Here is a 57,671-nt window from a genome sequence, read left to right on the forward strand (position 1 = left end):
ACGATGCATCGCCGATGGTAGTGTGGGGTTTCCCCATGTGAGAGTAGGTCATCGTCAAGATTAAATTCCGAAACCCCTGTCTGCTGACGCAGACAGGGGTTTTGTCGTTTTGAAGGGTTGATCCGTACTCGTCGGATCCCCCGACTTCGCGCCGCGAAGCTCTACCGCCTGTCTATTTCTTGTGCGGGAAAAACATTTTTCCCGATATCACCTAAGTTTTACCTTTCTGTGGCCGAAAGCCTGATGAGCCATGCGTGCACCGAAATAGAGCAGCTCCTAAGCCGTCTATATCGAACAAGGAATGTTCCTCTCGGCACGCTCCCCCCATTTGGCAAAAGAAGTCGATGAAATGAATCTCAAGTTCAGTCATAAAATTCTGTTGGCCGCGTCAGGCGTTGTGGTCCTAGCCTTCGCGTTATTCACGCTTTACAACGATTACCTGCAGCGCAGTACGATCAAACAGAACCTGGAGTCATCCATTCAGCAATCCGGTGAGCTCACCGCCAGTAGTGTGCAGAACTGGCTCAGTGGCCGAATACTGGTCCTTGAAAGTCTTACGCAGAATTTCGCCCATCAAGGCAATGCTGCGGACCTTCCAGGTCTGGTCGATCAGTCGGCGTTCACCTCGAACTTCCAGTTCACCTATGTTGGGCAAACCAATGGTGTATTCACCCAGCGCCCGGATGCAAAGATGCCCGATGGCTATGACCCTCGTCAGCGCCCCTGGTACAAGCAAGCCGTGGCTGCCGATAAACCCATGCTCACGCCACCCTATATGGCTGCAGTGGGTGGGCAGATCGTCACCATCGCCATGCCGGTGAAAAAGAATGGCGAGCTGCTGGGTGTCGTCGGCGGTGACCTGAGTTTGCAAACCCTGGTGAAGATCATCAACTCCGTGGACTTCGGTGGCATCGGCCATGCGTTCCTGGTCAGCGGCGATGGCCAAGTCATCGTCAGCCCTGATCAGGATCAGGTGATGAAAAACCTTAAGGACATCTACCCGGGCACCAGCGTGCGGATAGAGAAGGTTAACCAGGATGTCGTTCTCAATGGCCAGGATCGTATTCTGTCATTCACGCCTATCAGCGGTTTGCCGGGGGCAGATTGGTACATCGGCCTGTCGATCGATAAACAAAAAGCCTACGCCCCTTTGGGTAAGTTCCGGACTTCTGCGTTGATCGCCATGGTGATCGCCGTGGTCGCAATTGCTGTGCTCTTGAGCCTGCTTATCCAAGTGTTGTTACGACCTCTGAATACCATGGGCGTCGCCATGCAGGATATCGCGCAGGGCGAGGGCGACCTGACTCGCCGTCTGGCTGTCACCAGCAAGGACGAGTTCGGCGAAGTGGCAAGCGCGTTCAATGAGTTTGTGGAGCGTATTCACGCGTCGATTTCTGAGGTGTCTTCGGCAACGCGCCAGGTTCACGATCTGTCCCAACGCGTGATGGCTTCTTCCAACGCATCGATCATCGGCTCGGATGAGCAAAGCGCCCGCACCAACAGCGTCGCTGCAGCCATCAACGAGCTGGGCGCGGCCACCCAGGAAATCGCACGTAACGCCGCCGATGCTTCACAGCATGCCAGTGGCGCCAGCGAACAGGCTGACGATGGGCGCAAAGTGGTTGAGCAAACCATTCTGGCAATGTCTGAGCTTTCACAAAAGATCAGTTTGTCCTGCACCCAGATCGAAACCCTGAACGCCAGCACCGACAACATTGGCCACATTCTTGACGTGATCAAGGGCATCTCCCAGCAAACCAATTTGCTCGCACTCAACGCAGCGATTGAAGCAGCCCGTGCAGGGGAGGCCGGGCGTGGGTTTGCCGTCGTTGCAGACGAGGTGCGCAACCTGGCTCATCGCACCCAAGAGTCGGCCGAAGAAATTCACAAGATGATCACCTCGCTGCAAGTGGGCTCGCGCGAAGCGGTGACCACCATGAATGCCAGTCAAACGTCCAGCGAGGAAAGCGTTCAGGTGGCCAACCAGGCCGGCGAGCGCCTTATCAGCGTGACGCAGCGGATCGTTGAAATAGACGGAATGAACCAGTCGGTCGCCGCAGCTACCGAAGAGCAGACTGCGGTGGTGGAAACGCTCAATGTCGACATCAACCAGATCAACCTGCTGAACCAGCAGGGTGTGACCAATCTCAACGAAACCCTCAAGGACTGCGATGCCCTGTCGCAGCAGGCCAATCGGTTGAAGCAACTGGTCGACAGCTTCAAGATCTGATCCGCTGATGATGGAGTAGGAGTGAGCGGTTTCGCTCCTATGGCTTGACCAGCAAGCGTCGTACATTCTCCAGGGCGCTGCTGGCGAAGTCTTGCACAAACTGCTCAAACCCCTCCTGTGCGGCGTCCATGGGCTCGGCAATGATGGTCCAAGTTACTCTGGAGCATTGTGCTCCAAGTGCTTGGACGCTGATCGCTGCCCACAACCGCGCCACACCGAGGGTGTTGTAGATCGTGGTCCAGGTCATGTGCATAGCCTGCTCATCGCGACTATTGAGTTGCTCGACGACACAGTTGCCATCGCGAAAATTTTTTTTGCGCAAAGCGCCCACACCCGTGCCGATCATTTCAATGTGCATAAGGGCAGGAATGAAGGCATCAAAGCCTGCAAACTGCCCCACTACACTCCACAGCCGACGGGCGTGGCAATCAACCACGGCAGAGGCCACAATCGGCACGCTGCTCGGGTTGCGGATTAACGTATCGGGTTGCAGCGGTTTCATAAGAATGTCCTGAAGCGGTTCATAGAAAGCTGATGGCCTTGAGGTAGTTGCAGCCTTTGCTGAGTAGCGCTGCGTCTTTTTCGGGATACTGCTCTCCCATTTTCTGAACACCGCGTCGTGCGTTGTCATGAAGAATCATCGACGTGTCTCCTATGTCGTCATCCAAGTGATCCAGATAAAAGCCCAGTACACCGAATAGAGCATTGTCCTGACCCACGGCTCTCAGAGCCTGCTGCCACTGCTTGATGTCCACCCGCTCGAACGGGTAGCCGGCCCCGCTGAAGGCGTCCAGGTAATGTTCCCAGCTCAAGGGCTGAGGGTTGTGCAAGTTGAAGACGTTGTCATGGGCTTGGAAGCTGGCGCAGTGGACGGCAATGAAGCGACTCAGGAAGTCCACTGGCATCAAGTCGAAGTTCAGCTCCAGGCGAGGCAGCACACCCAGTTGCAGCGACCCCTTGAGCATCAGCATCAGGCGGTTTTTATGCGGCTGGCAGACACCGTTACGGCTGTTGAAACTGATGTTTCCCGGCCGGAGGATATTCACCCAGGCGCCCTGTTCGACGGCACGCCCCAGCAACCGCTCCGCGACCCACTTGGACAGGTTGTAGCCATTCCTCACATACAGGGGCAGGGTCGCGGCGGCGGGCTCCTCAAGAACATGCCCCTGCGTGTCGATGCTGCTGGAAGCCGACAATGTCGAAACAAAGTTCAAGACTTTCTTACTGTGGGTTTCGCACAAACGCAGGCACTCGAATATGGGATCGACGTTGTCCTTTGCCAGTGAGGCGTAGTCCATCACGTGGTTGACCTGTGCTGCGTTGTGCACCAGCACACCAAAGTCCCTGGCGAGGGATTCATATGCCTCGGTCGTCAAGCCCAATCGCGGCAAGCTGACATCGGCAGCGAAGACCCGCACGCGGCTCAAATCCAGATGTTCCAGGCGGTATTCGCGCAATGCCTGGGTAAACCGGGCCATTGCAGACGCCCCCGGCTGCTCGCGTACCAGGCAGGCCACTTCGATTGCGCCACCCGCCAATAGCGCTTCGACAATATGCACGCCGACGAAACTGTTGGCCCCCGTCACGATCATTTTTCGCGGGTCTCCCGCGCAGTCCTCGTCCAGCGCGCTGATCGCCCACTCCCGCTGGGTATCCTCCAGCGCCTGGGCGCTGGAGGTGTCCGGTAGCTCACCATCCTCAAGCAACGTGGCGAGGGCACGGATCGTCGGCACTTCGATGAAATGGCTCAATGCGAAACTACGGCCAAACTGCTCGCGCACACGCAGCAGCAAGGTCGACAGCAAAATCGAATGGCCGCCGAGATCGAAGAAGCTGCCATCGATGGATAACGCGCCAGAGGGCAATTCCAGCAGTTCGCGCCACAACTGAGTCAATTGCGCTTGAAGCGCAGTGTTTGCATCGTCGTGGACAGGTAGGTGGGAACGAGGCGGCAGCGCCATGGCCAATAGTGCCTGGCGGTCGACTTTGCCGTTGATGGTGCGTGGCATGTCTTGCAACTCGACCCAGGAGGCAGGTTGCATATACTCCGGTAGCCACTGCCGTGCGTGTTGCTTGAGGGCTGGCATACTGGCGCCGGGCTCGGGTTGGGCGGCAAAACCGTGGATCCTGTCATCACGATCGATGATCACTGCCACTTGTCGATACAGCCGACTGTCGCGCAAGCACTGCTCGATCTCCCGGGGCTCGACCCGAAAGCCGCGAATCTTCACCTGATTATCGCGCCGCCCGCCCAGCAGGATGCCTGTAGGTGTCCACTGAGCCAGGTCGCCGCTACGGTAGGCGCGAAGAACCTGGCCACTGGGTATCGACAGCTCGACAAACGCACTCTCGGCCTGCCCAGGCGCATTCACGTACCCCAGGCTCACCCCAGGTCCGACGATGTAAACCTCGCCCTGCACCTGCTCATCCACCGGTTGCAGGTTGTCGTCGAGGATCAGCACCTGGCTGTTGGCGATGGGTACGCCAATGTTTCGGTTGCTGTCTGCCGGTTGCAACCTGCGGTGAGTCACCAGCACCGTGGTTTCGGTGGGGCCATAGAGATTATGGAACTGGCACTGCCCGGCCAATCGCTCGATGACAAGGGGTTCGCAGACATCGCCACCCGTGAGCAAGTGAGTGACGCCAAGCGGTTGATCCAGCGGCAGGATATTGAGCAGGGCGGGCGGCAGGAAAGCATGGGTGATGGACTGCCGGCGCAGTAGCGCCACCAGTTGATGAGGGTCGCGTCGTTGCTCCTCGCCGGGGACGATCAACTGGGCACCGGCGATCAGCGCCGGGAAGATATCAATCAATGACGAGTCGAAACTCAACGGTGAAAACTGCAGAACGCGGCTGTGCTCGTCCAGCGCCATACAGGTGCCGAACCATGCCGTGAAATGCGCCAGGTTGGCTTGGCTGAGCAGTGCGCCCTTGGGGCGACCCGTGGAGCCTGATGTATAGAGCACCATGCACGGCGCATCGGGGTCGGGCCGATGCTGCGTCAGATCGGATACGCTGTCGGCGTTTCGTGGCCTGATAGCACTGACATCCAGCGCAATGAAACGCTCGCGCAGTAAGTGCCGACCGGCATCCAGCAATACGCCTGCCCTCGCATCTTCGAGCATGGCCTGATGGCGTTGAGGTGGCTGTTCGGGTTCCAGCGGCAGGTACACCGCGCCACTGCCCAGTACCGCAAGGATACTGGCATACAGCTCGATAGACTTTCCCAAGCACACGCCGACTACGGCTGGGGTTTCGAGCCCCTCCAGCGCTGGCCGCAATTGCTGTTGAATCGCCATTGCGCGGCTGCGCAGTTGCCGGTAGGTCCATGCCTTGCCGGCAATGTTCAACGCCGTTCGTTCGGAAAAGGCCTGAAGGCTCGCCTGTAAACGCTCGATCATCGGCACTTGGGCTTGTCGGCTTAGTCCTGGGTCAAAGGTACGGTTGAATCGATGTAAAAACGCCAGCGCCTCCAACCCTTGCAGGCTTTGTTCGGGCCAGTCGGTGGCGATGGCTGTCATGGCGAAATATTCGAGGTCTCGTGAAAAACAACTGACCTGCGCCGCCACCCAATCCACCAGCGTGCTGGTCGCCCGTTGACGCATTCGTTGACCATTGCCGCTGGGCTCTGCGGCGACGTCCAGTACGGCCAATACAGCTCGGTCACGGTCGTAGAGGCGCAGCTGCAAGGCGGGCAACCCATACTCGGTGATGGGCCCCACACCCAGGCGCAGGTTGATGCACATCGTTTTGCCCACATGGGCCGGAAGAGGTTCGCTGCCATCATCAATCCACAGGTCGATGGCCTCATTACCCGAGACGTGGCCGTACTGTTCCAGCACCAGCCTGATCGCGTCCAGGGCTTTGCTGGAACCGTTCCAGCCGATCCTCAGGCGCTTCATGCCCGCACCGGCAAGAGATCGTTCAGCGCTCGCGCCACGCTCGGCGTTTGCAGCAAACCGCTGTGTTGCAGGAAAGCCATGATATTGCCCATCAACGGATGCTGACGGGTGATGGGAAACGCAAGCGCCCTGATTTCATCGCTCAATGCGCTGCGTACGCGTGCGCTGACACCCAGGTGCTCGATCAGTTGTAGATCAAAGCTCTTTTGCAGGTCGTTGGTCAGGTAACGCGCCAGGAACGTCGGCAGTACTTGAGCGATGCCGTCACGGTCATCCGGGCTCGCGGCCTGCCAATAAAGGCGCACCAACCGAGTCCAGAATTGTGCGTGACGGCCCTCATCAAACAGGTGGTCGGCCATCAAGCCACGTATGGAGGCTTTGACGCTGCTGTCCTTGGAAAACGCGGCTACATCCTGGGTGACTGTGTTTTCGGCGATTGCCACGCCAATCAGTTCCACGGCATCGCGCAGATGGGCCGGCGCCTCTGCCTGTGCTGTCGGGAGTGCGCGGTTCAGTTCGATTTGCTCAGGCAACTGGAGCGGCTGTATGCCCGTCATGGCTACGGTTTGTTGCAGTAAGTCCAGGGCGACCAAGGCGTGGTAATCCTCGTCCACCACGACCGTCATTGCATCAATGCGACAGGCGAGGGGGAAGGGCAGCGAGAAGCGATTCTTGGCAATGCGGCGTGCGGTCCTGTCGACGATCTCGGTTTCGAAGATCACCACGTCGTTGATGAATTTGTAGAAGCTCTGCAACAGCACGAAGTCGCGCCACTGTGGGCAATGCTCCAGAAAGGTCGCGCTGAGTACCAGAGGTTGGCGACACAGCGGGTAGATCAAGTTGTCATCGTTTTCCAGCACACGGCGAGGGCGCGTGCGGATGGTTGCCCTGCGCTCCCAGTCATCGATAATCGAAGGGTAGTCGGCGATGCTCATGGACGTGCCTCCTGCAGCGACGCCCGCACCTCGTCCCAAAAACGGATACGGCTTTCCACGGCGGCAAGGGCTGCGTCGTCTGCTTGTGAGGGGTAGGTCGGGTCTGCGCCGACCAGGCGTTCAAGCAGCAATCGGGCTGCCGGCGCGTGATCCTGAGCGTCCAGTTCGATATGGCGTCTTAGATACCTGCACAAGGTTGGCGCCTGGTGATGAACAAACCCGTCGCTGTGCAGGATGCGCTCGAACAGAGTCGGTATCACAGACTCGCGACTGTGAAAGAACGCGGCCGCCACGCAATGAGTGGGGGCGTGCCGGGCGATGTGCAACGTATCCGTCACAAGACGGCTCACCCCAGCAGGCACATCGAGCCTGTGCAAGGCCGAGCTCGCTTCCAGGCCGTTGCGCTGCAGCGCAATGAAGCGGTTGATCACCATGGTGCTGGCGCCGACTTCGGCCATGGCTTCCAGGTACAACTCGAAGTGGCTGCAATGGCCTTGCCGGGGATGTTCGTCCGACTCCTCGCCCAACACGATTTCATTGATCAGACGTGCCGCTTGCGGATCAGCAGGGGGCAGCCAGGGCAAATGGGTGCAGGTCAGATCCTGTTGCAGACGTTTGACGAGGGTCATGAAATCCCAAACAGAGAACACATGAGTTTCCATGAAAAGTTGTAACTTTCGACGCGATGTTATTTCTTGGAACAGCGGGTGGCTACACAATTGAATTTTCTTTTGTTCAAGTAACGGTGGGTACATGGTTGATGCCTATAGTTGTTGCGGCCGCAGAATTAATCCACGGTTGATTATTGTGTTCGGCAAAAAAATGGAACCGGTATCAGCCTGGCGACATAGCGCGAGACCACGCGTAGACGTGGAGTTGGCCTGCCTGGCTTAGTGATAGAAGATGATAAGCGGGTTAAACGATTTAGCGGGGGTATGAATGTACTAGAAGTTTTTCTAAATAATATTGGATGTCAGAAAGTTACTGATTAAAAGTGGGAGGTTTCTTCGGTGCGGAACACTGTCCTACAAGTAAAGTGTTCCGCGGCATTGAGGATTGGCGACGGGAAAGTAAGGGAGTTATTGCACGTTCTTTTTGCCGGCGACATCCAAGCCATTAAGGTAGGTGGTGATCACTTCCATCCCGCGCATCAAGTGATTGCGCAATGTCAGAATACTTTCGCCGACTTTCTTTTGCGCCACCAAATTCAGCAGTTCACGGTGGTCTTCCTGGGATGTCTCGCCCAATCCCATCGCCTCAAGGTTAAAGCGCAGGAAACGTTCTTCCTCATTCAACCCGTGCTCCACTAATTTAAGCAACCGCTGGTTGGGCGCCTTGCCATACAGGGCCATGTGAAACAGACGATTGAGACGGCCAATCTCGGTGTAGTCTTTTTCTTGTTCCAGGGCAGAGATCAGCGCGTCCGCCTCAGCGATGTCGGCGTCGGTCAGCAAGGGAATCGACGAGCGCAGCGCTTCGGACTCCAGCAACATGCGCAGCTCATAAGTCTCTGCCGAATTGTCTTCGATCAACGGTGCAACCACGGCGCCCTTATGGGTGACCACGTGCAACAGTGACTGGGCCTCCAGCTGGCGCAAGGCTTCACGTACCGGCATGCGGCTGACCCCGAACAGGCTGGCCAGTTCCTGCTGGCGCATGGCGGTGCCGCAGGGCAAGCGGCCATCGAGGATGGCATTGCGCAGGGTTTCTTCAATCACGGAGCGCGCCAGGTGAGCGGGAATGGGCCCGCTGACCTTGATGCTGTTCAAAGGGGTCGGCTTCTGCGTCACGGTTACGCTATCCTTCCTTTTGGAATGGTGGTGGCTAATTGGATCCAATGCACACTAGAGACTGCCCATAAGCTTGTCAAACCGGCACGGTTTCGGCTTGTAAGCGTTTCAACACGTCGCTCTGACGGCCCACGCACTGGTTTTCGGCGGTCTGACGCGCCGTTGTCGACTTGCGACATTTCTGTCTATCGATATTCACTATCGGTATTTAAAATGAAATTCTTATACCTATAAAGTCACTCTCCTGTCCGACCGGGAGTGAACTCATGTCCGCCACCTCTACTGTTCCAACAGCGATCCTAACCGCCCAAGCCTTCGAGGTTCGTCCGCTGCCCGGCAGCGTGGGGGCCGAAATCATCGGCCTGGACCTGTCCCGGCCAGTCAACGATCAGGATTTCGCCCGCATTCATCGCGCGCACCTGGATCATCACGTGGTCGTTTTTCGCGACCAACGTATCTCCCCCGAACAACAGATCGCCTTCAGCCGCCGTTTTGGCGTGCTGCAGATTCACGTGCTTAAACAGTTCCTGCTGGCCAACCACCCGGAAATCCTGATCGTCTCCAACATCATTGAAAACGGCCAATCCATCGGCCTGGGTGATGCGGGTAAGTTCTGGCACTCGGACCTGTCCTATAAAGAGCTGCCGAGCCTGGGTTCGATGCTCCACGCCCAGGAACTGCCATCCGAGGGCGGTGATACCCTGTTCGCCGATATGCACAAAGCCTGGGACCAAATGCCCGAGCACCTGCGCAAAGCCGTTGAAGGCCGCAGCGCCGCGCACTCTTATACCGCGCGCTATAGCGAAACCAAATTCGAAGGCAACTGGCGCCCGACGTTGACGCCAGAGCAGCTTGCCCAAGTCGCGGAAGTGGTTCACCCGATCGTGCGCACCCACCCGGAAAACGGCCGCAAGGCGCTATTTGTCAGCGAGGGTTTCACCACCCGCATCGTCGGCCTGCCGGAGGACGAAAGCCGCGACCTGCTGGCCCAGCTCTACGCCCACAGCGTGCTGCCGCACAACATCTACCGCCACCAATGGCAGCCCCACGACCTGGTTTTCTGGGACAACCGCTCGCTGATTCACCTGGCCGCCGGTTGCCCGAGCCACCTGCGTCGCAAACTGTTTCGCACCACCATCCAGGGCGATGCGCCTTTCTGATTCGGAGCAAGACCATGTCCAGAAACATTCCTTTTGCGCGATTGGCCGCCACGCTCGGACTCGGTATCAGCCTGCTGGCCGGCAGCCTGATCGCTCCAGCGGCGGCACAGGCCGAAGGCGAGATCCGCATCGCCGAACAATTCGGCATCGTCTACCTGTTGCTCAACGTGGTGCGCGATCAGCATTTGATCGAAAAGTACGGTAAACAGGAAGGCATCGACATCAAGGTCGACTGGACCCAACTCTCGGGCGGCGCGGCGGTCAACGATGCGTTGCTCTCCGGCTCCATCGATATCGCCGGGGCCGGTGTCGGCCCGTTGCTGACCATCTGGGATCGCACCCACGGCAAGCAGAACGTCAAGGCCGTGGCGTCCCTGGGCAACTTCCCCTACTACCTGGTCAGCAACAACCCGAAGGTCAAGACCATCGCTGATTTCACCGACAAGGACCGCATCGCCGTCCCGGCAGTGGGTGTTTCCGTGCAGTCGCGCTTCCTGCAATACGCCGCCGCCAAGCAGTGGGGCGACAAGGAATTCAATCGTCTCGACAAATACACCATTGCGGTCCCGCACCCTGACGCCACGGCTGCATTGATCGCCGGCGGCACCGAGTTGACCGGGCACTTTTCCAACCCGCCCTTCCAGGACCAGGCCCTGACGAACCCTAATGTGCACGTGGTACTGAACACCTACGACCTGCTCGGGCCGAACTCGCCAACCGTGCTGTTCGCCACTGAAAAATTTCGCAACGACAACCCGAAGACCTATAAGGCGTTCATCGAGGCACTGAGCGAAGCCGCGCAGTTCGCCCAGAACGACAAAGGCGCCGCCGCCGATACTTATATTCGTGTGACCAAGGCCAAGATCGACCGCGCCGAGTTGCTCAAAATCATCGACAACCCGCAGTTCGAATTCAGCGTCACCCCGAAGAACACCTACCCGCTGGCGGAATTCCTCTACCGCGTCGGCGCTATCAAAAACAAGCCTGAGTCATGGAAGGACTACTTCTTCCAAGATGCCAAGCCCCTGCAAGGAAGTTGAAATGAACGCGCCCTTGCAAGGCCACACGGCCAGCAACCTGCACACCGCCGAGCCGCTGCTGGCGGTGGATAACGTCAGCCTTGAATACCGCACCCCCGAGCGCGTGGTGCGGGCTACCCATCAGGTCAGTTTCGAAATCGACCCGGCCGACCGCTACGTGTTGCTTGGCCCTTCGGGCTGCGGCAAATCCACCTTGCTCAAATCCATCGCCGGGTTTATCAAACCCTGCGAAGGCGAGATCCGCCTGTTGGGCCAGAAGGTCGAGCAACCGGGCCCGGACCGCATCGTGGTGTTCCAGGAATTCGACCAGTTGCCACCGTGGAAAACCGTCAAGCAGAACGTAATGTTTGCGCTGCTGGCATCCAAGACCCTCAAGCGTCGCGAAGCTGAAGCGCGCGCTCTGCACTACCTCGATAAAGTGGGCCTCAGCGCCTTTGCCGATGCGTACCCGCATACGCTCTCCGGCGGTATGAAAGCCCGTGTCGCCATCGCCCGTGCCCTGGCCATGCAGCCGAAAATCCTGCTGATGGACGAACCCTTCGCCGCCCTCGATGCTCTGACCCGGCGCAAGATGCAGGAAGAGTTGCTGCTGCTCTGGGAGGAAGTGCGCTTCACCCTGCTGTTCGTCACTCACTCCATCGAAGAAGCGCTGGTGGTGGGCAATCGCATTCTGTTGCTGTCGCCGCACCCTGGGCGGGTGCGCGCGGAAATCCACAGCCATCAATACGACCTGCACAGCCTTGGCGGTGTGGACTTCCAGGCGTCGGCGCGGCGGATTCATCGCTTGTTGTTCGATGAATCCACGGCTGCGGAACCCGAGTTGGGTTTTGCCGATATCCGCATCGCTTACTAAGGGGGCAACCCATGCGCCAGGAATACGAAATCACCCTCGAACCGTTGCTCAGTGTCCCGGTGGAACGCGAACTGCCGCTGCGCCAACGCTTGTGGCAACAAGGCTGGCTGCGCAAGGGCCTGATCCTGATCGTGCTGGCGATCCTCTGGGAGGCCGTCGCGCGCTACCAGGACAACGACCTCCTTCTGCCGAGTTTTCTGCAGACCTTCAACGCGCTGTACGACGGCCTGCTCAGCGGCGAATTGCTGAGCAAGGTGAGCATCTCGCTGGTGGTGTTGATCAAGGGTTACCTGATCGGCATTGTGCTGGCGTTCGCCCTGACCACCTTGGCCGTGTCGACCCAATTGGGCCGCGACCTGCTGAGTACCCTGACCTCGATGTTCAACCCGCTGCCGGCCATCGCATTGCTGCCGCTGGCGCTGCTGTGGTTCGGCCTGGGCCAGAACAGCCTGATTTTCGTGCTGGTGCATTCGGTGCTGTGGGCACTGGCGCTCAACACTTACTCGGGGTTCCTCGGCGTGTCCGAAACCCTGCGCATGGCCGGTCGCAATTACGGTCTCAAGGGTATGCGCTTTGTGCTGTTCATCCTGATCCCGGCGGCGCTGCCTTCGATCCTCGCGGGCCTCAAAATCGGCTGGGCGTTTGCCTGGCGCACGCTGATCGCCGCCGAGCTGGTGTTCGGCGCCACCAGTGGCAAAGGCGGTTTGGGCTGGTACATCTTCCAGAACCGCAACGAGCTGTACACCGACAAGGTATTTGCCGGGCTGGCGGTGGTGATCCTGATCGGCCTGCTCGTGGAAAACCTGGTGTTTGACACTTTCGAGCGGCTCACCGTGAAGCGCTGGGGCATGCAACGCTGATACACCTGCTACGATTGCATCCCGCTCACTCCCCCACGATCACGAGTGCTTGGCATGCAACTACCGGACATGAACCTGCTGGTCGCCCTCGACGCCTTGCTCGACGAGGGCAGTGTGGTCGGCGCCGCGCGGCGGATGAACCTCAGCCCGGCGGCCATGAGCCGCACCCTCACGCGTATTCGTGAAGCGGTGGGCGACCCGATCCTGGTGCGGGCTGGGCGGGGGCTGGTACCCACGCCCAAGGCCCTGGAGTTGCAAGGCCAGGTGCGCAACGTGGTGGAACAGGCCGCCTTGCTGTTTCGTTCGGCCGACCAAGTAGACCTGAGCACCCTGCGCCGCCGCTTCAGCGTGCGCGCCAACGACTTTTTTATCGGCGTGTATGGCGGCCGCCTGTTCGACACCATGGAGCGCATGGCCCCGCTGTGCGAGCTGTGCTTCGTGCCCGAAGGCGACACCGATGACGAAGCGCTGCGCGAGGGGCGGCTGGATTTACGTGTGAGCAACACCCAGCCGGCGAGCCCGGAGGTCAAGGTGCAGACCCTGTTCTCCACCACTTTTGTCGGCCTGGCGCGGCAGGACCACCCCTTGTTCGACGAAGACATCACCGCCGCCCGTTTCGCCAGCTATTCCCATATCAGCATCTCGCGGCGCGGCATCGCCCGTGGGCCGATCGACACCGCACTGAACGCCCTAGGCCTGGAACGGCGCGTGGCGATGATCGCCCCAGGTTTCCACGGAGCAATGTTCATGCTGCCCGACTCCGATCTGATCCTGCCGGTGCCCAAGGAGGCGCTCTACAGCGCCAACCGCCTGAAGCTGCCCCTGCGTGCCTTTGCGCTGCCGATCCCGTTGCCGACCCTGGTACTCGCCCAATCCTGGCACCCACGCTTCGACAAAGACCCGGCCCACAAATGGCTGCGCGAGACGATGCGCGAAAGTTGCCATGCCACTTGGCTCGAAGCCCAACCGCCAAACGTCTGAATGCACACGGACCCAATGTGGGAGGGGATTTGTTGCGGATTCAGGATTGCGCTTGGCGCAATTATAAGATACCGATAAGTAACTTTTTGTCATGCTTGTGCCTGAATAAACTGCTCGGGTATTTCTAATCCCGAGTTACCTGTTCATGACTTCCCTCGCTGCCCCCATCCTTGCGGCCGCAGCCAAACCCGCCGCCATGACTGCGCCCGTGTTCGGCCCGCGCATCATCATTGGCCTGGTCGGTGTGTTGTTGGCGGTGCTGGTGTCCGGCCTCAACGAGATGGTCACCAAGGTGGCCCTCGCCGACATTCGTGGTGCGCTGTACATCGGTTTTGACGAAGGCACCTGGCTGGTCGCGGTCTATACCGCCACGTCTGTCGCTGCCATGGCGTTTGCGCCCTGGTGTGCGGTGACGTTTTCCCTGCGCCGCTTCACCCTGTGCGCCATTGGCCTGTTCACCGTGCTGGGCATCCTGTGCCCGTTCGCGCCGAACTACCAAAGCCTGTTGCTGCTGCGCACCGTGCAAGGCTTGGCAGGTGGCGCGTTGCCGCCGATGTTGATGACCGTAGCCCTGCGTTTCCTGCCGGCCAACGTCAAGCTGTACGGCCTGGCCGGCTACGCGCTGACCGCCACCTTCGGCCCAAGCCTGGGCACCCCATTGGCGGCGCTGTGGACCGAGTACGTCGGTTGGCAATGGGCGTTCTGGCAAATCGTGGCGCCATGCCTGCTGGCGCTGGCCGCCGTGGCCTACGGCTTGCCGCAAGATCCGCTGCGCCTGGAGCGCTTCAGGCAGTTCAACTGGCGCGGCCTGCTGTTGGGCTTTCCGGCGATCTGCATGCTGGTGATCGGCATTCTGCAAGGCAATCGGCTGGACTGGTTCGAGTCAGGCCTGATCACCTTTTTACTCAGTGGCGGCAGCCTGCTGTTGGTGCTGTTCATGCTCAATGAGTGGTCTCAGCCGATACCGTTCTTCAACTTGCAGATGCTCGGCCTGCGCAACCTGTCGTTTGCCTTGATCGTGCTGGCGGGTGTGCTGATGGTGCTGACCTCGGTGATCATCATCCCGTCGAGTTTTCTCGCCCAGGTCCAAGGTTATCGTCCTCTGCAAACCGCGCCGGTGATGTTGCTGATGGCGCTGCCGCAGTTGATCGCGCTGCCGCTGGTGGCAGCGTTGTGCAACCTGCGCTGGGTCGATTGCCGCTGGGTGCTGGGCATCGGCTTGAGCATGCTGGCGCTGTGCTGCGTCGGCAGTGCGCACCTGACCTCGGCGTGGATTCGCGACGACTTTTACGGCCTGTACCTGCTGCAAATCTTCGGGCAACCCATGGCCGTGTTGCCGCTGCTGATGCTCTCCACCGGCAGTATCCAACCCACCGATGGGCCGTTCGCCTCGGCCTGGTTCAACACCGTCAAAGGCCTGGCCGCCGTGGTCGCCACCGGCGTGCTGGATACGCTGACCACCCAGCGCCTGCACTTCCATTCGACCCTGCTGGTGGACCGCCTGGGCAATTCGCCCTTGGTCGATGGCGACGCGCCGGGCCTGGCCCATCGGCTGCACGTGCAGGCCGTGGTGCTCACCTCTTCGGACCTCTATTACGTGATGGGCGGTGTCGCCGTGGCGCTGATCCTGCTGATTTTCTGGATGCCCACGCGGATCTTTCCGCCTCGCGCACCGACCTAGCCCCAAGGACTTCTCATGAAACGCAAAGACAAAATGGCCGTCTCCGTCATCGCGGTATTTGCCGTCGGTGTGCTGGTGTACCTGGTTGCGCCGGGTCTGTTGGGCAACCAGCGCCAGAGCACCAACGATGCCTTCGTCGCCGCCGACTTCACCCTCGTCGCCCCGCGCGTGGCCGGGTTTATCAAGGACGTGCTGGTGGAGGACAACCAGCGGGTCAAGGCCGGGCAACTGCTGGCGCTGATCGACGACCGTGATTTTCGCGCCGCCGCCCAGGCCGCCGATGCCGACACACTGGTCGCCCAAGCCCAGCTCAAAAATGCCACCGCGACCCTGGAGCGCCAAAGCTCAGTCATCGCCCAGGCTCAAGCCACCGTCGCCGCAGACCGCGCCGAAGTGGCCTTCGCCGAACACGAACTGAACCGCTACAACCACCTCGCCGGTGTGGGCGCGGGCACAGTGCAAAATGCGCAACAAGCCAAGACCCGCATCGACCAGGCCACCGCGCGCCTGGCCAAGTCCACGGCGGTGCTGGCGGCCGAGCGCAAGCAAGTAGAAATCCTCACCGCCCAGCGCGATGCGGCCGAAGGTGGGCTCAAGCGTGCCCAGGCCGCACTGGAAATGGCCAGCTATCAACTGTCCTACACCCGCATCGTCGCGCCGGTGGACGGCATGGTGGGCGAACGTGCAGTGCGAGTGGGCGCCTACGTGACGCCGGGCAGCAAGATCCTCGCCGTGGTGCCGTTGGCCGAGGCCTATGTGGTGGCCAACTTCCAGGAAACCCAGCTTTCCCACATGCACGCCGGACAGTCGGTGCAGGTACGCGTCGACAGCCTCGACGGCGAATTGCTCAACGGCCACCTGCAAAGCCTGGCGCCCGCGACCGGGGTGACCTTCGCCGCAGTCAAACCCGACAACGCCACTGGCAACTTCACCAAGGTGGTGCAGCGTATTCCGGTGAAGATCGTGCTCGAACCCAACCAACCGCTGACCGAACGTTTGCGCGTGGGCATGTCGGTGGAAGCCAGCGTCGACACCCAACCGGTCGCGCACCCACGTGAGGTGGCCCAGCAATGAAACGAGTTGCCTGGCTCACCTTGAGCCTGATCAGCCTGAATGCCTGCACCGTAGGCCCGGATTTTCAGCGCCCGCAAACCCCACAGGTCACGCAATGGAGCGAGCCCCAAGGTCGCCAGGCCGACAGCCGGGCCGTCAGTGACCCGTTGCAGGAGCGCTGGTGGGATGTGTTCCACGACGAACAACTCTCGGCCCTCACACGCCGTGCCCTCACTGATAACCTCGACCTGAAACTGGCCAGCAGTCGCCTGGAGCAAAGCCGTGCCGTACGCCAGGTGACCACCGCCGAGCGTTATCCCGAGGTCAATGCCACGGGGGCTTACCAGCGCAAACGCAACAGCGGCAAAGGCTTGAGCGACCCCTCCGGCGAAAACGGCCGCGCCGCGTTCAATCAATGGGACATGGGCTTTTCGGCCGCCTGGGAGTTGGACTTCTGGGGCCGTGTAAAACGCGAAACCGAAGCCGCCGACGCCACCCTGCAAGTCGCCGAAAACGACCGCCGCGCCGTGCTGTTATCGGTGCTGGCCGAAACCGCCCAGGACTACATCCAACTGCGCGGGGTACAAAACACCCGCGCGGTCACCGAGCAAAACCTCGACGTCGCCCGCCACAGCCTCAGGCTTTCGCAACTGCGCCTGGCTGACGGCGTGGCGACGGATCTGGACGTGGCCGAAGCCGCTGCCCAGGTCGCCGCCATCGAGGCGCGCCTGCCCGATCTGCAACAACGCCAGGACCAGTTGATCAACGCCCTGAGCCTGCTGATGGGCGAGCCGCCGCAGGCCCTGCACGCGCAACTGTCCAAGGACGCCGCTGTGCCGCACGCCCCGCGCCAGGTCGCCATCGGCCTGCCGTCGCAACTTGCCGAACGCCGTCCGGACATCCGCCAGGCCGAAGCCCGCTTGCACGCAGCCACCGCCAGCATCGGCGTAGCCAAGGGCGATTTCTACCCGCGCATCACCTTGTCCGGCAATCTCGGTTCCCAGGCCATGCAACTGGCGGATTTCGGCTCATGGGGCTCGCGCGCGTTCGCCTTCGGCCCGCAATTGAGCCTGCCGCTGTTCAACGGCGGGCGCCTGAAAGGCATGTTGAATCTGCGTGAAGCCCAACAACAGGAAGCGGCCCTGGCCTACCAGCACACCGTGCTGCGCGCCTGGCATGAAATCGACGACCAACTGACCCGCTACAACGCCAGCCAACTGCGCCGCGACAGCCTCGCCGAAGCCGTGCGCCAGAACCAGATCGCCCTGGTCACCGCCCAACACCAGTACGTCGAAGGCGTGGCGGATTTCGTCAATGTGCTCACTGTACAAAGCGCATTGCTGGCGACGCAGGAGCAGTGGGTGGAGAGTTCTACCGGCGTGTCGTTGGCGATGGTGGGGTTGTATAAAGCACTGGGAGGGGGCTGGGAGTCGGTGTATCCATTGCAGGCGGCCAGGCACTGAGGTCCTGACGTCGAACGCGGTCAAACTGTGGGAGCGGGCTTGCTCGCGAAAGCGGTGGGTCAGCGCCCAATAGGCTGACTGACACTCCGCGATCGCGGCATAGGGAGTTCCACAGTTTTTAAAGGCTGAAAACTCACTTCGTTGAGCGACGTAAGCGTCAGCCGCAGCGCCTTCTCAAGGCAAGGCACTTCAGTCGCAGCCGCATGGGCGAAGGACTCGAGCAAATACTGAGTCATGGCTTTTGCCAGTTCACCACTTCCGGATTTAGAAGCTCCGTCGGTGATGACATAAAGCTGGGCGCCTGAATTGTGCGCCGAACCGCTGAAGTCGCGGTTTTCTGCCCGATGGGTTCCTTGCCGGCTCAGGTTCAGGTTCAGGATCAAACGGGTGTTCCGAAATCAATCAGCGCGGTGAGGCGCTTGTGAATCAAGGCCTCGCGATCAGGATCTTGGCGGTGCTTTGGGTCACGTCTTGAAACGCGGGCAGCTTGGGCAGCGCGGACAGTTGATCGCTTACGAAAAGACGTAGCGCTTTAGGTGCTCGTTTCACTTACTCCTGAGTGTATTCGTCGGTGATCAGCAGGACGGTTGTGCATCCGCCCACAAAGGCTACTTGCTGGCGCAGTTCGGCTCCCAGCGCCTCAGCGACCTCTTCAAGCATCTGCAGCATCATTTCGCGTGCGCAGTTCACAGGATCCACTCCCTCAGCATGGCGTCGGCGACTTTGGCTTCACGGGGGCCGCCTATGCGTATGGCATCAACCAGAGCCAGGAAATGGTAAAGAAGCTCGTCCTTTTTGACCGCTTCCGGCACGGTCTTGTACAAGGGGGTGATTTCCTGGCCTTTACTTTTGCCGTAGGCGTCTGGCCAGACGGGAATGAATTCGCCGCCACTGATGACTTTTCCCGCCAGGATAGGCGCAGCGAAGGCCGTTGGAATACCGCGCACGATGGGGCCTGGCTTTGCCGGGAAAATATAACGAATGCTGTAAGTGATGAGATCAAGTAGTGCTTTTTTTCTGACGAGGAGCGAACCGTCGGTATTGTCCGTAAAGACCAGGCCAATCTCGCGGCAACGGCTTAGAGATGAAGAAACCTCTGTTTTGCTCAGGCCCAGCGCCGATGCCAGGGCTCTTACAGAGTAGCTTTGCTGGTTGTCCTGCTCGATCGGCTCGTTATCGTCCCAGCCGCGCCAGTCTTCTAGATCAGCAAGCTTTACGGCCTGGATATCACCGTCACTGTCTAGCAATTGGTTGACGGTCGAAATGATCGAACCTTGCGAGTCTTGCATCACAGCGAACTCGCGCTTTTTCACCCGCTTTCCCCTGGCCTGCAGCTCCAGGCTTATGAGTTTGAACAAGATCAGCACGTCTTGACTTTTCATGAGTCTCCAAACCTGAGTGTCCTCTGTCCGCGGACAGAGGACACTTTTTTCGCATAGGTTCAACGCCGACGTCAAGAGCATCAAGGATTCTGCAAAAACACCACATACCCCCGAAACCACTCACTCCCCTTCAAATACCCCGGCTCGTGCCACTCTCCACCCTGAATCAAACCAATCTTGAACGGCAGCCCCAGCCGGTTCATCCGTGGCAGATACGCCGCGTAGTCCGGGATGCTGTGGCGCCCTTGATAGGTCTGCACCACCACTTCATCCACCACGCCCTTGAGCTGCGCGATGGCCGCGGGGTCGGCGTTGCTGCTCCAGTCCATCAGGCCGGTGATGCTCAGGCGTAGGTCGGCGGGCAGGCGTTGGCGCAGGTCACGCAGGAAGTCGGCGTAGTCGTGCAGGTATTGGGTGCGGGCGTCGAAGTCGATCTGGATGCCGACCACCGGGTTGCCCGCGTCGCGCCAGCGTTGTACCTGGCCGAGCAGTTGGGTGTAGACCGCTTCCGGCCAGTGCAGGGTATGGGCGCGGTACACCACCCAGACTTGGCCTTCGGTGAGGCGCGGCACGCTGATGCCCTGGGCGATCATCTGCACGCCACGCTGCGGCGCGCGGCGGGTGGAGTTGATCTGGCCCTGGAGGATATACAGGGTCTTGGCCTGTTTGAGCACCGGCTGGGGGGCAACGCCGCTCCACAGCCAGAAAGCGTCGTAGTCGCGGGCATCGACGGCGGCGAAGGCCGGGCTTGCCAGCAACAGCAAGCCCAGCCACAGGTGTCTCACCAGTAGTACTGCAGCGATTTGCCCCACTCGGTGTCGGCGAAGCCGGTCTTGAGCTGGCGGAACCAGGCCTTGCGCACGGCGGGCTCGACATCCTTGCCACCGCAGCTGTTGTAGCCTGCCGGTGCGTAGCAGTTGATGGCGCGGAACAGCGCATAGGCCTTGTCGTTCTTCGGCGCCTTGGCGTCGCCGATCACCTGTTTGTAACCGTCGAGGCGCGAGAAGGTTTCACCCTTGAACTGCGATGCGGTAGCACCCAGGCTGCCGGCGGCGCGAGCCTGCTCCAACGGCATGCCGTCCAGGCTGTTACGCAGGATGAATTCGCCCAGGCAGTTCAGGCCCTGAGGGTTCTTCGCGTCGTTTTGCAACGTGGCGGCGGTTTGCGCGATGGTCGGGCAGGCATAGCCGGATTCGGCTTTGTCGCCGTTCCACTGGAACAGCTTCAACGCCTGGCCGCCGCTGTAGACGTAGCCCAGGCTGGTGCCCAGTTTGTCTTCAGAGGCCTGGGCCGGCAGTTGTTTGAAGTCGTCGGCGAAGGTCGCGAACTGGCGGTGCAGCAGGTCTTTGTAGAGCAGCACGAACTGTGCGGTCTGGCGCTCCAGCGGGTCACTGGCCTGAGCAATCTGCTGGCGCAGCAGTTCAGGCCCGGCGATGTTGCGCAGCAGGATGTAACGCACTTGCTTGGCGCTGATCGGCGAGTCGCTGGCGAACACCTTGGCCAGCTGGCCGCTGCGCTCGTAGTTCATGGCCAGGGCCAGTTCCAGTTGATCGCGCTGCAAGGGCAGCTTGGCCAGTGGCAACAGCTGCAGCCACAGGGCTTGCGCGCCTTTCCAATCGTTTTTGGCTTCCATCGCCAAGGCGCGCAAGGTCTGTTGGCTGAAGGCGAAGTAGTCCAGGCTCGACGGCACGTCCTGCGGCAGGTACTTCAAGGCGCTGTCGGGTTGATGCTCGACGTACAGCGCGAAGGCCGCCTGCAGGTACTCGAACACCTCAGGCCTGTCGGCAAACGTGGCTTTTTGCGCGTCGAGGTCTTCGCGGGTCAAGGACGGCTTGGGGGCGGCGCGCATCGAGCGCAGGTCGGTCACCACTTGCATCATCGGGTTCTTGACGCTGCCGCCCCAGACCATCAGCAACTTGAGGTCGGCTTCTTCCACCAGCGCGTCCAGGGACACGTTGCGTTGGGCGTCGGTGGCTTCGGTCATTTGCCAGGCGAAGTCTTCGGAGAGCTTGTCGGAATCGTCCGCGAGCCAATGCACGCGGCGCAACAGGCCGCGGGCGGAGGTTGCATATTCACCCTGTGGATAAGCTTCCAGGTAGCTGAGGAAGCCTTTTTCGGCAGCGCTCAGAGCGGACTTATCCACATGATCGAGTTGCGGCATGTCGTATTGGTCGAATGCTTCGGCCTGCGCCTGGTTCAGCGAGGTGCGCGCGGTCATGTACTGCCCGGTCTCCTTCAGCCAGGGCAGTTCACTGCTGCTGACGGCGGCAAAACCACGCTCGGCGTCGCTGAAACGCCCGCTGTAGAAGTCGGCGGCGGCTTGTAGATAAGTGCCCAGCAGGCGGCCGTTGGACGATTCGATCGGCTCGGCGACCACCGGGCCGTCCCAGTTACAAGTGGTGAGCAACTGCACACGCGCGTTCGCCAGCAACTGGCGTTCCGCTGCGGGCATGTCGGCCTTGATCACCTGGCTGATAAACGCGGTGGCGCTGCTCTCGTCGTTGCTGCGGCAGCGGCTGCCTTCGCCCTCAAGGAAGGCCTCGCCAGCGGTTTTGGAGTCTTCGCGCGCGATGCCCAGCGAGCTCAGCAGGGGCTCGAGTTCGACGGTTGGCGCGTCGTCCGAGTCGGGTTCGGTCTCTGCGTTGGCGGCGCGGTTAAGGATATACACCGGAAACGGCACCGGGCCAAAACCCTGGGACAGGTCATCGTCGTTCAAGGCGTCGGGGGCCAACGGCGCGACTTTTTTGTCGGCCAGCAACAGGCGCAGGTTTACACGGCTGTCGTTGCCTGGACTGAGGAAGGGCTGGTTGCTGCAGGTATCGAGACGGTCGCGCGAAACCCGCCAGTCGGGGTAGCAGGTATCGTCGGAACTGGCCTGTGCCTGCAATGAAATAGCGGCCAGCAATGCCAGTGCCAGGGGTGACAGAAAACCGATGCGCATGACGTGTCCTTGATCCTGAGTCCATGGAGGGCGCCAATAATAGCCTGATCCGACAAAAAGCGAGGGTGAAGGCCTACACAAATCAAAGATTTGTCCGATTGGCCGCAGTGGCAATTTAATCTCGCTGACCTAGACTGCGTGCATGTCAGGGAGGAGCAAATGTATGAAGCTGTTGCATGGATGGGTATTGAGTTTCTCCTGCCTCATGAGCGTGGCCCCGATGGCGATGGCCGACGACCCGTTACTGGATCACTCGCCTGTGACCACCGCCACCACGGACAGCGAAGCACGGGGTGTGCTGCGTGCGCGTGACCAGGCGGTGCTGGCGAGCGAATTGTCCGGGCGCATCGTCGACCTGCCGTTCAGTGAAGGCGAGTCGTTCAAAAAGGGCGACACGCTGGCGCGTTTTGACTGTTCGGCCTATCAGGCTCAACTCAATGCCGCTTCGGCGGCCAATCGCGGCGCCGGTGAAGAGCTGGCCCACAATAAGCAACTGGCGGCGCTCAATTCGGTCGGCCGTTTTGAGGTGGCACGCGCCGAAGCCAAGCTGACCGAAACCCAGGCTCAATCCCAGGTCTACCAGGTGCAGGTCAAGCGTTGCAGCGTGCTTGCGCCGTTTGACGGCCAGGTGGTGCAGCGCAAGGTCCAACGCTATGAAAGCGTTTCGGCCGGCTCGCCGCTGCTGGAAATCGTCGACAACCGCAGCCTGGAAATCCACCTGCTGGTGCCGTCCCGCTGGATGAGCAAGCTCAAGCCCGGGCAGACGTTCAACTTCACCCCCGATGAAACCGGCCAAGCGTTCAGCGCCACGGTCAAACGCCTGGGCGCTCGCATTGATGAAGGCAGCCAGACGCTGTTGCTGGTGGCCACGGTGTCCAATGCCACCGGGCTGATGGCCGGCATGAGCGGCACGGCCCATTTTGCGCACCTGCAATGAACGCGCCGATGCCGGGACACTCCGAGCGGGTGTTCGCCCAGTTTCTTGACCTTGAGCGCCAGACCCGTGCCGCGCGCAGCACCGAACAATTGGCCTACAGCCTGGTCAACGACGGTCAGCCGCTGTTCGGTTACCGTCATGCGGCGCTGTTGATCGCCGGCAAGGTCAGGGCGGTGACCGCCGTGAGCAGCGTCGACCCGAACGCGCCGTTTGTGGCCTTTGTCGAACAGGCCGTGGCGCAATTACACAAGCAGTCGCTGGGGCAGACCGCCCGTGTGATCCCCAGCGAACAATTGAGCGCACAGGTGCAGGCCGACTGGCAGAGCCTGTCCGCCGGCCATGTGTTCTGGCTGCCGTTGATCGACCCCCAAGACCGTGTGTTCGGTGGTGTATGGCTGGCGCGGGATACCCCGTGGAACCCGGCCGAACAGGTGCTGCTGGCCCAACTGGGCGATACCTACAGCCATGCCTGGCATGCGCTGCAACCACGCCAGCCGTGGCGGTTGCGCCTGACCGGCAAGCGCCGCGCGCTGGTGGTAGTTGTGTTGTTGCTGTTGTTGCTGATTCCGGTGCGCCAGTCGGTGCTGGCGCCCGCCGAAGTGGTGCCGCTGGCCGGGCAAGTGGTGGCGGCGCCGTTGGATGGCGTGATTGCCGAATTTCTGGTCAAACCCAACCAGCCGGTCAAGGCCGGAGATCTGCTGCTGCGCTTCGAAAGCACCACCCTCACGGCCCAGGCCGACGTGGCCGCGCGCGCCCTGGGCGTGGCCGAAGCCGAACTCAAGGCCAACGCCCAGCGGGCCTTTGCCGACGCCGAGTCAAGTTCGCGCATTGACTTGCTGGCGGCGCGGGTCGAGCAAAAACGCGCCGAACGTGACTACGCCCGCGAGTTGCTCAAGCGCAGCGAAGTGCGCGCCGAGCGCGCCGGTATCGCAGTGTTTGCCGACGCCGAGCGCTGGACCGGCAAACCGGTGCAGACCGGCGAGCGCCTGCTGCAGATCGCCGACCCCGGCCAGGCGGAGCTGCGCATCGAACTGGCGGTGGGCGATGCGATTGCCCTGGCGCCGAACGCCCAGGTGGCGCTGTTTCTGGACAGCGACCCATTGCAACGCCACCTCGCCACTTTGCAACGCGCCGCCTACGAGGCCCAGCCCACGCCGGGCGGGCAATTGGCCTATCGCCTGGACGCACAGTTCGATGACGCGCCACCGCGCATCGGCCTGCGCGGCACCGCGAAGATCTTTGGCGAGCGCGCGCCACTTGCGCTGTACCTGTTGCGTCGACCGCTGGCGGGCCTGCGCCAGAGCGTGGGGCTTTGATGGGCCTGCCCAAATTGCGCGACGACCTGCAACTGTCCAGCGCCGGTGCCGCCCTGGACGGTTCGCCGCGCTGGACCCTGGCCGACCCGGTGCGCGGGCGCTATTTCAAACTCGGCGCCACGGCTATCCGGTTGCTGCGTCATTGGTCCCTGGGCGATGCGGACAAGGTCCTGCAGGCCGCCAACCGTGAACCGGGCTTGCCCCTGGGCGGCAGCGAAGTGGATGAGCTGTTGGGCTTTCTGCGCGCCCACGACCTGATCGCCGCCCTCGACCCCGAACAACGAGCCAGCTACCTGTATAAAGCCGCCGCCCAGAAGCAAACCCTGTGGCAAGTGCTGCTGCACCAATACCTGTTTTTTCGCATTCCGCTGTGGCGTCCGGACACTTTCCTCAACCGTGCCTGGCCATGGCTGGCGCGGTTCGGGCCGGGCCTGCTGCGCTACGGCTTGCCTGTCATCCTGGGCCTGGGCGTGTTTCTGGTCGCGCGGGACTGGCAGCGCTTCGTGGCGACCTTCCCGCACCTGTTCAGCCTGGGGGGCGCCCTGGCATTCGGCGTGGCGTTGTTCTTCGCCAAGCTGTGCCACGAATTTGGCCATGCGTTCATGGCCAAACGTGCCGGCTGCCGGGTGCAAAGCATGGGCATCGCGTTCATGGTGTTGCTGCCGATGTTCTACACCGATGTCAGCGACGCCTGGCGCGTGAATGACCGCCGCGCCCGGCTGCTGATCGGCGCCGGCGGCGTGATGGCGGAGTTGCTGCTCGCCTGCGTTGCGCTGCTGGCCTGGTCGCTGTTGCCCGACGGCCCTGCGCGCACGGCGGCGTTCATGTTGGCCAGCGCCACCTGGCTGACCACCCTGGCGATCAACCTCAACCCGTTCATGCGCTTTGATGGTTACTTTTTGATCAGCGACCTGTGGGGCGTGGATAACCTGCAAGGCCGTGCGTTCGCCCTGTGCCGCTGGCGCTTGCGCGAGCTGTTGTTCGGTTATGGCGAGCCGGCACCGGAGCCCTGGTCACCGACAATGCGCCGGCGCCTGTTGTGGTGGGGCTACCTGGCGTGGCTGTGGCGTGCGGCGCTGTTCCTGGGGATCGCATTGGCGGTGTATCACCTGTTTTTCAAACTGCTCGGGATCTTCCTGATGCTGGTGGAATTGGTCTGGTTCATCTTCCTGCCGGTGTTCAAGGAGTGGCGCCAATGGTGGAGTCGGCGCAGCCAGGCCCATACGCCCAGGGTCGTGCTCACCGGGCTTGGCGTGCTGCTGATGGTGCTGGCGCTGGTGCTGCCGTGGCGCAGCGCGGTGGAATTGCCGACGATGCTCGAAGCGGGCCGCGCCAGTGCGTTGCATGCGCCGGTGGCGGCGCGGGTCAAGGCGCTGAAGGTCGCGGATGGGCAGGTAGTGACCTCGGGTCAGGTGCTGGTCGAGCTGGAGTCCCCGGACCTGGATGCGCGGCAGGGCATCGTGCGCCGCGAAGTGGAGATCCTGCAGTTGCAGATGCGTCGCCAGGCCGGGCGCAGCGAAACGGCGGCGGACGCCGGCATCAATGACCGGCGTTTGTCCCAGGCCCTGGCTGAATACCGAGGCTTGGCCGCCCAGCGCGAGCGCCTGTTGTTGCGCGCGCCCCATGCCGGGACCGTGCGCGATGTGTTGCCGCAATTGAGTCCGGGCCGCTGGCTGTCGCCCAAGGACGCACTGGCGCGCGTGGTCGAGGACGGTGCGCGCCTGCGCGGTTACCTGGCGGAGGCCGAGTTGTGGCGCGTGTTGCCAGGGGCGACCGGGCGGTTTATTGCCGATGACCCGATGCACGCGGCGATTGCGGTGGAACTGACGGAGATCGATGCCAATGGCGTGGCGTATCTGGATCAGGAGGCGTTGACCTCCGATCACCACGGGCCTATCGCTGTGCGCCGCGATGAAAACCAGCGTCCGGCACCGGTCCAGGCGCAATACGGCGCGCGGTTCAAGAGTGTGCAACCGATCTCCACGCCCCATCAGCCATTGCGCGGCGTGGTGGTGTTGCAAGGTCGCAGCGAATCGGTGCTGGGCGTGGCCTGGCGCCGTGCGGCTGCGCTGGGGGTCAGGGAAAGCGGTTTTTGACAGGAGTAAGGCGATGTTGAACAAGGATGGCGCGTTGGCGCAGGGCCTGGTGGTGCGCCCGTCACGCAGCACCGATGGGCCGTTTTTGCAGGGCCTGTACCGCTCGGCGCGCGCTGATCTGCAATGGATCGATGGCGAGCAGGCGCTGGTGGAGGAGGTGATCGCCCAGCAGTTCCAGGTCCAGGAAGCGGGGCTGGACGCGCATTTTCCCGGTGCGCTGCATTATGTGGTCGAGAAACTGGGAACGCCTATCGGCGCACTGAGTGCCGACTTCGGGCCGAATGAGATCCGCGTGCTGTACCTGGCGTTTATCCCGGCCGCTCGCGGCCAGGGTTTTGGCCGCGTGGTGTTGCAAGGGGTGCAGCGGGCCGCGGCCCAGGTGGTATGCCCGGTAGCCACTGTGGTTTGGGCGAGTAACCCCCATGCGCGCCAGCATTACCTGGCGCTGGGGTTTCGGGTGGAGGAAGACACTGCCGCCGCGCAGCGGTTGGTGTGGTACCCGTCTCAGTTGAACACGATGCAAAAATAACCGCGTTCGGCGTCCCGGCCCATGGCGGGCTCGCGGGACACAAACACCTGTTCCAGGCACACGTCCGGCAGCGGCAGGCAGCATAGACCGTCGACGAAATCGGTAGGGCCGAGGCTGCTGAGCAATACGCTGAATGCCCCGCGTGGGCTGTGCGGCAAGGTCGCTTGGGGCGCCTCGCGTACACGTTCGATTTGAATCGGCAGCGCCGAGCCATCCGGCAGGTAAAGCAGGCTGCTGCCCGCCAGCAACGGGCGAAAATGTTCAGAGGTGACCAGGTTCAACATAAGCGTGGCTCCGCTTCAAAAGCGCCGAGGCACTTAAGCCTCGGCCAAGGATGACATCAGTCGCGTGACGGAAAGTATCCGCTCAGGGCAATGCTGAAGTTGATAACCAGAAAGGGATTCATGCTGCCCATGGGCTGGCCTTGGCCGGCGGGGTCAATGGTGCCGGTCAAGGTGGTGCTCACGCCTTTGAGCGGCACCGGGCTGGCGCCCTGTTGGTCTGAGTAGATGCTGGCGCTGCCCGGGCCAGTGCCGGAAGCACCGATAAACGAGTTAGTGGCGGTGGGTGTGTTGACCGGGTTGCTGGCGGCGTTGGTCAATTGCACCGAAGTGCTGGCGGTGAGTGCCGCGATCCCATGGGTGTGAGCGGGCAGGTTGGCCAGCGTGGCGGTGACGCTTTCGGTGCCGGCCACTTCGCCGATAACCCGCGGCGTCAAGCCAAGGCCACCACCTTGGCCGACAGGCAGGCGACCTTGCAGGTTGGGCAGCATGAACGTTGTTGATCCGTTGCCGCCGTAGGTGATGCCGATCAGGGCGAACAGCGTCTGGTACTGGCTGACGGAGAGGGTCTGGCCGGCGCACAAGGCCCAGTCCCGCGGGGCGAAATTAAACGCGAAGGGTTGGATAGTGCCGATGAATACTTCCATGGATCGTTCATCCTTGTAGAGGCTCTATAGGGGGTGACGACCCTCGAAGGGGCGTCATCGCAGAGCGTAGACGCAGCTTTGGCGCACTGCCCGGCGCTTTCGAAACAGTGGGCGAATCAGGGCTGTTTGGCCTACAGTGGCGCTGGTTTGTGCGCGTGCATGTTTTTCCCTGGAAACGGGCAGTGCTGAGGGGTTTGTGGTGCGAAGGTGGGTAGGACAGGACGAAAAGATCGGCGCCGTTGCCGCGCTCAACGATGTCTGGGCGGGTGCCGGCTGGCTCAGCCGTTTGTGGTGGTTGCCGATCCTCGGGCTGGCCATGGCCCTGCGTTTTTACGGGCTGACCACCGCGGCGATCTGGGGCGACGAAGGCTCGAGCCTGCTGCTCAGCGAGTACGCCCTGGACGACCTGTGGTTTCATGCCGCCCACGATGTTCACCCACCGCTGTATTTTTTCATGCTGCGCGGCTGGATCGAGCTGTTTGGCGATGGGATCTGGTCGATTCGCGGCATGAGCGCGCTGCCCGGCGTGGCTGTCGTGGGCCTCGGGGTGTGGCTCACCCGGCAGCTCTCATCGCGGCGCGCGGCCGTGCTGGCGGGTGTACTGCTGGCACTGTTGCCCACCGCAGTGCGCTACAGCCAGGAAGTGCGCATGTATGCCCTGCTCGGCGTGTGGCTGCTCGGTGCCACCCTGGCATTGGTGTACTGGGTGCGCCAACCGGAACGCGCACGCTACCTGGCTGCCTATGTGTTGCTGATGAGTGCCGGTTTCTACACCCACTACTTCACCGCCCTGTGCGTACTGGTGCACTGGGCCTGGCTGGGGCTGTTGAGCACGTCGCAACCGCCGGGCCAACGCCTGATCACGTGTCGCAGCTGGTGGCTGGCTAACGTCGCCATTGTGCTGCTTTACCTGCCCTGGCTGCCGAACCTGCTGGACCTGGTGCAGCACGTCGACCAACTCAAGGTCGGCGGCGATATTGGCTGGGAAGAACCGGTCAACCTGCTCTCCGTACCGTCGATGATCTGGCAGTTTGTGCTCCAGGACGAAGGCCTGGACCTTTGGCCGCCGCTGTTCTGGCTGTTCCCGCTGCTGTGTCTGGTGGTGGTGGGCACCGCCGCCTGGCGTGATCGCGAGCGTCATCGCCCGGCGGTGCTGTTGGCGCTGTTCTTGCTGCTGCCGCTGCTGCTGGTGTATGCGGTGTCGTTTATCTCGCCCGTGTTCATCGAGCGCTACCTCACCGTTTACGCCCTGGCGTTGCCGATGCTGGTGGCCGTGGCAATCGACCGTCTGCCGTCGCGCCTGGCGTGGCTCGGGGCCGCATTGTTCGTGCTGTTGGTCGGCGTGGAACTGGTGGGGCTGAAGAATAACTTTGCGGTGGATGAGCACGATCAGTTCAATGTGCCGGTGGAGTTCGTCAATCGCAATTACCAGGAAGACGACCGCATCGTCCTCAGCGACATGATGTGGTACCTCAGCTACGTGTATTACGACCAGACCGACGCGCAGCTGCAACTCTTCACCCCGCCCAAGCCCGATGGCACACCCACACGGCCGAACGCCTATGGCTTCGGCACCTTGGTGGACCAGGACGGCGGGCGCATTTACCTCGACCGTTTGTCGGCATTACCGGCCGACACCCGACGCGTCTGGCTGATCAGCAGCAACGACGGGCCGGACGAATTTGCGCCCTTGCCCGACGGCTGGCGCTTGATCAGCCAGCAAGACGGCGGCGGCGCGAGGGCGCGTCTCTATCTGCTGTGCCGCGGGCCAGACGCATCGCAGCGTGCGGGCTGCGACTAATATCCGTTTGGCATTAACGGCCTACCAAAATAGTGGCAAATAACCACTAGTTGAGACGTTAATCCTCAGCTACGCTTTCATCACAAATGGATTTTGTCCTACAAAAGTGGTGAAAGGATGCAGTATCACTTTATCTCCGGACTGCCGCGTTCCGGTTCTACCTTGCTCTCCGCGATTCTCCTGCAGAACCCGCGTTTTCACGCCGGCATGAGCAGCCCAGTGAGCCCCTTGTTCAATGGGGTGTTGGCGCAATGCAGCGCGGGCAGCGAGTTCGGCTCGGTGATCGACGCCGGCACCCGCCGCCGTCTGCTGCGCGGGTTGTTCGACGCCTATTACGCCGACAAGACCTCCACCCCCGTGGTGTTCGATACCAACCGCCAATGGTGCGCGCGCATGCCCGCGCTGCATGACCTGTTCCCCCAGGCCAAGGTGATCGCCTGTGTGCGCAACGTGGCCTGGGTGCTGGACAGCCTTGAACGCCTGTACCGCGCCAACCCGTTCGAGAACACCAAACTGTTCAACGACGATGACGAGCGCAACACCGTCTACAGCCGCTGCGAAACCCTGGCCCAGCGCAATCGCCTGGTGGGTTTTGCCTGGACCGCGCTCAAAGAGGCGTATTACGGCGAGAACGCCGAATCGCTGCTGGTTGTTGATTACGACTTGTTGAGCCAGGCCCCGGAGCGGGTGATGCGGCTGGTGTACGACTTTATCGGCGAGCCCTGGTTCGAACATGATTTCAACCACCTGACCTACGACGCGCCGCTGTTCGACCAGGCCCTGGGACTGGCTGGCCTGCACAAGGTCAAGCCCAAGGTCGCGCCACAGGCACGGCGAACGCTGTTGCCGCCGGACTTGTTTGAGAAGTATGCCTCGCTGTCGTTCTGGCGCGATGGGTCTGCCAGCGCGGCCAATGTCATTCGTATGAAAACCGACGCCGCAATCAGCTGATTGCGGCGTTTCCTTTGTTGCGTATTCAAGTCGTTCGAGTCCGGGTGATCATCATGTGGTGGAGCAAAGGCAAATCGCGGGTAACCGAGGGCGCATGCACCCCGGCATCGCCAATGATCATGTTCCTGGAACCGCGAATGCTGTTCGACGGTGCGGTGGCGGCCACTGTGGCCGATGCCGCGCAGCCGGATGCCCAGCCCACGGCCGAGGCGGCCAAGACGCCCACGGCGGATCAGCCGACGGACACCCACGCGCCCCAGGGCCAGGTCGATGCGACCCAGGCGGCGGTGCCGGGCAAAAGCGTGTTGTTCGTCGACTCCCGGGTCAAGGACTCCGCCAGCCTGCTCCAAGGCGTGGCGCCCGGTACCCAGGTGGTGCAACTGGAGGCGAGCAAGGACGGCTTGCAGCAGATCGCCGATTACCTGGACAGCCACCAAGGCGTGAGCTCGGTGCAGATCATCGCCCACGGTAATGCCGGCGATCTGTGGCTGGGCAACAGTTACCTGTCGGCGGATAACGTGCAGGCTCGCGGCGATGTGCTGGCGCGGATCGGTCAGGACATGAACGTCGGCGGCGATATCCTCATCTATGGCTGCTACACCGCCGAAGGCGATCGTGGCCTGAGCCTGGTCGACTCATTGGCGCAATTGACCGGCCGCGACGTGGCCGCATCCAACGACCGCACCGGCCTGGGCGGCGACTGGGACCTGGAAATCGCCACCGGCAATATCGAAAGCGCCAACGTGCTGTCCGCCAGTGCCATGAGCGAGTACCAATGGGGCCTGGCCACCTGGACTGCCACCAACAACCTCAACACCGGCGTCGGCTCCTTGCGCGCGGCCCTGGCGTCCGCACAGAACGGCGACATCGTCACGTTCAATAACAGCATGACCATCGGGCTGACGTCGGTGCTGGTGGTCAACAAGAACGTCACCATCGACGGCGACCTCAATAACGACAACGTGGCCGACGTGACGCTCGACGGCCAGTACCGCACCCAGATCCTGAACGTGACATCCGGCACCACGGCCACCCTCGATGGCCTGGTCATTACCCGGGGCATGGCGGCCGGCAATGGCGGGAATGGCGGCGACGATGCGCTAGTGTCCCAGGGCGGTGGTATCTACAACGCCGGCACCTTGACCCTGAAGAACGTCACCGTGACCGCCAACGCCGCTTCCGGTGGTGGCGGCGGCGGCGGTGTAACGCCGACATACGCCGGTGGCGGCGGCGGTGGTGGCGGCGCGATCACCGGCGGTACCGGTGGCAAGGGCGGCGATACGCTTAATTCCACGGGCAGCAATGGCACTGCGGGGCAGGGCGGCGCGGGCGGCGGCTTCTTCAACATCGGCGGGCGTGGCGGCTCCACCACGGGTGGCGCCGGCGGTGCGGCGTATCCGGGTTATAGCACCGGTTCGGCCGGTGGTACGGCCAGCAGTGGCGGATTGTCCATCGGCGGTGGCGGTGGCGGTGACGGGTACGACAACTTCGGTGGCGACGGCGGCGGCGCGGTGGGCGGGATCTACAACGACACCGGCGCGACCCTGCGCGTCATCGGTAACTCGGCCATTTCCAACAACGTCGGCGCGGGTGGCGGCGGCGGCGGTGGTGGGGCCGGTGGCAGCTATCTCCAGGCAGGCGGCGCGGGCGGGGTCGGAGTCGGCGCCATCTGGAACAAAGGCTCGATCCTGATCACCGCCGCCAACTTCGCAGCACTGGCCGGCAACATTGGTGGCAGTGGCGTGGGCGGTACCAGTGCGGGCACGGCGGGTGTTTCGCCGGCCTCGGTGGCCAACGTCTACGGTGACGGCGGCACCATCAACACCAACTATGTGCCGGACGAGACGCCGCCCACCGCGACCGTCGTGGTGGCCAATACCAACCTGAACTCCGGCGGTACGTCGACGGTGACCATCACCTTCTCCGAGGCCGTGACGGGCCTCACCGCAGCGGACCTGACGGTGCAGAACGGCACCGTTGGCACCTTGACCAGTGGCGACGGCGGCATCACCTGGACCGGTACGTTGACCGCGGCCAGCAACGTCGCCGACACCACCAACATCATCACCCTGAACAACACCGGCGTTGCCGACCTGGCCGGCAATGCCGGCGTGGGCACCACCGACTCGAACAACTACATCGTCAACGATACCGTGGCGCCCACGGCGTCCATCGTGGTCAGCGACACCGCCCTCAGGATCGGCGAAACCAGCGTCGTGACCATCACCTTCAGCGAAGCCGTGAGCGGTTTCACCAGCGCCGACCTGACCGTCGCCAACGGCTCGATCAGCGGCCTGAGCACCAGTGACGCAGGCATCACCTGGACCGCCACGCTGACGCCGGATGCGCCTGTCACCGATACCTCCAATCTGATTGTCCTGAACAATACCGGCGTGGCGGACCTCAACGGCAACGCTGGCGTGGGCACGACCAACTCCAACAACTACGCCATCGACACGCAACGCCCAACCGCCACCATCGTGGTGACCGACACCAGCCTGAGCGTCGGTGAAACCTCCGTGGTAACCATCACCTTCACCGAGGCCGTGAGCGGTTTCACCCTCGCCGACCTGACCGCTGCCAATGGCAGCTTGAACACGCTGAGCAGCAGCGACGGGGGTATCACCTGGACTGCAACGTTCACCCCGACGGCCAGCATCAGTGACACCACCAACCTGATCACCCTGACCAACAGCGGTATTGCCGACCTGGCCGGCAACCCCGGCAGCGGCACCACCGACTCGAACAACTACGCCGTCGATACTCAGCGTCCGACCGCCGCCATCGTGGTGGCCGATAGCGCACTGAACATCGGTGAGACGTCCCTGGTCACCATCACCTTCAGCGAGGCCGTCACCGGTTTCACCCTGGCCGATATGACCGTCGCCAACGGCTCCTTGAGTGGGCTGAGCAGCGGTGACGGCGGTATTACCTGGACCGCCACGCTCACGCCGAGCGCCAGCACCAGCGATGCCACCAACCTGATCGTCCTGGCCAACACCGGTGTGGCGGACGCGGCCGGTAACGCCGGCAGCGGCACCACCAGCTCCAACAACTATGCGGTCGACACCCAGCGCCCCACCGCCAGCATCGTGGTGGCCGACACTGCGTTGAGCGTCGGCGAAACCTCGTTGGTCACCATCACGTTCAACGAAGCAGTGACAGGTTTTACCGCCGCCGACCTGACGGTTGCCAACGGCACGCTCACCGGCCTGAGCAGCGGCGACGGCGGTATCACCTGGACCGCGACGCTCACGCCCAGCGCCAGTCTCAGCGACAGCAGCAACCTCATCACCCTGGACAACACCGGCGTAACTGACGCAGCGGGCAACGCCGGCAGCGGCACCACCGACTCCAACAACTACGCCATCGACACCGCGCGACCCACCGCCACCCTCGTGCTCGCCGACACGGCGATTGCCGTTGGTGAAACATCGGTGGTGACAATCACCTTCAGCGAGGCGGTGACCGGTTTCACCCTGGCCGACCTGAGCGTCACCAACGGCAGCCTGAGCGGCCTGAGCACCAGCGACAACATCACCTACACCGCAACCTTCACGCCATCGGCGGGCGTCAGTGATGCCACCAACCTGATCACCCTCAATAACACCGGTATTGTCGATGGGGCAGGCAATACCGGCAGCGGCACCACCGACTCCAACAACTATGCCGTCGACACGCTGCGCCCGACCGCCACCCTCGTGATCGCCGATACGGCGCTGAGCGTCGGCGAAACGTCGTTGGTCACCATCACCTTCTCCGAAGCGGTGACCGGTTTTGACAATTCGGACCTGAGCGTGGCCAACGGCACATTGAGCGCAGTCAGCAGCAGCGATGGCGGCCTCACCTGGACGGCGACCTTTACTCCAGCCCTCGGGGTCAGCGACTTGTCCAACGTCATCACCCTGAACAACACCGGCGTCAGCGATGCGGCGGGCAACACCGGTACCGGCACCACCAACTCCAATAACTACCAGGTCGACACCAACGTGCCGACGGCAACCATTGTGATTGCCGATACCACGTTGAGCATCGGCGAGACATCGTTGGTCACCGTGACCTTCAACTCGGCGGTCAGCGGTTTCGACAATTCGGACCTGACTGTCAGCAACGGCACACTCAGCACCATGAGCAGTACCGACGGTGGCGTCACCTGGACGGCCACGTTCACCCCGAGCGCCAGCATTGCCGATACCAGCAACGTCATCACGCTGGATAATACCGGCCTGATCAACGGCGCAGGCAACGCCGGCGTGGGCACCACCGACTCCAACAACTACGCGGTCGACACGGTGCGCCCCACCGCGAGCATCGTCGTGGCGGACACCGCGATTTCCGCCGGCGAGACCTCACTGGTGACCATCACCTTCAATGAAGCCGTGACGGCGTTCACCAGCGCTGACCTGACGGTCGCCAACGGCGTGCTCTCGGGGCTGAGCAGCAGCGACGGCGGCATCACCTGGACCGCGACGTTCACGCCCACCGATGGCATCACGGACAGCAGTAACCTCATCACGCTCAACAGTGGCGGCATCGTCGACCTGGCCGGCAACGCCAATGTCGGCAGCACCGATTCCAACAACTATGCGCTGGACACCCAGCGTCCAACCGCAACAATTGTGCTGGCCGACTCCAGCCTCAGTGTCGGCGAAACCTCGCTGGTGACCATCACCTTCAGCGAGGCCGTCACCGGGTTCAGCAACGATGACCTCAGCGTTGCCAACGGCACGCTGAGCGCGGTGAGCAGCAGCGACGGCGGCCTGACCTGGACCGCCGTCTTCACCCCGACCCTCGGCGTGCGCGACACGACCAATCTGATCGTCCTGGACAACGCCGGCGTGAGTGACGCGGCGGGCAACAGCGGAACCGGTACCAGCAACTCGGCCAACTACAGCATCGATACGCAGGTGCCGACGGCCACGATCGTGGTCGCCGATATGGCGCTGAGCATTGGCGAGACGTCGTTGGTCACTGTGACCTTCAACGAAGCGGTGAGCGGTTTCGACAACAGCGACCTGAGTGTCAGCAACGGCACCCTGAGTAACCTGTCGTCCACCGACGGCGGCGTCACCTGGACGGCCACGTTCACGCCAAGTGCGAGCATTGCCGACACCAGTAACCTGATCACCCTGGACAACACCGGTGTCGTCAACGTTTCGGGCAACGCAGGCGTGGGCACCACCGACTCCAACAACTACGCGGTCGACACGGTGCGCCCCACCGCGAGCATCGTCGTGGCTGACACCGCCATTGCCGCCGGCGAGACCTCGCTGGTAACCATCACCTTCAACGAGGCCGTGACGGCGTTCACCAGCGCTGACCTGACGGTGGCCAACGGCGTGCTCTCGGGGCTGAGCAGCAGCGACGGCGGCATCACCTGGACCGCCACGTTCACGCCGACCGATGGCATCACGGACAGCAGCAACCTCATCACGCTCAACAGTGGCGGCATCGTCGACCTGGCTGGCAACGCCAATGTCGGCAGCACCGATTCCAACAACTACGCGCTGGACACCCAGCGTCCAACCGCAACAATTGTGCTGGCCGACTCCAGCCTCAGTGTCGGCGAAACCTCGCTGGTGACCATCACCTTCAGCGAGGCCGTCACCGGTTTCAGCAACGATGACCTCAGCATTGCCAACGGCACCCTGAGCGCGGTGAACAGCAGCGACGGCGGCCTGACCTGGACCGCCGTCTTCACCCCGACCCTTGGCGTGCGCGACACGACCAACCTGATCACTCTGGACAACACCAGCGTGAATGACGCGGCGGGCAACAGCGGAACCGGTACCAGCAACTCGGCCAACTACAGCATTGATACACAGGTGCCGACGGCCACGATCGTGGTCGCCGATACGGCGCTGAGCATTGGCGAGACGTCGTTGGTCACTGTGACCTTCAACGAGGCGGTGAGCGGTTTTGATAGCAGCGACCTGAGTGTCAGCAACGGCACCCTGAGTAACCTGTCGTCCACCGACGGCGGCGTCACCTGGACAGCCGCGTTCACGCCAAGTGCGAATATCTCCGACACCAGTAACCTGATCACCCTGGACAATACCGGCGTCATCAACGTCTCGGGCAACGCAGGCGTGGGCACCACCGATTCGAACAACTACACGATCGACACCCAGCGTCCCACCGCGACGATCTCCGTGGCGGACAACAACCTGGGCATCGGCCAGACCGCCACAGTGACCATCGGCTTCAGTGAAGCGGTCAGCGGTTTCGACCTGTCGGACCTGAGCGTGGCCAATGGTGTGTTGTCCAACCTGGCCAGCAGCGACGGCGGTATAACCTGGACCGCCACCCTGACGCCTACGGCGGCTATCAGCGATGCCACCAACCTGATCGTGCTGGACGCCGGCCTGGTGAATGATGCCGCCGGTAACGCCGGCAACAGCATCGTGATTTCCAACAATTTTGCCATTGATGGTGAGCGGCCCACCGGCACCATCAGTGTGGCCAACCCCAACCTGACGGTCGGGCAAACCACCACCGTGACCTTCATCTTCAGCGAGAGGGTCACAGGCTTCGAGCTCGATGACCTCAGCGTGGCCAATGGCACCTTGTCCAACCTGGCCACCAACGATGGCGGCAAGACCTGGACCGCGACCCTGACACCGACGGCCAATATCAACGACCCGAGCAACTTCATCACGCTGGACTCCAGCCTGGTGACGGACCTGGCGGGCAACGCCGGCAGCGGTTTTGCCAACTCCAACAATTTTGCGATCAACACCATCGCGCTGACGGGCGACCCCTTGTTTCGCGTCACCGCGCCGACTGCGCCTGTGGACGCACCGAACCAGCCGTTGCAGCCGATCATCTTCGGCCGGCCGGGGGGCGACCTGGGTTCGCCGATCGGCTTCCCGCCGTTGTTCGAGCAACGTGAGATGGGCGCGGGCTTGCCGCCCCTCGGCAGCATTTTCATCAATAACGGCGCTTCGTCGCCCAGCTTTATCGCTCAAGTGTTCAGCACCGACGGCAGCGGGGATGGCAGTGGCCAGGGCTTCCTCGGTTTTGGTGGCGGCGATGGCGGGGTGTTTGGTTCAAGCACCCTCTCGGGGCTGTTCAACCGCGAGAACAGCGGCGACGACAGTGGCGTCAAGGCGTTCGACAACAAGTCGATCAAGGGCAGTGGCGATGCGGCGCAGGGCTTGCGTGGCGCGTTTGGCGCTCCAACTCTGGGCCAGCAACTGCAACAGATCAAAGACACGGAGCATCGCCAGGTGATGGACCTGGCGGCCGCGCTGCAACAGGTCGGCATCAGCGAAATGCAGGCTTGAACACACTCCCATTTTGCGCAGGAACAGGGGTATTACAGGGATGAAGACAGGTCATAAGTTATGCGGCGCCAGCCTGCTGGCGCTGGCGATCAGCGGTTGCGCAGTCACCAGTGAGCCGATTGAACGCAGTGTCAGTGAGCAGCGAGCCCGCAGCGATTTGCACGGCATGTACACCAATCAGGAGCCTCTGAGCGGCCCGCTGACGCTGCATGAGGCCATGGCCCGCGCGGTGAAATACAACCTCGAAGGGCGCTTGAAGGTGATGGAAGAAGCCTTGGCCAAGCGCCAGTCGGACCTGTCCAGCTTCGACATGCTGCCGCGCATGGCACTGTCCGCCGGCTACGCCGGGCGCAATAACACCAACGCCTCCAGCAGCCAGAGCGTGCGCACCGGTACGCAGTCCCTCGAACCGTCCACCTCCCAGGACCGCGACCGTCGCGTGGCGGACCTGACCATGGTGTGGAACGTGCTCGACTTCGGTGTCAGCTACATCAGCGCCAAGCAGCAGGGCGACCAGCGCCTGATCATCCAGGAACGTCGACGCAAGGTGATCAACACTATCGTCCAGGACGTGCGCTCGGCTTATTGGCGGGCGGTGGCCGCCGAACGTTTGCTGAGCCAGATCGACAGCCTGATGGCGCGCGTTGATCAGGCTCAGGTCAACAGCCAGAGCATGAGCGAGCAGCGCATCGGCGACCCCGTGCAGGCCCTCGGCTACCAGCGCTCGCTGATCGAGGCCACGCGCCAATTGCAGGAGCAGCGTCGCGCGCTGTCCCTGGCCAAGACCGAGCTGGCCACCCTGATCAACCTGCCCATGGGCACCGACCTGAAACTGGCCACGCCGGACGATTACACCGTGCCGCAACTGAAGATCAACCTGGCCAGCCTGGAACAGGAAGCCTTGGCCAACCGGCCCGAACTGCGCGAGCAGGACTACCAGACCCGCATCAGCGCCGCCGAAACCCGCAAAGCCATGCTGCGCCTGCTACCGGGCCTGGAGTTTTCCGCCGGTGGGCACTACGACAGCAACTCGTTCCTGGTGGACAACCGCTGGGCCGACTACGGCGCCAAGATCACCTGGAACCTGTTCAACGTCATCTCCGCACCGGCCGCCATCGACGTGGCCAAGGCCGGCGAAGAAGTCGCCACCGCACGGCGCCAGGCCATGTCGATTGCCGTGCTGGCGCAAGTCTACGTGGCCAACGCCAACTATCAGGACGCGGTGCGCCAGTTCAAGACCAACGAACAACTGGCCAGCATCGACGGGCAAATCCTCACCCAACTGCGCAACCGCCACCAAGCCGCCGGCTTGGGTGAACTGGACCTGATCCAGGGTGAACTCAATACCCTGCAAGCCGACCTGCGCCGTGACCTGGCCTACGCCGACCTGCGCAACGCCTACGGCCAGATCTTCGCCAGCGCCGGGCTCGACCCGCTGCCCGAGCAACTGGACTCCGACCGCGTGCAGAGCATCGCCACCGCGCTGGCCAGCCGCGAATCGGCGTGGGCTGCCGGCAACATCGCCGCACCGGTACCGCGTGCCGTTGCCCCGTAACCTGGTGGCGCCGACGGCAAGCATCACGCGCCGTCAGCGCGAGGCGCGTCATGGGCATCGCGGCATGGCGATCCTGCTCACCGGCTTGCCCGCCTCCGGCAAATCGACCCTGGCCCAGGGGCTGCAGGCCGCGCTGTTCGAACAAGGCCGGCAAAGCATCGTGCTCGACGGCGACGCCTTGCGCCGCGGCCTCAATAAAGACTTGGGCTTTGCCGACAGCGACCGCCAGGAAAACATCCGCCGTGCCAGCGAACTGGCGGCGCTGCTGGTGGAGAACGGGCAGATCGTGATCCTGGCCATGATCGCACCGCTGACCCAATTGCGGGCGGTGTTTGCCGAACGCTTGGGCGCGGATTATCGGGAAGTGTGGTGCAGCGCCTCCTTGGCGGTGTGCGAAGGGCGCGATCCCAAAGGCCACTACGCGCGAGCGCGGCGGGGCGAATTGCCGGGGTTTACCGGCGTGGGTTCATCCTATGAACCGCCGGCGGCTGCCGCGTTGGTATTGGATACCGGCGTGTTGTCGGCGCAGCAGTGCGTCGAGCGGTTGCTGGCCTGGCTGGCACCTGGGTTAGACTCTGGAGAATCAACTTCTTAGGAGCTCGCCATGGAATCGCCAGTGCACAGCTTGCCGTCGTTGTTCAAACAGTTGGGTTTGCCGGATGATCCGAAGAGTATTGATCAATTCCTGACCAGTCATTCTCCGCTTAAACCGGATCTGAAATTGGCCGACGCGTTTTTTTGGACCGACAGCCAGCGGACTTTTTTGCGTGAGGAGATTTTGGACGATGCGGATTGGGCGGTGGTGGTGGATGAGTTGAATCTGATGTTGCGCGATGGGCGAGGGGTGTAAAAAAATCTTTTGAAAGTTAAGGTTTTGTAAAAAAAAATGGTGAGCAGTAAAAAAATCTGGGCTTTAATCGCCTGAGTGATTTTTTTCTGGGGAGATTCACCTTGGCAACAGTCGGATATGCCCATCTATGTGACGTACTGGATCTAAAGGTTGTTGCGCTCCCGCGTGTGGCAATGATTAAACCCGTGACCAGAATCACTCTAATCGGCACTTGTCTGGCTGTCCCGGCCACCGTGGCGCCCGCACCCGATGCATTATTTGACCATGTGCTGTTTGCTCTCAAGCATGAGGGCGTGAATTTGGCTGTTCTCGCTCAGGTTTTTGAACGGCTTGGGCCTGAGCCATTTTTGGCGGGATTAATGGAGTCGCCAAACGGCGCGTTTATCCGCAAAGCCTGTTTTTTATGGGAGGGGTTAACGGGGCGGGTGCTGGACTATTCAATGCCTGTTCGGGGCCGCGTCGTTGCATTGTTCGATCCCGAGCGCTACGTCACCGGCCCCAGCATCCGCAATAGCCGCTGGCGTGTGGATTTCAACGGTTTGGGTTCGCTGCATTACTGCGCCACTGTGGAGCGAACGCCTGAGCTGGCTGCATTGTTGGCGCTCAATGTGCTGGACCGCGCCAAATCCTTCATGGCCACCCTCCCACCCGAAATGATGGACCGCGCCATCCAGTGGGCTTACTTGCACGAAACCCGCGACTCGTTCGCCATCGAAAAAGAACAACCGAGCGAAGAAAAATCCCGCCGCTTCGTCCAACTGTTGCGCCAGGCGCACGAAGGTCGCCTGCTCACTGAAGACTATTTGGTTGAGCTGCAAAACAGCACCGTTTCCAACCCTTTCGACAAAGCCGTTGCTTTTCGCCACGAACAAAACCACCTGCATAACGGCCTGCGCGGCGCTGCGGGCGTGAGCTATGTGCCGCCGGCTCCTGCGCTGTGCCAAGAATTGATGGAAGAGCTGATGGCCTTTTCCAATCAACCGGTGCGCGGCGTCGACCCGCTGGTAGCGGCGGCCGTTACCGCGTTTGGCTTTGTGTTCCTGCACCCGTTCATGGACGGCAACGGGCGCCTGTCGCGCTTCCTGATCCATCAAACGCTCTGCCACTACGGCGCACTGGAAAACGGCCTGCTGCTGCCGGTGTCCGTCGCGATGAAGCACGAAGAGCAGGCCTATCTGGAGGCGCTCAAAGGGTTTTCACAACCCACGCGCGAGTTCTGGAACGTCACATGGTTGGACGGCGATCAAATGGCCTTCGACTTCATCGGCCACCCCTCGATCTACCGCTACTGGGACGCCACCTGCTGCGTCGAATTCACCCTGCAAATGGCCCGCCGCGCGCTGGAAGTGGAACTGCGCGAGGAAACCGAATTTCTCGACCGTTATGACCGGGTGATCAAGGCCGTGAATCAACGCTTTGACGTGCGCGGCAGTGATTTATCGAGGTTGGTGATGATGTGCCTGGATCACGAGGGCAAGGTTTCCAAGCACCGGCGCAAGCAGTTTCAGTACAGCGTGTCGGAGGAGGTGTTTGAGTTTATTGAGCAGGAGGTGGGGCATGCTCTGCGCGAAATTGGGAAATTTCCTATCGACTAAACGGAAGTGGACGATAGTGGCAGGTGTGAGGGAGTCGCTATTAACAAGCGCTAACTCCCTGGTCTGGACACAATATGAAACGCCTGGTCCCACGCGACGAGATTGAAAGTTATGAACTCACAAAGATCGAGAGTCCCTATTTTGCGGAAATAAAAGTACGAGAGTTTTTTCGCGCCCCGTATGTGCTGCCCGGGTTGAGTGAATTGCTCAGTGAGTGCGGTCTTTCTCCCGTTTGCTGCCCCGCTGAAAAAGACCAGCGGCGGGTTTTGGATAAACTGGGAGCCGGTGAGTGGTTGTTTGTGATGGACTATCCCTTTCTCCCCTTAAGTCGCGAATGTCGCATCAAGTATGGACATCTAATGGGGCGCCGACTGTATGTTGGGCCTGGCAAATGGGAGAAGGTAAGCATCGATTACGATGGCGTTAAAAATACCGCGATCCTCGCCGCTAATCGGTTAGTTTCAGCAGCTGATGAGGGACGGGTATTTCTCTCGGACGGAAAAGATCTCGCGAACACCACTAGAGTTATGACTCAACGGTGGGTAAGACTTGATAGTCGAGATGATCAACTTTCCCACCGATCAGTTGAGCGTCGATATGGAGAGCTGCGGCATATAAAACAACGTTATCTGGAGGGCGATGATAACTGGCAGGTGGGTGGTAAGTCGTGGCATTGGCAGCCTGTAAAATCGGATGTGGCCTATGAATACAAGGAAGCGGGAGAATGACGCGCAAGCATGTTTTTTGGTTTTGGGGAGCCATGGATGCCCTTTATCTGATTCGGTATGCAGTGGCCAGCGCAATAGAGGGAAGGATTCCTTATTTAAGCGATCTTGAAAGTGCTTTATGGGTGCTGCGTGATCATAGTGTTGTGCAGTTATACATGTTCGGCTTTGCCATGCTGCTGCAAGTTTCCATCGTAATCTCGTGCTTACTGTTCTTTCTTGGACGTGAACAGGTGAGGTGTGTTACTTACCTTCAAACACCCTTGCGATTGGCTTTTATTGTGCCTTCTGTTTCGCTGTTGCTGGTAGGTGCTAAGTTTGTTCCTAACTACAACTTGGTGTTAATGGCTGTGTTAGTGATTGTTTCTGAGGCAGTCAAGGTCTGGAGCGTATGGCGATGGTGCAAAAAATCCTGACCGGTCAAGGGGCCTGACAACCCATGAAGTCTGTTGCACAGCCTCCACCATCCCCCCTATAGTTCGCCCCGTCGCCGCACATCGGCGATCGGATTTGGCGATCCGAGTTTCTGTGACGCGTTTCAGCGTTCATACCTCGTGCGTTCTCTGTTGGATGAATGCAATAGGTTTTATGGCGGCTGTGCGCGGGAGATCTTCGGATCTGCCGGGTTTCACAGATAACCGGTTCGCCAACCTGCGTACAGCTGCCACCCTTATCTTGTTTGGCGACGAGAGCGGGTGGTTCAAATCCTTATCTGTGAGGTTTTATCGATGGACCAATACAAACCGTTTCAAACCAACCCAACCAGCGTTCCCGTACTGGCCTTCAACACCTTTGCCCCCTCGCATTTGCTCCACGAAACGGCGCGCAGTCGCGTCCGTATCGGCACTGAGCTGTTGGAAACCCTGACCGCCAAATCTGACAGCCAAAACCTCCATCACCTGGTCACAGCCGCACTGGTTTCCCTGCGCGATGGCCTCGACATGATGGGAGAAATCCAGCGTCGCCTGGATGGCCAGGCCGCAGAGCAATCCTGAAGCCAACATCGATCCAAATGTGGGAGGGGGCTTGCCCCCGATGAGCATAGGTATCTACACAACTTCCGCTGAGCGAATAATCTAGGGTCAACCGGCTGTCGTGGTGAGCGGGGCAAGCCCGCTCACCACAGGGAGGACTTTCAGCTTTTAAAAATTGTGTAGATACCTATGCCCCGATGAGGGAGTGTCAGCGCATGCATCAATGACTGGCCCACCGCAATCGGGGGCTTGCCCCCTCCCACATGGGTCCTGCGCTGTTGCCGCTGAATCGCTCCATCCATCGAGAAATTGTTTCAAAACTTGACGACACAACCACCCTCCATCATATTGATAGTTAGCAAACTAACTGTATGCAAGCTATCCAATGCCTCAATCCCTCGAACAACTCCAGATGAACCTCAGCAGCAGCATGGTGGTGGGCGCCCGTCACTGGCGCAAGATCTGCCAGAGCACGCTGGTGAGCTACGGTATTTCCGAAGCCTGCGCCGTGCCGCTGTTGATGATCGGGCGCCTGGGCGACGGTGTGCACCAGGTGAAAGTGGCCCAGGCGTCCGGCATGGAAAGCCCGTCGCTGGTGCGCCTGCTCGACCGGTTGTGCACCGACGGCTATGTGTGCCGCACCGAAGATATCCACGACCGCCGCGCCAAGGCCTTGAGCCTCACCGCGCGTGGCCGTGAGCTGGTGCAGGCGGTGGAAGCGCAACTGGTGCGCCTGCGCCGTGAAGTGCTGGCGGACATTGCGCCCGCCGATATGGAAGCCGCGCTGCGTGTGCTGCGGGCTTTTGAGGCGGCGACGCTGTGAGCGGATTCTTCAGTGGTTTTCCGCCGGCCCGCGATTGGTTCTATGGGGTGCGGACCTTCGCAGCGTCGATGATTGCGTTGTACATCGCCATGCTCATGCAAATGCCGCGTCCGTATTGGGCGATGGCCACGGTGTACATCGTTTCCAGCCCGTTTGTAGGACCGACCAGCTCCAAGGCGTTGTACCGCGCCATCGGCACCTTGATGGGCGCGGCGGCAGCGGTATTTTTTGTGCCGCTGTTCGTGCAGTCGCCGTACATTCTGGTGGTGGTGATTGCGTTGTGGACGGGCACGTTGCTGTTTCTGTCCATGCACCTGCGCACCGCCAACAACTACGCGTTGATGCTGGCCGGCTACACCTTGCCGCTGATCGCCCTGCCGGTGGTGGATAACCCCCTGGCGGTGTGGGACGTGGCCGAAGCGCGCACCGAAGAAATCTTCCTCGGCATCGCGGTCGCCGCCGTGGTGGGCGCGATGTTCTGGCCACGGCGCCTGATGCCGGTGTTCGATGGCTCGGTGGCCAAGTGGTTTGCCGATGCGCAGGTCTACAGCCAACGTTTTCTGACGCGCAACGTGGAGCCTGAAGAAGTCAGCGCTTTACGCAGCGGCATGGTCGCCACCTTCAACACCCTCGAATTGATGATCGGCCAGTTGCCGCACGAAGGCGCGCGGCCGCAGACGGTGCGTAACACCAAGGAACTGCGTGGGCGCATGATCCATCTGCTGCCGGTGGTGGATGCCCTCGACGATGCGCTGTACGCCATCGAACACCGCGCGCCGCAGTTTATCGAGCGCCTCACGCCGCTCCTGGACGCCACCCGCCAATGGTTGGAAGACACCCAGCAAAGCGCGCCCCTGGACCGCTGGCGCGCCCTGCGTGATCAGGTCGACGCCCAACAACCCCAAGTCGATGCGCTGGACGACCGCCACACCTTGTTGTTCTCCAATGCGCTGTACCGCCTGGGCGAGTGGATCGACCTGTGGCAAGACTGCCGCAGCCTGCAAGCCGCCATTCAGTGCGAAAGCCAGGACACCTGGCGCGCCGTGTACCGCCACTGGCGCCTGGGCCGGCTCACGCCGTTCCTCGACCGTGGCCTGATGTTCTACTCGGCGTTTTCCACCGTCAGCGCGATCATCGTCGCCTCGGTACTCTGGATTCTGCTGGGCTGGACCGACGGCGGCAGCGCCGTGATCCTGGCGGCGGTGGCGTGCAGCTTCTTCGCCTCGATGGACGACCCGGCGCCGCAGATCTATCGGTTCTTTTTCTGGACCGCCATGTCGGTGCTGTTCGCCAGCCTGTACCTGTTCCTGGTGCTGCCCAACCTGCACGATTTCCCGATGCTGGTGCTGGCGTTCGCGGTGCCGTTTATCTGCATCGGCACCCTCACCGTGCAGCCGCGATTTTACCTGGGCATGTTGCTGACGCTGGTGAACACCTCGTCTTTCATCAGCATCCAGGGTGCCTATGATGCCGACTTTCTGAACTTCGCCAACGTCAACCTGGCCGGCCCGGTGGGTTTGCTGTTTGCCTTTGTGTGGACCCTGGTCGCGCGGCCTTTCGGCGCGGAACTGGCGGCCAAGCGTCTGACCCGCTTCAGCTGGCGCGACATTGTCGGTCTCACCGAACCCGCGACCCTGGCCGAACATCGGCACATGGCCGTGCAAATGCTCGACCGTTTGATGCAGCACCTGCCGCGCCTGGCCCTCACCGGGCAAGACACCGGCATTGCCCTGCGCGATTTGCGCGTGGCACTGAACCTGCTCGACTTGCTGGCCTACTCGCCGCGCATCCTCGGCGTGCCACGGGTGTTGCTCAACCAAGTGGTGGAGGGCGTCGGCGCTTACTTCAAGGCGTGCCTCAAGGCGGGTGAACGCTTGCCCGCGCCCAGCGGTCTGCTGATGACCCTCGACCGCACGCGCCGCGCGCTCAACGGCCAGGGCCTGCAAGACGAAGACGACACCCGCCTGCACCTGCTGCATGCGTTGGCGGGCCTGCGCCTGGCGCTGTTGCCTGGTGTCGAATTTATTGACGGCACACAGATGCAAGCGCCGCTGCCCGATGGAGCGCCTTTATGATCGGTGATCTGGATATCAGTGGGGTGTTCCTGCCCACGTTGCTGGTGCTGATGGGCATTACGTATGGGTTGTTTCTGGTGGTGCACGGGCTGTTGACGCGCATGCACTTCTATCGCCTGGTCTGGCACCGGGCATTGTTCAATGTGGGGCTCTACGCGCTGTTGCTGGGCGCGGTGGACTCACTCAGTCGATATCTGATGACATGAAAAAACCTTTTTTGACCATCGGCCGTGTGGTCCTGACGCTGTTGATCGTGAGCTTCGCGGTCGTCGTGGTGTGGCGCATGGTCATGTACTACATGTTTGCCCCCTGGACCCGCGACGGGCACATCCGTGCCGACATCGTGCAGATCGCCCCGGACGTGTCCGGGTTGATCCAGCGCGTGGACGTGCATGACAACCAATTGGTAAGCAAGGGCCAGGTGCTGTTTGCCGTCGACCAGGACCGCTTCAAGTTGGCCCTGCGCCAGGCCCAGGCCGCCGTGGCCGACCGCCAGGAAACCCTGGCCCAGGCCCAGCGCGAGTACAAGCGTAACCGTGGCCTGGGCAACCTGGTGCCGAGCGAGCAACTGGAAGAAAGCCAGTCCCGCGTGGCCCGCGCTCAATCGGCGTTGGCCGAAGCGCAGGTGACGGTGGACTCGGCCCAACTCAACCTCGACCGCTCGGTGATCCGCAGCCCCGTGGACGGTTACGTCAATGACCGCGCGCCGCGTACCCAGGAGTTCGTCACCGCCGGGCACCCGGTGCTGTCGGTGGTGGACAGCAACTCGTTCCACATCGACGGCTACTTCGAGGAGACCAAACTCGACGGCATCCGCGTCGGCATGGGCGTGGATATCCGCGTGATCGGCGACAACGCGCGCCTGCACGGTCATGTGCAAAGCATCGTCGCCGGTATCGAAGACCGTGACCGCAGCAGCGGCTCCAACCTGTTGCCCAACGTCAACCCGGCGTTCAGCTGGGTGCGCCTGGCCCAGCGAATTCCGGTGCGCATCGCCTTCGACGAGGTGCCGGCGGACTTTCGCATGATCGCCGGGCGTACGGCCACCGTGTCGATCATTGGCGACAAACCCCGTGACGGAGCCCAGCCATGAAGCAGCTGTTGGCCACCGCTGCGCTGGGTTTGCTGCTGTCGGCCTGCCAAGCGGTAGGGCCGGATTACCAGGTGCCGGACACCGCCGCGGTCAACCGTGCCGACCTGCAAGGGCCACTGCCGTTGGACGGTAAAAATGAGGTGTCGGCGCCGGTCCCCGCCGATTGGTGGAAGCTCTACCAAGACCCGCGCCTGGATGAACTGGTGCGCCAGGCCATGGCCTCCAACACCGACCTGCGCGTGGCCGCCGCCAATTTGCAGCGGGCGCGTTTCCAGACGCAACAAGCCGAGTCCGCCGGCGGCTGGAGCGCCGGGGCCAAGGCTGAAGCACAGCGCCTGCAGGAGTCCGGCGAAGCGTTTTTGCTGGCGGACAAAGTCCCGGTGGATAACATCGGTAGCCTGGGCATCACCACCTCGTACCAATTTGACCTGTTCGGCACCCTGCAACGCGGCATCGAAAGCGCCCAGGCCAGCGCCGACGCGGCCCAGGCCGCCGCCGATATCGCGCGTATTACCCTGGTCGCCGATGTGGTGCGCTCCTACACCCAGGTATGCGCCGCCAACGAAGAGCTGGCGATTGCCAACCAATCCCTGGACCTGCAAGCCCAGAGCACCCGCCTGACCCAACGCCTGCGCGACGCCGGCCGAGGCGATGAAACCCAGGTCACCCGTTCGCAAACCCAGTACAAATCCCTGCGCGCCGACATGCCGCGCTACGAAGCGGCGCGCCAGGCCGGGCTGTTCCGCCTGTCGATGCTGCTGGCCAAGCCGCTGGACCAACTGCCGGCGGGCACCGGCAGTTGCGCCGAGCTGCCACACATCGCCCAATTGCTGCCGGTGGGCGACGGTGCCGCGCTGCTCAAGCGCCGCCCCGACGTGCGCCAGGCCGAACGCCAACTGGCCGCCGCCACCGCACGTATCGGCGTGGCCACCGGCGCGCTGTACCCCGACATCGCCATCGGTGCCACCGTGGGCACCGTCGGCCTGCTCGACAACCTCGGCCAGCCGGCCACCAACCGCTGGGGCTTCGGCCCGATGATCAGCTGGACTGTGCCGACCAACGGCGCGCGTGCGCGTATTCACGAAGCCGAAGCCGCGACTCAGGGCGCCCTGGCGCATTTTGACGGCGTGGTGCTCAATGCCATCCGCGAAACCCAGACCGGCCTTGCGCAATACACCGCCATGTTGCAGCGCCGTGATGCGCTGGCCGACGCCGAGCAATCGGCGCGGCAAGCCGCGGACCAGACCCACCGGTTCTTCCAGGCCGGCCGCGAGTCGTTCCTCGCCGACCTGCAGGCCACCCGCACCTACACGGCGATGCGCGCGCAATTGGCGGCGGCGAACACCCAGGTTGCCATGAGCCAGATCGATTTGTTCCTGGCTCTGGGCGGCGGTTGGGAAAGCGGACGAACGCACGGTTCTGCAGCCAGCAAACCCTGAGCCAATGGCTATGCTTTGACAGGTGGGCCCGGTGATGGCCTGCCTGACACTGCTCGCGTTTGCTCATGGGGATTCCAATAATGAAAAACCCTTATGCTCCCGCTTTCTGGTGCGTGCTCTTCGCACTGGTGCTGTTATCGGCCGCGTATTTCTATGGCGTCATGCTTGCCCATCAACTCGACAAGGCCATGGTGTTTCTCGACAGTGCCTGTCTGGTGATCGGCACCTTGTCCATCGGCGTCGTCGCCTGGGCCTCCTACCAGAATCAACGGGTCAAGAAAAAACTCCTCGAACAAGGCAAGACCCGCGTGGCGATCTGGGACACCAAGGTTGCGCTGCGCCGAGTCGAAACCGTGTTCGATCGCTATTTCTGGGGCAGCTACTGGCAGCCGGGGCGCACCTTCCAGGAAGTCATGGGCGACCTCACGGGCACGCCGCTGGAAAAAAGCCTCGAAGTCCTGAAAAAGCAGTGCGTCGTGCTCGACAAGCAGGTCGCCGACGGTCGGCATTGGCTGAATAATGCGCGGGAATTGTCCGACGTCGCCACGCAGATGGCCCGCGAGCGCTACCAGCTGGATTTTTGCGACCCCAAGGCCGACACCCCTGGCAACGCGGTGATACACCGCGAATTCGAGGTGCTGGTGTACACCTGGACGGCGCGTTTGAAGAGTTTCGATCACCAGTTGGATGAAATCGAACTGGAGTATTCGTGAACTAGTCGTGAACTGATCCCTCTGAAAGGCTGGGCCGTTTGTGGCCGCCAGTGCTAATCTTCCCCCGCTTTTCGGCGGGCTTGAGCCAACCTCATCCGGGGTTCAAGGAAGACAGCCCACTCCTCACAGGATTTGATCAGGTCACTTCATGAATAAGCCAGCAGTCGTTCTTTTGGGTTTTGTGGTCGCCGTTGGCGTCGTCAGTGCAGGCGGCGCCTGGTACACCGGTAAACAACTGGAGCCGGTGCTGCAAACCGCGATCCAGAACGCCAACAAGGAACTGCAGACTTCCATGGCCGGGGTCGATGGCACGCTGAGCCTGGAACTGGTTTCCCTGGACCGTGGCGTGTTCAGCAGCACCGCTCACTACCGCCTGAAGGGCCAGGGCTCGGTGTTCGGCGCGGAAAACCCCAACCCCGAATTGCTTTTCGTCGACCATATCGAGCACGGCCCGCTGCCGGTCTCGCGCCTGGTCACGCTCAAATGGCTGCCGGTCATGGCTACCAGTCACTATGCGCTGGAAAAGAACCCCACCACCGAGAAGTGGTTCGCCGCCGCCAAGGACGTGTCGCCGCTCAAGGGCGTGGCCAACATCGGCTATACCCGTTCGGTCAGCGGCAACATCGAGTTGCTGCCGCTGGAGTTCAAGGATGACAAGTCGTCGGTAAGCTTCTCCGGCGCCAACATGAACTTCGACGGCACCGCCGAAGGCCAGAAGGTCAAGGCCGATGGCTTCATGAACAGCCTCAAGGTCGCCGCCGTGGATGCCAATGGCGAAGCCTTCGAAGCCGAATTGGCGGGCCTGACCATCGCCAGCAACCTGGAAAAATCCACCTTCGGTTTTTACACCGGGCAGAACACCATTGAGCTGAGCGACAGCAAGTTCACCTTCGGCCCGCAGAAAGCCGTGCTGAGCTTCAAAGGCTTCGAACAGAAAGACTCCAGCGAAACCAAGGACAACAACCTGGCCGGCCGCGTCGACTACAAAATCGACGAGATCGGTTACCAGGGCAAACCTGTGGGTTCGGCCGCCATGGCCTTGAGCATGAAGAACATCGACATTCCGGCGATGCTGGTGCTGACCAAGCTGTACCAGGACAAGATGCAGCCGGTGCAAGCCGCCGCCGCCGCGGGCGAACCGGCACCGGAGCTGCAACTGACCGACGCCGAGCAAGCCCTGGCCGAAGCCAACGTCAACCAGGTACTGGCCGCCAAGCCGCACCTGGCCCTGGAAAACCTGTCGCTGAAAACCACCCACGGCGAAAGCAAATTCAACCTGCTGGTGGACTTGGCCAAGCCGGCCTCCATGGAGCTGCCGCCGGTTGAACTGGGCAAGCAAATGGTGTCGCTGCTCGACGCCAACCTGAGCCTGTCCAAGCCGATGATCGCCGACGTATCCGCCCTGCAGGCGCAGTTGGGTGGCGTGACCGACCCTAAAGCCATCGAGCAGCAGTCCCAGATGGCGGCCGAAATGGTCAGCGGCATGGCGGTTGGCACTCAGCTGGCGACCCTGGTGGGCAGCGATGTGGTGTCCAAGCTGCACTACGCCAACAATGAAGTGATCTTCAACGGCCAGAAGATGACCGTTGAGCAGTTCATTGGCTTTGTCATGGGCAAAGTCGGTGCGATGAGCGGCGGGCAGTAACGCCTCAACATCCGGCCTCTGAGTGAGGCTGCTTGAACTGCAGTCAAAATGTGGGAGGGGGCAAGCCGCCCCTCCCACATTTGTTTTTGCGTAGCGCAAAAAAGCTGTCAGCCAATTCTGAACAATTGTTCTGATTTGAATTTCTTCTTACTTTCCTGAGAGATAGTTCGCACAGGAAAGCTAGGCCGGGTCATTAGACGCCGGCACCCTGAGCGCTTCGCTCAGGATCACCTATCGTTACAGCTTTCCGTGTGTAAGGAAGCTCACGATATGTTGCGAAACCTACCACTCAGTGCATCAGGCCGGTTGCGACTGCTCGTCGGGGCCGCTTTATGCAGCCAACTGCTGATACCCACCTTCGCCATGGCCGACCCGGCCTACGACGCCCTGATCATTCAGGCGCGCAACGGCAACTTCACGCCCGCGCTTACCCAATTGCGCCAGCTGTCGGCCGAACGCCAGACGCCAGGCCAGATCAGCGATCACCTGGTGATCGCCGGTTGGGCCGGCCAGGACGCTGAAGTGCTGAAGGTGTACGAGGCCCAGGGTAAAAATCGCAACCTCAGCACCCAGGCGCTCGCCACCGTGGCGCGTACCTATCGCAACCAGAAGCAGTGGGCCGAGGCCGAAGCGGTGTATCGCCAGGCACTGCTGCGCGAACCGAACAACACCGACCTGCAGCTGGGCCTGGCCCTGACCCAGGCCGACGGCGGCAAGGCCACCGAGGCGGTGCAACGTACTCGCGCGCTGGTGGCCGCCAAGCCGGACGACCCCAACCGGCGCATGGCCCTGGGCTACGCACTGACCCGCGCCGGTTTGAACTACGATGCGCTGTTTGAATTCGACCAGGCGTTTATCCGCGCCGGCGACAAGCCCGAGGTCGCTCGCGAATACATCATCGCCCTGCAAAAGGCCCGTCTGCCGGAAGCGGCATTGCGCCTGTCGGCCAAGCAGCCCGGCCTGCTCGACCCGGTCACCCAGCGCCGCCTGGAAGGTGACCTCGCCGCTGAACGTGTGCGCATGGCCGAATTCGCCACGCGCAGCGAACAGGAACGCTACGTTATCGCTGATCGAGCGCTCCAGGACTACGACACGCTGCTCGCCCGCTGGACCCCCGACGCCACCGCCCAGGATGACGTGGTGCGCTGGCGCATCGACCGCCTGGGCGCGCTCAAGGCCCGCGCGCGTACCGCCGACGTGATCCGCGAGTACGAAGTTCTAAAGGGTGAAGGCGTGCAATTGCCGACTTACGCCGTGCGCTGGGTGGCCGCCTCGTACCTCGACCAACGCCAGCCGGAAAAAGCCGAGCCGTTGTATCGCCAGGCCCTGAGCGCCGCCGACGCCGAACCGGATGATCGGGTCGAAGACACCACCGCGCTGTTCTACGCCTTGCAGGAAAGCGATAAAGGCGAGGAGGCCAATGAGGTCGCCAAGGGCCTCGCCAACAGCCAGAACCCTCGCGTCGAACTCAAGGGCCTGCCTATCGGCAACCCCAACGATGCGTGGATGGACGCGCAACAACTGTCGGCCCAGGCCGGCGTTTCCGGCGGCGACCTGCCGGGCAGCGAAGCCAGCCTGGAAGCGCTGGTGGCCAAGGCCCCGGGTAACGTCAGCCTGCGCCTGGCCCAGGCCGACATGTACCGCGCCCGCGACCTGCCACGGCGCGCCGAGGGCGTGCTGAAAGAAACCGAATCCCAGGTGCCGCGCGACATCGCTCTGGAGATCAGCCAGGCGTACACCGCCATGGACCTGCAAGAGTGGCGGCAAATGGATGTACTGACCGACGATGTGGTCGCCCGCAACCCGGACAGCCGCCAGGTGCAGCGTCTCAAGCGTCTGCGCGATGTGCACGACATGGCCGAACTGCGCGTCGAGGCCTATACCGGTAAAAGCTACGGCGGCGGCAGTGACAACGATGCCGGTGCGGTTGCCGGCAGCCGTGACTGGGGCATCGAAAGCGTGATCTACACGCCGCCCATCGATGAAGACTGGCGCCTGTTCGCCGGTGCCGGTTATGCCACCGCCGACTTCTCCGAAGGCACCGGCCAGCACCGCTGGCAGCGCGTGGGTGTGGAACGGCGCACACGCGACATGACCCTGGAAGCCGAAGTGTCCAACCATTCCTATGGCCATGGTTCCAAACAAGGCGCCAGCGTGTCGATTGCCCGCGACATCAACGACAACTGGCAATACGGCGGCAGCCTCGGCTACCTGCTCAGCACCACGCCGTTGCGCGCATTGAATGCCGACATCACCGCCAACGGCGGCAGTGGTTTCATCCGCTGGCGCGCCAACGAAAGCCGCGAGTGGAAGCTGACCCTCAGCCCATCCCACTTCAGCGACGGCAACGACCGGTTCGAAGCGTTGCTCACCGGCCGTCAAGGCATTTACAGCTCGCCGAAGGTACAAGTCGACCTGGGCCTTGAAGTCGGTGCCAGCCGCAACAGCAAGGAAGACACGGTGTACTTCAACCCCAAGTCGGACCTGACCGTGTTGCCCACTGTCACCGTCAATCATGTGCTCTACCACCGCTACGAGACCCAGTGGAGCCAACAGTTCCAGCTCGGCGCGGGTACCTACAGTCAAAAGGATTACTCCACGGGCGGCATGGCTCTGGTGGGCTACGGCCAACGCTTTCGCTGGAACGACGTGCTGGACGTCGGCGCGAACCTGAGCCTGATCAGCCGACCTTACGACGGCGATCGCGAACGCGATCTGCGCCTGCTCGTCGACCTCACTTACCGTTTCTAAAAGAGCCTGACCATGACCTTCCTCAGCCGTTGCTTGTTGGTTCTGGGTGTATTGCTGGCCAGTGCCTGCGCCCAGCAACCCGCCCCTTTCACTCCACCCGCCGAGCGGCCGACACCGGCCAACGAACAGGTGTGGCCGAAGAACCATTTCCTGGGCATTGCCTACCACGACGTGTCGGACCGCGACCCCGACCAGGCCGTGGTGGCGGTGCGCACCGAACGTTTGATCGAACAGCTGGCCTGGCTGCGCGAGAACGGCTACCAGGCCGTCAGCGTTGACCAGATCCTGGCCGCGCGCCGTGGCGGCCCCGCGCTGCCGCCCAAAGCCGTCATGCTCAGCTTCGACGACGGCTATTCGAGCTTCTACACCCGTGTGATGCCGATCCTGCGCGCCTACCGCTGGCCGGCCCTGCTCGCGCCGGTGGGCAGTTGGATCGATACGCCGCTCAACCAACCCGTGGATTTTGCCGGTACACCACGTCCACGCGGTGACTTCCTGACCTGGCAGCAGATACGCGAAGTGTCGCAGTCGGGCCTGGTGGAAATCGCCGCGCACACCGATGCCAATCACAAAGGCATCCTGGCCAACCCCCAGGGCAACCTGGAGCCGGCGGCGACGACCCGGCGGTTTGATCCGGCAACCCAGCGCTACGAAAGCGAAGCGCAGTTCCAGGCGCGCATGCGCACTGACGTGGTCGCGATCTCCGACAAAATCCGGGCTGTCACCGGCAAGGCGCCTCGGGTATGGGTGTGGCCGTACGGCGCGGCCGACGGCACCTCGCTGGCGGTGGTCGGAGCGCAGGGTTACGAAATGGCCCTGACCCTTGAAGACGGCCTCGACGACCTCGGCAACCTGATGAGCAGCCCGCGCTTTCTGGTCGCCTCCGACCCGGATGGCGAGCACTTCGCCAACAGCATTGTCGCCGTGCAGGCCAAAGCGCCGTTGCGGGTGTTGCATGTCGACCTGGATAACGTCTATGACCCCGACGCGGCTCAACAGGCGCGCAACCTCGACCAGTTGGTGCAGCGGGTGGTGGACATGGGCGCCGGTACGGTGTTCCTGCAAGCCTTTGCCGACCCCAAGGGCGACGGCCTGGTGCATTCCCTGTATTTCCCCAACCGCCACCTGCCGATGCGGGCCGACCTGTTCAACCGCGTCGCCTGGCAACTGCGCACCCGCGCCCATGCCAGCGTATACGCCTGGATGCCGGTGCTCAGCTTTGCCCTCGACCCCAAGCTGGCCCGCGTGACGCGGTGGGACCCCAAGACCGGCGCCATCGGCCTGGACCCCGACCAGTACCAGCGCCTGTCGCCGTTTGATCCCAAGGTGCGACAGATCATCGGCGAGATCTATGAAGACCTGGCACGCGTAGGGCCCATCGACGGCATCCTTTACCACGATGATGCGGTGTTCAACGATTTCGAAGACGCCAGCCCCGCCGCGCTGAAAACCTATGCCGCCAATGGCTTGCCCGACACCATTGCGGCGCTGCGCGCGGACCCGGCGGTGATGCAACGCTGGACGCGTTTCAAGAGCCGCTACCTGATCGACTTCACCCACGAGTTGACCGCCAAGGTCCGCGCCATCCGCGGCCCGCAGGTGCTGACCGCACGCAATATCTTTGCCGAGCCGATGCTCAATCCGCAGAGCGAAACCTGGTTCGCGCAGAACCTCGATGACTTCCTCCAGGCCTACGACTGGACCGCGCCGATGGCCATGCCGTTGATGGAAGGCCAGGAGGTAAAAACCTCCAATGCCTGGCTGGAAAAACTGGTGGCCACGGTCAAGGCACGGGGCGCGCTCGAACGCACAGTGTTTGAACTGCAAGCCAAGGATTGGCGCACCAAAGCCGCGCCTGACATCAGCGCTGAACAATTGGCCGAATGGATGGGCGTACTCAAGCGCCAGGGCGTCACCAGCTTCGGCTATTACCCGGACAACTTCCTGGAAAACTCTCCGGACCTAAAGACTGTGCGTCCGGCCCTTTCCAACCAATGGAACCCTTGACCATGTTTGACAGAATCCTGGCTTTATTCGTGTTGGCATTGGTATTGGGTGTGCCCCTGGGCCTGATCTTCCTGGTCACCGGGCAGTTCCTGATGGACTTCGTGTTTTTCTATCCGCTGTTCATGTCGGCGTTGTGGATCGCCGGCGGCCTGTACTTCTGGCTGCACTGGGAGCGCCACTGGCCCTGGGCGGAAGACACCCCGGCGCCGACGCTGGCCGGCAACCCGCTGATCTCGATCATCATCCCTTGCTACAACGAAGGGGATAATGTGGCCGACACCATCGCGGCCGCCTTGGGCCAGGTGTACCCGAACATCGAAGTGATCGCGGTCAACGACGGCTCCAAGGACAACACCGCCGCGGCACTCGATGCCCTGGCGCTGGAGCACCCCCGCCTGCGCGTGCTGCACCTGGCGCAGAACCAGGGCAAGGCCGTGGCCCTGCGCATGGGCGCCGTGGCCGCGCGCAGTGAATACCTGGTGTGCATCGACGGCGATGCGTTGCTCGACAAGAACGCGGCGGCCTACCTGGTCGCGCCGATGCTCGACAACCCACGCCTGGGCGCCGTGACCGGCAACCCACGCATCCGCACACGTTCGACCCTGATCGGCCGCGTGCAGGTGGGCGAGTTCTCCTCGATCATCGGCTTGATCAAGCGAACCCAGCGCGTGTTCGGACGGATCTTCACCGTGTCGGGAGTGGTCGTGGCGTTCCGTAAAAAGGCGCTGGACCGCATCGATTACTGGAGCACCGACATGATCACCGAGGACATCGATGTCAGTTGGAAGCTGCAGCTGGACCACTGGAGCATCTTCTACGAGCCGCGCGCGCTGTGCTGGATCCTGATGCCCGAAACCGTCGGCGGCCTGTGGAAGCAGCGCCTGCGCTGGGCCCAGGGCGGCGCCGAAGTGCTGTTCAAGAACATCCGCGGCATCTGGCAATGGCGTCACCGCTACCTGTGGCCGCTGTTGTTCGAATACTGCCTGTCCACCGGTTGGGCCTTCACCTTCATGCTGTCGGTGATCTTCTGGGGCGTGGGCAAATTCGTGGTGCTGCCGCCGGCGATTGCCGTGGACTCCCTGATGCCCCCGGCCTTTACCGGGTTGGTGCTGGCCATGGTGTGTCTGGTGCAGTTTGCAGTGAGCATCATGATCGACCGTCGCTACGAAAAAGACCTGTGGAAAACCCTGTTCTGGACCGTGTGGTACCCCATGGTGTTCTGGCTGGTGAGCCTGTTTACCACCCTGGTCAGCTTTCCGAAGGTGTTGTTCAACCAGCATCAGAAGCGCGCGCGCTGGGTCAGCCCGGATC

General features: G+C 61.9%; 45 protein-coding genes (1 of these 45 running past the window's edge). 33 read left to right on the top strand and 12 right to left on the bottom strand.

From position 1 onward, the window contains the following. Window positions 1-349 precede the first annotated feature (349 nt). On the top strand, window positions 350-2,230 hold the full coding sequence (locus V6M90_RS25820) for a methyl-accepting chemotaxis protein (protein ID WP_003170845.1): 1,881 nt from the start codon (window positions 350-352) through the stop codon (window positions 2,228-2,230). A 37-nt stretch (window positions 2,231-2,267) separates the two neighbouring features. Here the strand turns inward: V6M90_RS25820 and V6M90_RS25825 are convergent, their stop codons facing one another. From V6M90_RS25825 to V6M90_RS25845, 5 genes are all read right to left on the bottom strand, one after another. After that, window positions 2,268-2,732 (bottom strand): SRPBCC family protein, encoded by a 465-nt coding sequence (locus V6M90_RS25825; RefSeq protein ID WP_003170846.1) that lies wholly within the window; start codon window positions 2,730-2,732, stop codon window positions 2,268-2,270. 19 nt (window positions 2,733-2,751) lie between these two features. Then, a complete protein-coding gene (locus V6M90_RS25830; RefSeq protein WP_332847325.1) occupies window positions 2,752-6,132 on the bottom strand; it encodes an amino acid adenylation domain-containing protein in 3,381 nt (1,126 codons plus the stop codon). Beyond that, window positions 6,129-7,067 (bottom strand): diiron oxygenase, encoded by a 939-nt coding sequence (locus V6M90_RS25835; protein ID WP_332847326.1) that lies wholly within the window; start codon window positions 7,065-7,067, stop codon window positions 6,129-6,131. Before V6M90_RS25835 ends, V6M90_RS25830 begins: the two co-directional genes overlap by 4 nt. Next, window positions 7,064-7,822, bottom strand: a complete 759-nt coding sequence (locus tag V6M90_RS25840) for a DUF3050 domain-containing protein (protein WP_141064929.1) — start codon at window positions 7,820-7,822, stop codon at window positions 7,064-7,066. The genes V6M90_RS25835 and V6M90_RS25840 overlap by 4 nt, the downstream gene beginning before the upstream one ends. 324 nt (window positions 7,823-8,146) lie before the next feature. Continuing rightward, window positions 8,147-8,857 (bottom strand): GntR family transcriptional regulator, encoded by a 711-nt coding sequence (locus V6M90_RS25845; RefSeq protein WP_003170850.1) that lies wholly within the window; start codon window positions 8,855-8,857, stop codon window positions 8,147-8,149. A 266-nt stretch (window positions 8,858-9,123) separates the two neighbouring features. Between V6M90_RS25845 and V6M90_RS25850 the strand changes: the two genes are divergently transcribed. The 8 genes from V6M90_RS25850 to V6M90_RS25885 all read left to right on the top strand — a co-directional run bounded on the left by V6M90_RS25850 (window position 9,124) and on the right by V6M90_RS25885 (window position 17,948). Beyond that, window positions 9,124-10,017: a TauD/TfdA dioxygenase family protein gene (locus V6M90_RS25850; RefSeq protein ID WP_332847327.1), complete on the top strand. Its 894-nt coding sequence runs from the start codon at window positions 9,124-9,126 to the stop codon at window positions 10,015-10,017. A gap of 14 nt (window positions 10,018-10,031) precedes the next feature. After that, window positions 10,032-11,057, top strand: a complete 1,026-nt coding sequence (locus V6M90_RS25855) for an ABC transporter substrate-binding protein (protein ID WP_003170853.1) — start codon at window positions 10,032-10,034, stop codon at window positions 11,055-11,057. A 1-nt stretch (window position 11,058) separates the two neighbouring features. Further along, window positions 11,059-11,910: an ABC transporter ATP-binding protein gene (locus V6M90_RS25860; RefSeq protein ID WP_003170854.1), complete on the top strand. Its 852-nt coding sequence runs from the start codon at window positions 11,059-11,061 to the stop codon at window positions 11,908-11,910. Between the two features lie 11 nt (window positions 11,911-11,921). Beyond that, window positions 11,922-12,770, top strand: coding sequence for an ABC transporter permease (locus tag V6M90_RS25865; RefSeq protein ID WP_003170857.1), 849 nt, complete (start codon window positions 11,922-11,924; stop codon window positions 12,768-12,770). 54 nt (window positions 12,771-12,824) lie between these two features. Next, a complete protein-coding gene (locus V6M90_RS25870; protein ID WP_003170858.1) occupies window positions 12,825-13,751 on the top strand; it encodes a LysR family transcriptional regulator in 927 nt (308 codons plus the stop codon). Window positions 13,752-13,896: 145 nt separating this feature from the next. Beyond that, on the top strand, window positions 13,897-15,432 hold the full coding sequence (locus V6M90_RS25875) for an MFS transporter (RefSeq protein ID WP_332847328.1): 1,536 nt from the start codon (window positions 13,897-13,899) through the stop codon (window positions 15,430-15,432). Window positions 15,433-15,447: 15 nt separating this feature from the next. Further along, window positions 15,448-16,506: an HlyD family secretion protein gene (locus tag V6M90_RS25880; protein ID WP_141064925.1), complete on the top strand. Its 1,059-nt coding sequence runs from the start codon at window positions 15,448-15,450 to the stop codon at window positions 16,504-16,506. Then, on the top strand, window positions 16,503-17,948 hold the full coding sequence (locus tag V6M90_RS25885; protein ID WP_332847329.1) for an efflux transporter outer membrane subunit: 1,446 nt from the start codon (window positions 16,503-16,505) through the stop codon (window positions 17,946-17,948). The genes V6M90_RS25880 and V6M90_RS25885 overlap by 4 nt, the downstream gene beginning before the upstream one ends. Window positions 17,949-18,007: 59 nt before the next feature. Here V6M90_RS25885 and V6M90_RS25890 read toward each other — a convergent pair whose 3' ends face one another. The 5 genes from V6M90_RS25890 to V6M90_RS25910 form a co-directional block, all read right to left on the bottom strand. Continuing rightward, complete coding sequence (locus tag V6M90_RS25890; RefSeq protein WP_332847330.1) at window positions 18,008-18,331, bottom strand: hypothetical protein; 324 nt, start codon at window positions 18,329-18,331, stop codon at window positions 18,008-18,010. A 166-nt stretch (window positions 18,332-18,497) separates the two neighbouring features. Further along, on the bottom strand, window positions 18,498-18,638 hold the full coding sequence (locus tag V6M90_RS25895) for a hypothetical protein (RefSeq protein WP_332847369.1): 141 nt from the start codon (window positions 18,636-18,638) through the stop codon (window positions 18,498-18,500). Then, window positions 18,635-19,330 carry a hypothetical protein gene (locus V6M90_RS25900; RefSeq protein WP_332847331.1) on the bottom strand — a complete coding sequence of 232 codons (696 nt, stop codon included), beginning with the start codon at window positions 19,328-19,330 and terminating at the stop codon, window positions 18,635-18,637. Before V6M90_RS25900 ends, V6M90_RS25895 begins: the two co-directional genes overlap by 4 nt. Before the next feature lie 80 nt (window positions 19,331-19,410). Next, complete coding sequence (locus V6M90_RS25905) at window positions 19,411-20,115, bottom strand: DUF3142 domain-containing protein (protein ID WP_332847332.1); 705 nt, start codon at window positions 20,113-20,115, stop codon at window positions 19,411-19,413. After that, complete coding sequence (locus tag V6M90_RS25910) at window positions 20,112-22,271, bottom strand: outer membrane assembly lipoprotein YfiO (RefSeq protein ID WP_332847333.1); 2,160 nt, start codon at window positions 22,269-22,271, stop codon at window positions 20,112-20,114. Before V6M90_RS25910 ends, V6M90_RS25905 begins: the two co-directional genes overlap by 4 nt. Before the next feature lie 205 nt (window positions 22,272-22,476). On the opposite strand from V6M90_RS25910, the gene V6M90_RS25915 reads away from it, so the two are divergent. From V6M90_RS25915 to V6M90_RS25930, 4 genes are read left to right on the top strand one after another with little or no spacing between them, the layout of a single operon-like run. Continuing rightward, entirely contained in the window at window positions 22,477-23,208 is a 732-nt protein-coding gene (locus V6M90_RS25915) for an efflux RND transporter periplasmic adaptor subunit (RefSeq protein WP_254854386.1), read from the top strand. Then, window positions 23,205-24,524, top strand: coding sequence for an efflux RND transporter periplasmic adaptor subunit (locus V6M90_RS25920; RefSeq protein WP_332847334.1), 1,320 nt, complete (start codon window positions 23,205-23,207; stop codon window positions 24,522-24,524). The genes V6M90_RS25915 and V6M90_RS25920 overlap by 4 nt, the downstream gene beginning before the upstream one ends. After that, entirely contained in the window at window positions 24,524-26,620 is a 2,097-nt protein-coding gene (locus V6M90_RS25925; RefSeq protein WP_332847335.1) for a site-2 protease family protein, read from the top strand. The genes V6M90_RS25920 and V6M90_RS25925 overlap by 1 nt, the downstream gene beginning before the upstream one ends. A gap of 13 nt (window positions 26,621-26,633) precedes the next feature. After that, complete coding sequence (locus tag V6M90_RS25930; protein ID WP_332847336.1) at window positions 26,634-27,149, top strand: GNAT family N-acetyltransferase; 516 nt, start codon at window positions 26,634-26,636, stop codon at window positions 27,147-27,149. Here V6M90_RS25930 and V6M90_RS25935 read toward each other — a convergent pair. Continuing rightward, complete coding sequence (locus tag V6M90_RS25935; protein ID WP_078822808.1) at window positions 27,125-27,433, bottom strand: hypothetical protein; 309 nt, start codon at window positions 27,431-27,433, stop codon at window positions 27,125-27,127. The genes V6M90_RS25930 and V6M90_RS25935 overlap by 25 nt on opposite strands. Before the next feature lie 56 nt (window positions 27,434-27,489). Next, window positions 27,490-28,077, bottom strand: coding sequence for a phage tail protein (locus tag V6M90_RS25940; RefSeq protein WP_141064918.1), 588 nt, complete (start codon window positions 28,075-28,077; stop codon window positions 27,490-27,492). A gap of 199 nt (window positions 28,078-28,276) precedes the next feature. Here V6M90_RS25940 and V6M90_RS25945 point away from each other — a divergent pair, with 199 nt between their 5' ends. The 20 genes from V6M90_RS25945 to pgaC all read left to right on the top strand — a co-directional run. Next, window positions 28,277-29,878, top strand: coding sequence for a glycosyltransferase family 39 protein (locus V6M90_RS25945; protein WP_408637337.1), 1,602 nt, complete (start codon window positions 28,277-28,279; stop codon window positions 29,876-29,878). Window positions 29,879-29,995: 117 nt separating this feature from the next. After that, window positions 29,996-30,829 (top strand): sulfotransferase family protein, encoded by an 834-nt coding sequence (locus V6M90_RS25950; RefSeq protein ID WP_332847338.1) that lies wholly within the window; start codon window positions 29,996-29,998, stop codon window positions 30,827-30,829. 53 nt (window positions 30,830-30,882) lie between these two features. Next, window positions 30,883-38,115: an Ig-like domain-containing protein gene (locus tag V6M90_RS25955; RefSeq protein ID WP_332847339.1), complete on the top strand. Its 7,233-nt coding sequence runs from the start codon at window positions 30,883-30,885 to the stop codon at window positions 38,113-38,115. Window positions 38,116-38,155: 40 nt separating this feature from the next. After that, window positions 38,156-39,670: a TolC family protein gene (locus V6M90_RS25960; protein ID WP_305428182.1), complete on the top strand. Its 1,515-nt coding sequence runs from the start codon at window positions 38,156-38,158 to the stop codon at window positions 39,668-39,670. After that, complete coding sequence (cysC, locus tag V6M90_RS25965) at window positions 39,654-40,265, top strand: adenylyl-sulfate kinase (protein WP_332847340.1); 612 nt, start codon at window positions 39,654-39,656, stop codon at window positions 40,263-40,265. The genes V6M90_RS25960 and cysC overlap by 17 nt, the downstream gene beginning before the upstream one ends. Window positions 40,266-40,274: 9 nt before the next feature. Next, entirely contained in the window at window positions 40,275-40,520 is a 246-nt protein-coding gene (locus tag V6M90_RS25970) for a DUF2789 domain-containing protein (protein WP_332847341.1), read from the top strand. A gap of 101 nt (window positions 40,521-40,621) precedes the next feature. Then, the gene (locus V6M90_RS25975) at window positions 40,622-42,115 is read left to right on the top strand and encodes a Fic family protein (RefSeq protein WP_332847342.1); all 1,494 of its coding nucleotides are present in this window, start codon (window positions 40,622-40,624) and stop codon (window positions 42,113-42,115) included. A gap of 74 nt (window positions 42,116-42,189) precedes the next feature. Further along, window positions 42,190-42,843, top strand: coding sequence for a hypothetical protein (locus tag V6M90_RS25980; RefSeq protein WP_258317867.1), 654 nt, complete (start codon window positions 42,190-42,192; stop codon window positions 42,841-42,843). After that, the gene (locus V6M90_RS25985; protein WP_141064914.1) at window positions 42,840-43,256 is read left to right on the top strand and encodes a hypothetical protein; all 417 of its coding nucleotides are present in this window, start codon (window positions 42,840-42,842) and stop codon (window positions 43,254-43,256) included. Before V6M90_RS25980 ends, V6M90_RS25985 begins: the two co-directional genes overlap by 4 nt. A gap of 312 nt (window positions 43,257-43,568) precedes the next feature. Then, the gene (locus tag V6M90_RS25990) at window positions 43,569-43,835 is read left to right on the top strand and encodes a hypothetical protein (RefSeq protein ID WP_141064913.1); all 267 of its coding nucleotides are present in this window, start codon (window positions 43,569-43,571) and stop codon (window positions 43,833-43,835) included. A 391-nt stretch (window positions 43,836-44,226) separates the two neighbouring features. Continuing rightward, the gene (locus tag V6M90_RS25995; protein ID WP_003170883.1) at window positions 44,227-44,637 is read left to right on the top strand and encodes a MarR family winged helix-turn-helix transcriptional regulator; all 411 of its coding nucleotides are present in this window, start codon (window positions 44,227-44,229) and stop codon (window positions 44,635-44,637) included. Then, the gene (locus V6M90_RS26000; RefSeq protein WP_332847343.1) at window positions 44,634-46,712 is read left to right on the top strand and encodes an FUSC family protein; all 2,079 of its coding nucleotides are present in this window, start codon (window positions 44,634-44,636) and stop codon (window positions 46,710-46,712) included. The genes V6M90_RS25995 and V6M90_RS26000 overlap by 4 nt, the downstream gene beginning before the upstream one ends. Then, window positions 46,709-46,918, top strand: a complete 210-nt coding sequence (locus tag V6M90_RS26005) for a DUF1656 domain-containing protein (protein ID WP_003170885.1) — start codon at window positions 46,709-46,711, stop codon at window positions 46,916-46,918. The genes V6M90_RS26000 and V6M90_RS26005 overlap by 4 nt, the downstream gene beginning before the upstream one ends. Further along, the gene (locus tag V6M90_RS26010) at window positions 46,915-47,805 is read left to right on the top strand and encodes an efflux RND transporter periplasmic adaptor subunit (RefSeq protein ID WP_078731011.1); all 891 of its coding nucleotides are present in this window, start codon (window positions 46,915-46,917) and stop codon (window positions 47,803-47,805) included. Before V6M90_RS26005 ends, V6M90_RS26010 begins: the two co-directional genes overlap by 4 nt. Then, entirely contained in the window at window positions 47,802-49,244 is a 1,443-nt protein-coding gene (locus tag V6M90_RS26015) for an efflux transporter outer membrane subunit (RefSeq protein ID WP_332847344.1), read from the top strand. Before V6M90_RS26010 ends, V6M90_RS26015 begins: the two co-directional genes overlap by 4 nt. A gap of 80 nt (window positions 49,245-49,324) precedes the next feature. Then, a complete protein-coding gene (locus V6M90_RS26020) occupies window positions 49,325-49,957 on the top strand; it encodes a hypothetical protein (protein ID WP_026067299.1) in 633 nt (210 codons plus the stop codon). A gap of 148 nt (window positions 49,958-50,105) precedes the next feature. Further along, a complete protein-coding gene (locus V6M90_RS26025; RefSeq protein WP_332847345.1) occupies window positions 50,106-51,602 on the top strand; it encodes a YdgA family protein in 1,497 nt (498 codons plus the stop codon). Window positions 51,603-51,872: 270 nt separating this feature from the next. Then, the gene (gene pgaA / locus V6M90_RS26030) at window positions 51,873-54,353 is read left to right on the top strand and encodes a poly-beta-1,6 N-acetyl-D-glucosamine export porin PgaA (RefSeq protein ID WP_332847346.1); all 2,481 of its coding nucleotides are present in this window, start codon (window positions 51,873-51,875) and stop codon (window positions 54,351-54,353) included. A 12-nt stretch (window positions 54,354-54,365) separates the two neighbouring features. Beyond that, entirely contained in the window at window positions 54,366-56,360 is a 1,995-nt protein-coding gene (pgaB, locus tag V6M90_RS26035; protein WP_003170893.1) for a poly-beta-1,6-N-acetyl-D-glucosamine N-deacetylase PgaB, read from the top strand. A 2-nt stretch (window positions 56,361-56,362) separates the two neighbouring features. Next, window positions 56,363-57,671, top strand: the 5' portion of a protein-coding gene (gene pgaC, locus V6M90_RS26040; protein ID WP_003170894.1) for a poly-beta-1,6-N-acetyl-D-glucosamine synthase. The gene runs 32 nt beyond the window's last position; the window shows 1,309 of its 1,341 coding nt (coding positions 1-1,309); the start codon lies at window positions 56,363-56,365; the stop codon falls past the right edge of the window.

The organism is Pseudomonas lactucae (assembly GCF_036688725.1).
GTDB classification, from domain to species: Bacteria; Pseudomonadota; Gammaproteobacteria; order Pseudomonadales; family Pseudomonadaceae; genus Aquipseudomonas; species Aquipseudomonas lactucae.

What these genes read in the sequence shown, in the direction of transcription:
- V6M90_RS25820 (WP_003170845.1), top strand. Translation starts at nt 350, where the DNA reads ATGAATCTCAAGTTCAGTCATAAAATTCTGTTGGCCGCGTCAGGCGTT.
- V6M90_RS25830 (WP_332847325.1), bottom strand. Translation starts at nt 6,132, where the DNA reads ATGAAGCGCCTGAGGATCGGCTGGAACGGTTCCAGCAAAGCCCTGGAC.
- V6M90_RS25940 (WP_141064918.1), bottom strand. Translation starts at nt 28,077, where the DNA reads ATGGAAGTATTCATCGGCACTATCCAACCCTTCGCGTTTAATTTCGCC.
- V6M90_RS25865 (WP_003170857.1), top strand. Translation starts at nt 11,922, where the DNA reads ATGCGCCAGGAATACGAAATCACCCTCGAACCGTTGCTCAGTGTCCCG.
- V6M90_RS25935 (WP_078822808.1), bottom strand. Translation starts at nt 27,433, where the DNA reads ATGTTGAACCTGGTCACCTCTGAACATTTTCGCCCGTTGCTGGCGGGC.
- V6M90_RS25930 (WP_332847336.1), top strand. Translation starts at nt 26,634, where the DNA reads ATGTTGAACAAGGATGGCGCGTTGGCGCAGGGCCTGGTGGTGCGCCCG.
- V6M90_RS25950 (WP_332847338.1), top strand. Translation starts at nt 29,996, where the DNA reads ATGCAGTATCACTTTATCTCCGGACTGCCGCGTTCCGGTTCTACCTTG.
- V6M90_RS25955 (WP_332847339.1), top strand. Translation starts at nt 30,883, where the DNA reads ATGTGGTGGAGCAAAGGCAAATCGCGGGTAACCGAGGGCGCATGCACC.
- V6M90_RS25910 (WP_332847333.1), bottom strand. Translation starts at nt 22,271, where the DNA reads ATGCGCATCGGTTTTCTGTCACCCCTGGCACTGGCATTGCTGGCCGCT.
- V6M90_RS25970 (WP_332847341.1), top strand. Translation starts at nt 40,275, where the DNA reads ATGGAATCGCCAGTGCACAGCTTGCCGTCGTTGTTCAAACAGTTGGGT.
- V6M90_RS26020 (WP_026067299.1), top strand. Translation starts at nt 49,325, where the DNA reads ATGAAAAACCCTTATGCTCCCGCTTTCTGGTGCGTGCTCTTCGCACTG.
- pgaB (WP_003170893.1), top strand. Translation starts at nt 54,366, where the DNA reads ATGACCTTCCTCAGCCGTTGCTTGTTGGTTCTGGGTGTATTGCTGGCC.
- V6M90_RS25985 (WP_141064914.1), top strand. Translation starts at nt 42,840, where the DNA reads ATGACGCGCAAGCATGTTTTTTGGTTTTGGGGAGCCATGGATGCCCTT.
- V6M90_RS25875 (WP_332847328.1), top strand. Translation starts at nt 13,897, where the DNA reads ATGACTTCCCTCGCTGCCCCCATCCTTGCGGCCGCAGCCAAACCCGCC.
- V6M90_RS25995 (WP_003170883.1), top strand. Translation starts at nt 44,227, where the DNA reads ATGAACCTCAGCAGCAGCATGGTGGTGGGCGCCCGTCACTGGCGCAAG.
- V6M90_RS25850 (WP_332847327.1), top strand. Translation starts at nt 9,124, where the DNA reads ATGTCCGCCACCTCTACTGTTCCAACAGCGATCCTAACCGCCCAAGCC.
- V6M90_RS26005 (WP_003170885.1), top strand. Translation starts at nt 46,709, where the DNA reads ATGATCGGTGATCTGGATATCAGTGGGGTGTTCCTGCCCACGTTGCTG.
- V6M90_RS25920 (WP_332847334.1), top strand. Translation starts at nt 23,205, where the DNA reads ATGAACGCGCCGATGCCGGGACACTCCGAGCGGGTGTTCGCCCAGTTT.
- V6M90_RS25870 (WP_003170858.1), top strand. Translation starts at nt 12,825, where the DNA reads ATGCAACTACCGGACATGAACCTGCTGGTCGCCCTCGACGCCTTGCTC.
- V6M90_RS25835 (WP_332847326.1), bottom strand. Translation starts at nt 7,067, where the DNA reads ATGAGCATCGCCGACTACCCTTCGATTATCGATGACTGGGAGCGCAGG.
- V6M90_RS25880 (WP_141064925.1), top strand. Translation starts at nt 15,448, where the DNA reads ATGAAACGCAAAGACAAAATGGCCGTCTCCGTCATCGCGGTATTTGCC.
- V6M90_RS26015 (WP_332847344.1), top strand. Translation starts at nt 47,802, where the DNA reads ATGAAGCAGCTGTTGGCCACCGCTGCGCTGGGTTTGCTGCTGTCGGCC.
- V6M90_RS25980 (WP_258317867.1), top strand. Translation starts at nt 42,190, where the DNA reads ATGAAACGCCTGGTCCCACGCGACGAGATTGAAAGTTATGAACTCACA.
- V6M90_RS25960 (WP_305428182.1), top strand. Translation starts at nt 38,156, where the DNA reads ATGAAGACAGGTCATAAGTTATGCGGCGCCAGCCTGCTGGCGCTGGCG.
- V6M90_RS25990 (WP_141064913.1), top strand. Translation starts at nt 43,569, where the DNA reads ATGGACCAATACAAACCGTTTCAAACCAACCCAACCAGCGTTCCCGTA.
- V6M90_RS25915 (WP_254854386.1), top strand. Translation starts at nt 22,477, where the DNA reads ATGAGCGTGGCCCCGATGGCGATGGCCGACGACCCGTTACTGGATCAC.
- V6M90_RS25825 (WP_003170846.1), bottom strand. Translation starts at nt 2,732, where the DNA reads ATGAAACCGCTGCAACCCGATACGTTAATCCGCAACCCGAGCAGCGTG.
- V6M90_RS26010 (WP_078731011.1), top strand. Translation starts at nt 46,915, where the DNA reads ATGAAAAAACCTTTTTTGACCATCGGCCGTGTGGTCCTGACGCTGTTG.
- V6M90_RS26025 (WP_332847345.1), top strand. Translation starts at nt 50,106, where the DNA reads ATGAATAAGCCAGCAGTCGTTCTTTTGGGTTTTGTGGTCGCCGTTGGC.
- V6M90_RS25855 (WP_003170853.1), top strand. Translation starts at nt 10,032, where the DNA reads ATGTCCAGAAACATTCCTTTTGCGCGATTGGCCGCCACGCTCGGACTC.
- V6M90_RS25860 (WP_003170854.1), top strand. Translation starts at nt 11,059, where the DNA reads ATGAACGCGCCCTTGCAAGGCCACACGGCCAGCAACCTGCACACCGCC.
- V6M90_RS25900 (WP_332847331.1), bottom strand. Translation starts at nt 19,330, where the DNA reads ATGAAAAGTCAAGACGTGCTGATCTTGTTCAAACTCATAAGCCTGGAG.
- V6M90_RS25840 (WP_141064929.1), bottom strand. Translation starts at nt 7,822, where the DNA reads ATGTACCCACCGTTACTTGAACAAAAGAAAATTCAATTGTGTAGCCAC.
- V6M90_RS25885 (WP_332847329.1), top strand. Translation starts at nt 16,503, where the DNA reads ATGAAACGAGTTGCCTGGCTCACCTTGAGCCTGATCAGCCTGAATGCC.
- pgaA (WP_332847346.1), top strand. Translation starts at nt 51,873, where the DNA reads ATGTTGCGAAACCTACCACTCAGTGCATCAGGCCGGTTGCGACTGCTC.
- V6M90_RS25925 (WP_332847335.1), top strand. Translation starts at nt 24,524, where the DNA reads ATGGGCCTGCCCAAATTGCGCGACGACCTGCAACTGTCCAGCGCCGGT.